Genomic DNA, 54,446 nt, shown 5'->3' on the forward strand with positions numbered 1-54,446 from the left:
TTCATGCCGTCTTCGAGGGTGAGGGCGTCGTAGCCGAGATCGACGAGGGTGCCAGCGACGAACTCGCTGGAGCCGCCTTTGGCACAGAGGACGACGAGTTCCTCGTCGTCGGGGATTTGATCGAGAACGTCGTCGTCGATGTCGTCGTCGAGGAACTGGAAGTAGGGGAGGTTGATGGAGGTGACGTTGTCGTCGTCGATGTGCCATTCGTCGTAGTCGGACTGCATGCGGACGTCGAGGATGGTGACGTCGTCGCCGGCGTCGATCTGTGCTTTCAGGTCGGTCGGCGAGACGGCGTCAGCCTCTGCGTCGGGGGTGGGAAGGTCGTCGGCGTTCATATCGTACAGTCGCTCTTACTGGGTGGCGACACAAAAATATTTGCATAGTAGTTCAACTGATGCACAATACACGTTCCGAGAAGACGTGTCGAGGCCGGGGTATTACCGGGGAAATCCGCTGTGTAAAGTGCTCGAATAGCTCAATAGCGATATCGTGAACGTCCGCTCGAACGCGCTTATCTGAGCTTCATACACTTAGTTGTTCCTGATGTTTGCAAGAATCGGTAATCTTTTAATCACCGGACCGATATTGTGCGGTAGCTCCAATACGAATCACGGAGCGGATACCCAATGAGTGTTGAATTCGATATCGCGGAGACGCTGGACGTGAAAGGTGCATCGTGCCCAATGCCTGTTGTGCAGACGAAGTCTGCCATCGACGACCTCGCGGAGGGTGAGGTTCTCGAAGTACTCGCGACCGACCCCGGCAGTATGAGCGACCTCGACGGCTGGGCGGACGGAACCGACGGCGTCGAGATGCTCGAGCAGGTCGAGGGCGACGACGTCTACAAACACTACGTCCGCAAGACGGAGTAAGCACGATGGACAAGATCGGAATCATCGTCGACAGCGACAGTCCGAAGAGCCTCGCGATGGCGATGAACCTCGGACACACGGCCCTCGCGTCCGGTATGGAGGTTCTCGTCTACTTCACCTTCGACGGCCTGACACACCTTCTCGAGGGCGAGAAGGACGTCTCGGAGATCGAGCCCCTCCTCGATGAGGGGATGCCGAACCCCTACGACCTCCTCGACGCCTTCGTCGCCGACGGCGGCGAGCAGGTCACGACGGTCGCCTGTACGTCGACACTCGATATGCTCGCGTGGGACCAAGAGAACATCGACGACTCTGTCACCACCAAGTTCGCGGGCGCGGCGACCTTCCTCGAAGCGGTCGACGACGCAGACCAGGTGTTTACCTTCTAATTATGAGCACGGATACATCAGACACCACGACTGAAGACGGACCGAACGGCGACGCAGCTGAAGAAATCCCCTCGCGCGCCGAACTCGCAGCGCGCGTCGAAGAGCTCGAAGAAGAGCTCTCCGACGTCGCAGCCGGCCAGAACAGCAAGAAGATGTCCATCGTCGCGACGAAGGGCACGCTCGATATGGCGTATCCGCCGCTCATCCTCGCCAGCACGGCGGCGGCCTTCGGCTACGACGTGACCGTCTTCCACACGTTCTGGGGACTCGACATCCTCCACAAGGAGCGCTCGAAGAACCTCAAGCTCAGCTCTGTCGGCAACCCCAATATGCCGGTCCCGAATATGGTCGGCGCGCTCCCCGGGATGGACCGCGTGACCACCTCGATGATGGAAAAGCGGATCAACGACAACGACACCGCGACCATCGAGGAACTCATCGAGACGTCGCTGGATATGGGCGTGGAGTTCCAGGCCTGCCAGATGACGATCGAACTGATGGACTACGACGAGGACAACTTCTACGACGGCGTCACGACCGGCGTCGGCGCGGCGACGGCCATTCAGGATATGGCCGACGCCGACATCCAGCTACTCGTCTAACCCGGGACTGATTTTTCCGGCCTTACGAGCCGCCACTCGATCCACTGAACCGGCAGACTTCTTGTTCGCGACGGCACACGCGTAGGTATGCAGCCGTGGAGCGCGCTCTTCGAGCGAGCGGCGAGATACGACGTCGACGAGGACGACATCCGAGAGACGCTCGCGGGACTCCGCGAGACTGGTTCGGACGACGAGACCGGCGGAACGGCGGGAGATTCGTCGACTAGCGAGGAGACCGATGCGACGGCAAACAGCGGCGAGAACGAGCTCACCCCACCAGACGAGTCGAGTCCCGCTCGCGTCGTCGCCGACGCCGACGTCCTCGCGGCGGACCTCCTCGTCGGCGGTGACGCCCGCCGCGCGCTGGACCCGCTCCGCGAACATACCTGGATCACACTCCTCGCGAGCGAGCCGCTCTTGGACGACGCCGAGGCCGTCGTCGCCGATCTCGCCGAGGCCGATCTCGCAGCCGACTGGCGCGAGCGCGTCACCGAGTGGTGCGAACTCGTCGGCCAGCCCGCCGGCGATCATCCGGCGCTCGCGACGGCCTACCGCGGCGGGGCGATGCACCTGCTCTCCTACGACGACCGCCTGCTCTCGGCGCAGGCGGGCGCGACACTTGGAAGCCGGATATCGGTGAGCGCTCGCCACCCGCGGGCGTTCGCGACGCTGTTCGACGCCGAAAGCCTGTATCAGGAGGTCGTCGGGGGCGAGTACCCGGGGCCCGATCGCGACCCGCGGTCCTGATACTGTCGGACAGCAGTTCGTGAATGATGTCGGCACCCACGGGGTACCGCTAATTTTCACATCGTTCTGTTCGACAGTATGAACCGCCACGCCTCGTCGGTTCGGACCGAAGCGCGTTTCCACGACGCGGCCGAGGGGAAAGTATGGTCGCCACGACGACGCCTACGGAACTGCAAGAACGGCTCGACGAGGCAGACGACGACGCCCTCTCGATCGTCGACATCAGAGATCCGTCGTCGTACGCCGCCGGCCACATCGAGGGCGCAGTGAACGTCCAGCCCCACCAGCTCTCGACGGCGACGCTCGACGCCGAGTGGGCACAGGCCGATGAGGTCGTCGTCTCCTGTTACCACGGCAAGAGCTCTCAACGGGTGGCGATGCTCCTCGATCAACACCTCGACGCCGACGTCGCCAGTCTCAACGGTGGCTTCGAGGGCTGGGATGGACCCATCGCCGACGGCCGCAGTGATTCCGAAGGCAGCGCAGTGTCGCCTACCCGGACCGAAGAAGGACCGGGGCCGTCTGACGCGCCGTTCTGAGTTCGGCCGTCGTTCTCGATCGACCGTCGCCGTCGCTTCTCAACCGGACGAAGTGGAGAGGCGCCGCTGTTTGTCGTGTCGGCTGCGAGAAAGTACGTTTAGTGCAGCGTTAGCTGGCTTCCGAGGCCTGCCAGCGGAGTCCGCAGTTCTGACACACGTTCAGACCGCCCTCTTCTGATTCGATGTCGGTGGATCGGCACTTCGGGCATTCAGCGTCCATACTCTCGTGGACGCGAATGGGGAGTAAAAAATGTGTGGGTGGTTCTCATTGGCGTGCAGCGAGCTAAAGAGCGATACTACCCGTTTGACAACTGCCGTAGTTGGACGGTTAGAACGCGGTGCTCGGCGGGTGGTCCGGCGTAAAAATTCGGGATTGTGCGTGTCGCGTCGGCGCGTCCGCGGAGCCGACGAGTACCGCAGCGTCGGACCGCGCGGTTACTTGCCGCGGCGTCGGTCCGAGGAGATGCTCGGGCGCGTGTGTTCGGTGCCCTTGCCACGGTTCTGGAGACCGCGGTTGTCGCGTCCGGCGTTCGTCAGACCGCGGAAGGCGCGGCCCTTGTGGTCGTCGCTGCAGATCCAGTTGAGGTCGTCGTCGTTCTCGATCGCGGGGTGCTCGGGATCGACGAGGATCACTTCGTGCCACTTCTGGGAGCCGTCTTCGCCGACCCAGTAGGAAGCGAGCGTGCGGAGGTTCGGGTACTTCCGCGCGGCGCGCTCTTCGGCGATACGCTGGATGCTCTTGCGGCGACCGATCCGGTTGACGCCCTGGCGCTTACTGCGGCGGCCGGCCGTGAAGCGCTGCTTGCGAGCGCCGCCCTTGCGGACGGAGACGCGGGCGACGACGATGCCCTGCTTGGCCTTGTAGCCGAGTTCGCGGGCCTTGTCGAGGCGCGTCGGTCGGTCGACGCGGACGATGGCGCCCTGGTCGCGCCACTCCTGCTTTCGCTGCCACTGCAGCTCGGCGAGCTTGCCGTCGCCGGGCTGTTTCCACGCTTCCTTGATGTGAGAGTAGAAGCTTCGTGCCATTGGTTTCACCACGGGCGCTTTCGATTCGGGCGGCGTTCGACGCCGACCCACATTTCGTCCCGATCTCTCGGGTGCCCGCTGGCGTCCCGTTCGGCCAGCGAGTTGTCGAGCCTACCGTCGTGGCGCTCTTAACCACTTCGAATCGGTCACACTCGGACGGCGCTCGGGAGTGCACCCGTCGACAGCGACTTCGCGGCGCCGGGAGGACAGACGCCTGCGCGTTACGGGAACGAACGGCTTTTGATGCCGGGTGTCGGAGGCGTAGGTATGGCTACGGAAACGCAGAGCGGACTTTCCGATCACCTTCGGGGAGTCACGGTCACCACGCTCGCCTGCATCGCCGGCGTCGCCGCCGCGCTGGCGTCCGCCAGGTTCGTCGGGACCGACGTCGCCGCCGCGGCGAGCCAGCAGTCGCTCCTCATCGTCGGAGCGCTCGTCCTCGCGCAGTTTCCGATCCTGCGCGTCGTCGGCGTCGACATCTCCGAGTTCGGCGTCAAAGACTACCTCTACGTGGCGTTTATGACGTTCACGCTGTGGTTCATCACGTTCGGCGTGCTACTGACAGAGAGCGTCGCACTGTAAACTATGGCGGACGACAGTATCGCGGTCGTCGACCTCGATCGGTGCCAACCCGACCGCTGCAGTTACGAGTGTGCGAACTACTGCCCACCGAACCGCACCGGCAAGGAGTGCATCGTCACGCGCGGAGAGTACTACGAGGAAGACGAGCCGTTCGACGGCGACCCCGACCAGATCCGGATCTCCGAGGAGGTCTGTCTCGGTGAGACCTGCGGCATCTGCGTCGAGAAGTGTCCCTTCGACGCCATCGAGATCATCAACCTCCCGACCGAACTCGAACAGGATCCCGTCCACCGCTACGGCGAGAACGCCTTCGCGCTCTACGGGCTCCCAGTGCCCGAACCGGGGACCGTAACGGGCATCCTCGGTCCCAACGGGATCGGGAAGACGACCGCCGTCCGCGCGCTCGCCGGCGAGATGGTCCCCAATCTGGGCACCTACGACGAGGAGCCGAGTTGGGAGACCGTCCTCGACCGCTTCCGCGGCACCGAACTGCAGACCTACATCGAGCGCGTGCAGGACGGCGACGTCACCATCGCGCGCAAGCCGCAGTACGTCGATCAACTCCCGAAGCAGTTCGACGGCACGACGATCGAACTGCTCGAATCGACCGACGAGCGCGGCGCCCTCGACGACTACATCGATCGGCTGGGCATCCGCCCGGTCGTCGACCAGCCGCTCGACACCCTCTCGGGTGGGGAACTCCAGCGGGTCGCACTCGCGGCGACGCTCGCTCGCGACCGCGACTTCTACTTCCTCGACGAGGTCTCTCCGTATCTGGACATCGGCCAGCGCGTCACCGCGGCGCGCCTCATTCGCGAACTCGCAGACGAGGAGGACCGCGCGGTACTCGTGGTCGAACACGACCTCGCGATCTTGGACCTGCTCGCGGACTCGCTGCACGTCGCCTACGGTGAACCCGGGGCCTTCGGTGTCATTACGGATCCGAAATCGGTCCGCAACGGCATCAACGAGTACCTCACGGGGTATCTCTCCAACGAGAATATGCGGATCCGACCCGGCGAGATCGAGTTCCACGAACACGCCCCGCGGCAGACCTCGAAGTCGACGCCGCTGGTCGAGTACCCGGCGCTCTCGAAGTCCTACGGCGAGGGCGAGTTCTCCCTGGAAGTCGACTCCGGAACGATCTACGAGTCCGAGGTGCTGGGCGTCGTCGGTCCCAACGGGATCGGGAAGTCCACGCTCGCGAAACTGTTCACGGGCGCGCTCGAACCCGACGAGGGCGACCTCGACTTCCGGCTCGACATCTCCTATAAGCCGCAGTACATCGAGATCGACCAGCCGATGCGCGTCGACGCGTTCCTCTCGTCGATCACCGACGACTTCGGGACCTCCTATTGGAACACGGAGGTCGCGAACCCGCTCCAACTGAACCGGATTATGGAGCGCAACCTCGACGACCTCTCGGGCGGGGAGCGCCAGCGCGTCGCCATCGCGGCGTGTCTCTCCGAGGACGCCGACCTGTACGTGATGGACGAGCCGTCCGCCCACCTAGACGTCGAACAGCGCGTGCAGGCGACGACCGCCATCCGTCGCTACGCCGAGAACCACGACGAGACGGTGCTCGTCATCGACCACGACATCTATATGATCGACCTGCTGGCGGACCGCCTGATGGTCTTCGACGGCGAGCCCTCCGAGTACGGCCACGCCGCCACGCCCCAGGAAATGCGCGACGGAATGAACGACTTCCTCTCGGATCTCGACATCACGTTCCGCCGCGACGAGCGGACCCAGCGCCCCCGCATCAACAAGCCGGGGTCCCAGCTCGACAGCAAGCAGAAGAAGCAGGGCGAGTACTACTACGCGCCCTGAGCCGACCGCGAAGCGTTCGAGTTCACCGCGACGCCGACACCGTCGCTTCCGAGCCGCCCGACGCCTCCCGAATCGACACGTCGTAGCCGAAGGCTTCGACGAGGGCGACGTTCGTCTCGACGTGATCGGTGACGCGCGGGATCCGCACACTCCCGCCAGCGAGCGCGAGCCACACCACGAGCTGGTCGCCGAGGTGCGGGTCGACTGGCGCGTCGGTCTCTCGCCACGCCGCGACCTGCTCGACGGCCGCCTGTGCGACTTCCTCGGAGGGGACGCCGCGCTCGCCGTACGCGCCGAACCCTGCCCGCGGACGGAGCGGTGTCGGGTCCTCCGACGGCGCCTCGCTCCCGCTGCCCGTCTCTGCGCCGAACTCGGCGGCGATGGTGGTCACGGCCCCCGGCGAGTCCGACTCGACGTACGTCACGTTCGCGCTCACAGTGCTTCCCGAGGCCGCGTCACCGCCGATTCCCGACGTATCCAGTTCCGAAACGGCAGTTTCGGCCATCCGGCCTGCGACCTCCGCGTCTTCGAGGGCCTCGGATGCGACCGCACGAACCGAGTAGCGGTCGGGCGTCGGATCCAGCGCAGTACGAGTCGAGTCCGATATATCGCCAGACGGTTCCGGCGCGTCGGCCCCACTGCGCCGCGCTGGAAGCACAATTTCGGACAGCGTAGACGGGCGGATATCGACGACGAGTTCCCCGCCGCCGGCGGGATAGAAGCCGCGTCGGTTCACCGTCACACTGGCGTCGAGGCCGCACTCGCGGAGGAGCGGGAGTTTGACGTGTCTGAGGTAGTCCGCCGGCGGCGACCACTTGACGTCGGTGCCGCCGACGAGCGTGGCCTGGATCGGGTGATCGAGGGAGGCCGCGAGCGGGAGGAGCGTGTCGGCGACGAGCGTGACGCTGCCGGCGGTGCCGACGTCGACGGCGAACTCGCGTGGCTCGGCGGCCCCCTCGGCTCCGGGATCCGCGAGCGGGCCGTCGCTGTCACCGTTGCCGGGCTCGAACGTCAGCGTCTCCGAGCCGACTTCCGCGCCCGACACGTCGGCGTCGGCGACGGCCGCGAGCAGGTCCACGCAGGCGAGGTGCTGCCGTTTCAGTCCGGGGTTCGGTCGGTTGCCACGGACGTCCGTCATCCGAAACGGGCGCCCGTCGAGGACCGAAAGCGTCAGCGCCGTGCGGACGAGTTGGCCGCCGCCCTCCGTGCCCTCTAGTTCGAGCATCGACGATCCCGCCGGGCGTTACGCCTCGTAACCCTTCACGACCGTCACTGGGACGGTCGCGTGTTCGACGAGCCCTTTCGCGACGCTTCCGACCATCCCCTCGACGCGGTCGGAGAGGCCGCGGTGGCCGACGACGATCCCGTCAACGGCCACCTCGATGGCGTACTCGTCGACGGTATCGACGGGATCGCCGTAGAGAAGCGTCGTCTCGACGGGTACGCCGGCCCGCTCGGCACGTTCACGGGCGTCGTCGAGGGCCTCTTCGCCGCGCTCCTCGGCGACTTCCAGGTCTTCGGTGTAGATTCGTTGGCCGACCTCGGCGTTCGTCGGCGCTTCTTCGTCGTTTTCTTCGACGAGGACGCGCGGTTCGACGGCGTACGCGACGAGCAACGACGCGTCCGCGCGCGTCGCGAGATCGATCGCGTATTCGAGCGCTTCGGTACTCGACTCGGAGCCATCGACGGCGACAAGGTACTGCATCGTCGCTAACAGTACGTTCGGAGCCCGTTTAGTAGTTTGCAGTACTGCAGCGGTCGGACAGTCACGGCACGGACGACGAAGAGAAAGCGGTGGCGAAACGAGGAGGTGTCGGCGACTCAGTACAGCAGTTGACTGCAGGTGCCACAGAGGTTCTCCTCTTTGACGTCGACCTCGCGAACGGTGGGCGAAAACGACATCACGCACTTGCTGTTGTCGCAGTGTTCGAGACCGAGCGTGTGCCCGATCTCGTGGACGACTTCCTTGCGGACGCGGTCGGCGAAGACCTCTGATTGGGGTTTAGAGGTGATGCCGCCGTCAGAGGAAGTCTGAAGCCGGTGTGTCGAAATCACCGAGCCGTTGCCGTTCAGGTACGCGAGTCCGAAGACGTAGTTCCGCCGCCGGTAGTAGAGGTCCTGTGAGGTGATCCCGATGTTCTTCTCGCCCGTCCCGACCCGACTCGCCAGTTCGATGAACTGCTCGGCCCGGTACTGATTCCGGCTGCGGTCGAACGCGCCGTCGGGAATCGACTGTTCCTCCTGAACCGTGACGTCGCAGTCGTAGACCCCTCGGAGCGCCGCCGACGCCTCACGCTTGACTTGCGCGGAGAGGTCCCCGATCGGCACGATGTCGACGAGCATAGAAGGGCTTAAGCGGGGTGGATTGATAAATATCCCGCCGTGGAAACGCCCCGTAACGCCGCTCTCGTCGCCCGGTTTTCGCCGTACGGGTCGGCGACCGAAATCGGAGTTGGCCGCCGTCCGGAGGTCGCCGCCGCGCTGGCGGACGCCGGGGTGTCGGTGACTGCCACAGACATCACCGACGTCGACGTTCCGGCGTCTGTCGAGTTCGTCCGTGACGACGTCGTCGACGCCAGCGATCGCGACGAGCACGGCGAGCACTACCAGGTCGACCTCCTCTACGGGCTGAACCTCCCGCCGGAACTCCACCGTCCGACCTGGGACGTCGCCCGAGCCGTCGGCGCCGACTTTCTCTTTACGACCCTCGGGTTCGACGAACCGACGGTTCCGTGCGACACCGAGTCGCTGGCCGGCGGCGAGACGCTGTACGTCCCACGTGGACGAATTTGAAGCGCTGTACGCGAGGAATTGCTGTAAGCGGGACTCTGTAATCGGGGTAGAAGCGCTGTAGGCAAAGAATAGGCGCCCTATAGGGCAGACAGACCCTGGAGAGCGTGCGGGAGAAACGGAGAGAGCAATCGATGCGGCGCCGCACTCACTCCACGTCGATGTGGTGGGCGTCTTCGTCCTCGATGTTCCGCTTGGGGAGCGTCACGGTGAGGACGCCGTTGTTGTACGTCGCCGACGCGTCTTCGGCGCGGACGGCCGCGGGCAGGCGGATCGAGCGCTGCACCGAGTCAGACCGCCGTTCGCGCTGGACGTAGTGCTCGTCGTCCGTCGCGGTCGATTCTTCGCGAGTGGCTTCGATTGTCAACAGCTCGTCGGTCACCGAGAGGTCGAGGTGCTCCCTCTCGAACCCTGGAAGGTCGATGATGGCGACGAACGACTCCGACTCCTCGCGGAGATCAGCGGCCATCTCACGCCCGAATCGTCGGGTCTCGTCGAACTGGCGGCTCATCTCTTCGAGCTGTCGGGACATTCGGGCGAAGACGTCGTCGAACTCGAAGTCGTCGAAATTGGGGGAACGCTTCATCATTGTGTATTCACCATCCTACAGATGAACGGGAGAGGTAATAAATGAGACAGGACGCGTGAGCGCAGATCGCACGCGAGGGGGGGCCTGTAAGTAAGAAAAAGAGCGCTTAGTACAGAACGTGTCGCTTGTCGTACGATCCGAGCCGCTTGACCCAGCCGTTTTCGGCGATCGCCTCGACGTCTTCGAGCGCGGCCTGTGCGCGGTCCTCGTAGAGGCCAGCCTCGAAGTCGATGTGGAAGAGGTAATCGCCGAGTCGGTTGCCGCTCGGGCGGGACTCGATCCGCGAGAGGTTGATGTCGCGGTCGGCGAAGGCTTCGAGGAGTTCGAGGAGCAGTCCGGGGTAGTTCGCGTTGGGGTAGACGACGATCGTGGACTTGCCACCGCCGTCGGCACGCTCGGAGGCGGGGGAGATCACGAAAAAGCGGGTCGCATTCGAGGAGCGGTCCTGGATGTCCTCGGCGATGACGGAGAGGTCGTCACCGGCGTTGTCGGGGTGGCCGATGCCGGCGACGGCGGGGTCTTCGCGGGCGTACTCGACGCCCCGAGCAGTGCTCGTGACGGGCTCCAGATCGACGTCGGGGTACTCGCGTTCGAGGAAGGAGCGGCACTGCGCGAGCGCCTGCGAGTGGGAAGCAACGGTGTCGAAGTTCGGCGACTGCGCGAGGAGCGCGTGACGGATCGGCGTGACGATCTCCTGGGTAACGGCGATGTCGGCGTCGGCGATAGCGTCGAGCGTCTCGGTGACGCTCCCCTCGATGCTGTTTTCGATGGGGACGACGCCGCGCTCGTACTCGCCAGCGTCGACTGCGGCCACGATGGCCGAGACCGACTCGCGGAACACGACGTCGTCGTCGACGGCGCGAGCGGCGCGGTGCGAGTACGTTCCTTCGGGACCCAGCGTGACTACCTGCATAGCGCCGTCTACTGCGGGGGGTCCTAAAAGCCCGTCGGGGATCTGTGAGGTGACAGTGGCGAGGACGATGTCGACGGCGTACGGTGGTCGTTAGGATGGGGCAGTGGCAGTTACTGCTCGGCGCAGTACTCGACGAAGTTCCGGAGGATCTGCAGGCCGGTCTCGCCGGACTTCTCGGGGTGGAACTGCGTGCCGAAGACGTTGCCCGCCTCGTTCGCGATCACGGCGGGGAACGTCACGCCGTAGTCGGTGGTCGCGACGACGGCGTCGGGGTCGTCCGGTTCGGCGTAATAGGAGTGTACGAAATACGCGTACTCCCCGTCGACGCCCTCGACGAGTGGGTGATCGCGCTCTACGTGCAGTTCGTTCCAGCCCATGTGGGGCACCTTCTGGTCCTGTTCGAACCGGACGTTCGTCCCGGGGACGAAATCGAGTCCCTCGACCTGGCCCTGACCGGCGTGGTCGGCCTCCTCGCTGGTCGTGAGGAGCATCTGCATCCCGAGACAGATGCCGAAGATCGGCTGGCCGCGCTCGGCGGCCGCGGCGAGTGGCTCGCGGAACGGGCCGGCGTTCTCCATCCCCTCGCTGAACGCGCCGACGCCCGGGAGGACGATGCCGTCGGCCGCCTCGAAGTCGGCCGGGTCGTCGGTGATCGACACCGACGCGCCGGCGCGTTCGAGCCCCCGCTGTGCACTCCGAAGGTTGCCGAGTCCGTAATCGACGAGGACGACTTCCGCTACCGTCTGAGCGCTCATACGCTCGCTTCGCGGGGCCGGGTCAAATCGTTTCCGACACTGCCGAATGGAGCCACAGTTCCGGGCACCGGGCACACCACCGGTCAGAAGTCGCCGAGACTCGACTGGCCGCTGCCGTCGGTCGCGACGCCCGCGAGGTCGGCGGCGTGCGCGATGGTCTCGAAGAACCGCTCGCGCTGACTCCCGTCGTAGAGCGTCGCCGCCGGATGGACCGAGACGACCGCGCGATACGACCGCTCGCCGAGTCTGACGTCGACGACGTCGCCGGCCTCCTTCGTCACCGCGACCGAGCGGTCCAGCAGGTGCTCGGAGGGCACTTTGCCGAGCGTCACGACGAGTTCGGGGTCGATGAGCGCGAGTTCGCGCTGGAGATAGCCCCGGCAGTTCGCGAGTTCGGCACTCGTCGGATTCCGGTTCTCCGGCGGGCGACAGCGAACGCAGTTCGTGATTCGGACGTCCGCACGGGCGAGTCCGGCATCGCGGAGCGCCTCGTCGAGCACGCTGCCCGAGCGCCCGACGAACGGTTCGCCCTGGTCGTCCTCGTTCGCACCCGGTGCCTCGCCGAGAAACACCAGATCGGCGTCCTCCGGACCGGTTCCGTTGACGATCTGGGACCGCGACTCGACGAGTTCGGGACAGCGTTCACAGGAGGTGACGGCGAGTCCCTCCATCGTTCCGTCGTCCGCGCTGGTCATACCGGAGAGGCGTGCGGGCGTGACTTACTCGTGACGGTCCGGGTCGTCTGGTGACCGGCGCAGACGCCCCGAAGTGCGGCAGGGTCAGCGGTCTGCGTCGTCGCGCCAGGCCCGCGCGCCGCGCGCCGCGAGGCGGGCGACTCGGACCGGTTCGGGCCGGCCACCGGCCGGCGTATACGCGCGAACGACGCGAGCGGCCTCGTCGTCGTCGACGCCGACGCCCCGCGCGAAAACCGTCTCGTCGTTCACGCGCAGGCGACGCCGGGCCGGCAATCGGTCGTAGATCGCCAGCCGCGAATCGAGCGCGTCGCCGTCGAACTGTTCTCTGAGTGCCGGTTCGAGCCCAGGACTATCCTCGTAGGAGACCGACAGCACCGGCCGGTCGGCGGCTGTGGCGATCCGATCGAGGTCGAGGAGGTTGAACCACGCGGGCGCGACGCCCGACACCAGCAGGTACTGCACGTCCGGCCGGTCCAGTCGGTCGAGAAGCGTACAGACGGCGTCGGTGGCGTCGAGGCCGCCGACAGTGGCCGTCGCGAACGCGAAGCCGTCGACAGCGCGGTCAGCGCGCACGACTGCGCCGCAAAACGTACAGCGGCCGCTAGTCTCGTCGGTCGACTCCGCGATGCCGAGTGCGCGCGTGCCGGGTTTCACCACCCACGCAACACCACCGCGGCGGTTTCGTACTCGGCGGGCCTCCGATCGAAGTCCCGCACGGCGGTCGGTTGCAGAGCGATGCGTCCGTCAGAACAGCAGTTCGGTGTCGCGTCGAGAGATCGATGCGTGTCCGGATCACCCCCCATCGTCGCACCGGTGTTCGGTCGTCGCCCCCGCGGCCGGTACGCGGGAATCACCGTGGCCCTACTCCTCTTTGATGTCTTTGAGTCGGTCCAGGAGTTCGTCGTTCGACGCCCCAATCTCGAACTCGACGTCGCCCCCGTGGTCGGCCTGGGAGGTCGCGACCCCGTCGTCGTCGAGATCGGTGTCGAAGTCCTGATTTTCCTGTTCGGACTCGTCGTAGCTCCCAAATCCCATACACGAAGATGTACGAAACAGAACGACAAAAAACACACGCAGGTTTCGGGTCGCCGTTTTCGTCGAGTAGTGGGCTCGAAGGCGACGAGCACGAGTCCCGAGACGGCGACGTAGCAGGGAGCGGCCCGGAGGTTTTTCGTCGCCGCCGCAGAACTCTCGCGTATGGAGATTCACACGGTCACCGAGAACGCGACGGAGTTCACGTGTAACGCCTATCTGCTGGACTGCGAGCGTCCCGTGCTCGTCGACGCCGGGACGATGCCGGGCGTCGAAGACGTCATCGCGGAGTACGTCGACGACCTCGACGCGGTCTATCTCACCCACCAGCACGGCGATCACGTCGCCGAACTCGACGCGGTGCTCGACCGCTTCGACGCCGACCTGTACGCCTACGGCGACCACCCGCGACGGACGGGTGGGCTAACCGATGGCGAGGTACGAGAACTCTGTGGGGAGTCCTACGAGGTCGTCTACACGCCCGGCCACGCCGACGACCACGTCTCGCTCGTCGGGGAGACGCGCATCTTCAGCGGCGACGTCGTCGTCTACAACGACGGCGCGTTCGACGACGGGAGTTTCGGCCGGACGGATATGCGAGGGCAGTCGCGCGAGCGCCTCATCGAGAGCCTCGAAACGCTGCTCGATCGGATGCCGGAAACGGTCGAGGAACTGTACGCCGGCCACGGCGACGTGTACCGCGCCGATCCGGACGGCGAGGACGCTGTACGCGACGTGATAGCGCGGGCGCTCGAACGAGCGGAGCGCCGAGAACCGAAGTATCCCGAAGAGTAACTACGCGGCGCGGCGTTCCTTCGACTTGGGTCGAAGGTTCTTGTAGCCGCACTTGCGGCACTGCTCGGCTCGCTTCGGGTTGCGTGCGTTACAGCGCATACAGATCTGCTTTTCCAGTTCTCGTTTCACTGCGGCCTCGTTCTTTGGCATAAGGCAGGCTACCAGGCGGGGAAGTATAATGCTTGCGAGACACGCGACGAGAGCCTCGGGCTACCGCGGTGAAAAACTGGAGCGAGAAGCGCGGATCAGCGACAGCAGGCCGATTAGCCCGGCGGTTGGAACTGATAGGGGTTATCGTAAGTCTCCATAGATGTCTCGCCGGACGGGACGGCGAGAATCTCCGAACAGTGACGATAATCCCTGTGAGACTGCGTTACGCGCCGGCGGGCCGGGCGGCCTGCTGCAGCGCGGCCTCGATGTCTTCGCGCTGTGTGAAGCCGACGAACCGGTCGACGATGTCGCCGTCCTGCTCGACGACGACCGTCGGCAGCGAACGGACCTGGTACTGATTAGCGAGGTCCTGCTCCTCGTCGACGTCGATCTTCTGGAAGTCGACGTCACCGTATTCGGCTTCGAGGTCCTCTAAGATGGGATCCTGCTTCTTGCACGGGCCGCACCAATCGGCGTAAAAATCGAGTACTCGGACGGTCATCGTGTGCGTAGCGAAGTTGCGCGGGGCCTCGCATAAGCGTTTCCACCGCCCCGTCGTCACCATCATATGCGACCGCCAGTGGCGGTCTCGATACGGCCACGACTCCGTCGGGACCGCTCGCGGATCCGAAACGTTTAGGCGAGGGACCGCCGACCTACAGGTATGAGCAGCGGCCAGAACAGCGGCGGCCTGATGTCGAGTGCGGGGCTCGTTCGATACTTCGACGCCGAGGACCGCAACGCCATCCGCATCGATCCGAAGACCGTCTTCGCGTTTGGACTCCTCTTCGGCGTCGGCGTCCTCGTACTGAACGCCGTCGCGATCTAACTCCCGGCGCGACGCACGGCGACGCACGACCGGCGGGCGACCCGGGGCGGCGCCGTACAGCGACTCCACGCACCGACCCGAGACGACGACGAACAACGGACGCTTTTTGTCGATTCGACTCCGACGCACAGCTATGTTACGAGCGGGTGTCGTCGCCGTCCAGGGCGACGTCTCTGAACACGCGGCGGCTATCCGGCGCGCCGGCGCGGCCCACGACGAGGAAGTCGACGTGATCGAGATCAGGCAGTCCGGTCACGTGGCCGACTGCGATGTCTTACTGCTGCCCGGCGGGGAGTCGACGGCCATCTCACGACTGCTCGCGAGCGAGGGCATCGACGAGGAGATCCGCGAGCACGTCGCGGCCGGCAAGCCCGTCCTAGCGACGTGTGCGGGCCTCATCGTCGCCTCCAGCGACGCCAACGACGAGCGCGTCGACACGCTCGACCTGCTCGACGTGACCGTCGACCGCAACGCGTTCGGTCGGCAGGTCGACAGTTTCGAGGCTCCGCTCGATGTCGCCGGGTTCGACGAGCCGTTCCCCGCCGTGTTCATCCGCGCGCCCGCCATCGACGAGGTCGGCGAGGGCGTCGAGGTGCTCGCCGAGTGGGAGGGCCGCCCGGTCGCCGTCCGCGACGGCCCGGTCGTCGGCACCGCGTTCCACCCCGAACTGACCAACGACAGCCGGATCCACGACCTCGCGTTCTTCGAGGAACTCGCCGTCGAGGCGTGAGGCCACGGGGAGAAGCCGCGGCCGAACGTGGCGGGGACGCCGCCGACGTGCTCCCGAGACTTTTCTACGATGGGGCGGAACCTCCGCGTGTGAGCGAGAATCGGACGGACGTGGTGGCGCTGACGCGACGGCTCGTTTCCATCCCGAGCTACGAGGACGAGACCGCCGCAGGCGACGCCATCGAGAAGTGGCTGCGGACCGAGACCGACGCGGACGTGACGCGAGATCGGCACGGCAACGTCGTCGCCCGGCGGGGAACGGGCGCCACGTCGCTGGCGCTGGTCGGCCACCACGACGTCGTCGAACCCGACGCGTCGCAGGTCGCGAGCAGCGGGACCACCGAGAAAGGCGACACGAAGTACGCCGTCGACGAGCGAGATGGAAGGCTCTACGGCCGCGGCACGGCCGATATGAAAGGGTCGCTGGCGGCCGCGATGCTCGCGTTCCGCGACGCCGACCCCGCTGGTGAACTCGTCTTCGCCTCGTTCGTCGGGGAGGAACAGGGCGGCGTGGGCGCGCGCGCCGCCATCGAGGACGGCTTCGCGCCCGACTACGCCGTGGTCGGTGAGGGATCGACGAACTACGCGGGTGAGAACCAGACGGACGTCGTCGTCGCTCATCGCGGCCGGCGCGGATCGACGATCACCGCACGCGGGGCCGCCGCACACGCGAGTGAACCTGAGACTGGTGAGAACGCGGTCTACCTCGCCTGCGACGCCGTCAGGACGATCCGCGATCTCGACGCGCCCGACGCGACGGTCCTCGGCCGAACGCTCACGGGAAGCGTCGTCGTCACCGAGATCGACGGCGGGTCGGCGTGGAACGTCGTCCCCGAGATCTGTACGGTGACGGTCGACGAGCGCACCGTCCCGAGCGAGCGAGCGCACCTGGAGCGAGTCGAGGAGATCGACGGCGTCGAGTGGGCTATCGATCAGGACCTCCCGCCGATGGCGTGCGACGAGGCCGCGTTCGCCGACGCCGCGCTCGCCGCGGCCGACGCGGCGCAGACAGCGACGCCCGAGCGCGTGACCAAGCCACACGCGACCGACGCGGGGTGGCTCGCGGCCGCGGGAGCGACCTGTGTCGTCGCCGGCGCGTCAGAGCCCGGTGAAGCGCACACGGCGAACGAGAGTGTCTCGATCGAGGCGCTGGCGCGGTGTCGGCGGCTGTATCAGAACCTCGCCGAGCGGTGGCCGAGCAGGTGACATAAAAGAGAGGCGTCGGCTTGATACGCACTCGCGTCCACAGTCACGACGATGGCGACAGACGCACCCGAGGCGGCTTCGGAGTCGGAGCGAGACGACGAGAGCGCACCGGACGCCTACGAGACGCTGCTCGAAGAGTACCGACGCGTGGCGAACGTCCGCAACGCGAGCGGCATCCTCTCGTGGGACCAGCAGGTGATGATGCCCGACGCGGGGACGCCGGCGCGGTCACAGCAACTCTCGACGCTGTCGTCGCTGTCGCACGACCTCCTCACAGACGACGCCGTCGGCGACGCGCTCGACGAACTCGAAGCGACGGAACTGAGGGACGAACAGGCGGCCGTCGTCCGCGAGATCCGTCGCGAGTACGACCGCGCAGTCGCCGTGCCGTCCGAACTGGTCGAGGAAATTTCGACGACTGCGTCGGAGGCGCTGCCAGCGTGGAAGAAAGCGAAAGCCGAAGACGACTTCGAGGCGTTCGCGCCGTACCTGCAGAAGCACGTCGAACTCAAACGCGAGTACGCAGAGCACATCGATCCGGACCGCGACGCCTACGAGGTGCTCTTCGAGGACTTCGAGCCGTGTCTCTCCTTAGAGCGCGCGGAGTCGATCCTCGAAACGCTCCGGGAGACGCTCGTGCCGATGATCGAGGAGATCAGAGAGTCCGAGGCCGAACTGGCGACGGACGCGTTCACCTCGCTCGGAGAGTATCCCGCCGGCGAGCAGGAGGACCTCTGTCGAGACGTGCTCTCGACGCTCGGCTATCCCTGGGATCGGGGCCGCCTCGACACCGCGCCGCACCCGTTCTCCTCGGGTACGACGTTCGACGCGCGGGTGACCACCCGCTTCGACGAGACCGATCCGCTCGGATCGCTCACGTCGACGATCCACGAGTTCGGGCACGCGACCTACACGCTCGGCCTGCCAGACGAGCACTACGCGAGTCCGCTCGGCGAGGATCGGGACCTCTCGGTCCACGAGTCCCAGTCGCGCCTCTGGGAGAACCACGTCGGGCGCTCGCAGGCGTTCTGGGAGGGCTTCTTGCCCACGTTCGCCGAGCACTTCCCGAAGGCTTCCGAAGTGACGCCCCGAGAGGCCTACGAGGCCGCAAACCAGGTCTACGAGGACAACCTCATCCGCGTCGAGGCGGACGAACTCACCTACCATCTGCACATCATCATCCGCTTCGAGATCGAGCGCGCGCTGATCGCCGGCGACATCGACGTCGACGAGGTGCCGGAAGTCTGGAACGACAAGTACGAGGAGTACCTCGGCGTCCGCCCCGACACCGACAGTGAGGGCTGTCTCCAGGACATCCACTGGAGCCACGGCAACTTCGGGTACTTCCCGACGTACTCGCTGGGGTCGGCGATGGCCGCCCAGTTGTACGCGGCCGCCGAGGACGACATCGACGATCTGGAGGCGGAGATCACCGCTCGCGACTTCGACGCGCTGCACGAGTGGCTGACCGAGAACGTCCACCGCCACGGCGCGCGCTACGAGACGAACGAACTCGTCGAGCGGGCGACCGGATCGGCGTTCACCGCGGAGGCGTTCGTCGACTACGTCACCGAGAAGTACGGCGCGCTCTACGACCTCGATTCCGTCTGAGGGGCGGGCCGGCGGTCGATCGCACCCGCCACCCGCCGGACGCTGTTCTCGACGCGTGAGCGGAGGCTCGCGACCGATCCTCACGACTCTGTACTCGGCAGTAGGACTAAGTATTGGTACGACATACCATATCGTGTATGGCCTCAGCACCGACTTCCGACGACGCTCTGTTCGACCAGTTCCTCGACGACCGCGGTCACGATACCGAGACAGTAGACTGGGAGACGTCGTATAACAAGAAGCAGTGTCCGGAGTGTGGTGCACTTCACGACGCCAGCGCGACCGACTGCGCCGTCTGCGGGTGGGATCCGCGCACGTAGGACGGCCCGCACGAAGGCTCGAATCGGCGTCTCGAACTTCATTCTCGAAACAGGTACTTTATCACGCGCAAGCGCGTGAACGCCTTCAATGAGCGACTCCGACGCGACGGTCACCCGATTGTTCGGTGGCCCCGGAAGCGGGAAGACGACGGCCCTGCTCGATCGGGTCGACGAGCTACTGGATCAAGACGACGTCACGATCCGGGACATCCTCGTCGTCTCCTACACGCGGGCGGCCGCCGCAGAGGTTCGCGAGCGGCTCGCAGAGCGGCTCGACATCTCCCCGCGGGCCCTGAAGGGCAACGTCGCGACGATGCACGCGAAAGCGTACGAACTGCTGGATCTCTCCCGGAACGACGTCGTCGGCGAGAGCGACAAAAAGGAGTTCTGTGAGGAGTACGGCGTCGAATTCGAAGACGAGTACGGCGGCGCCGGCCGACGGACCGCCCGCTCGACCACGATCGGCAACAAGATCATCGCGACGAGCCAGTGGCTCCAGCGCACCCGCCGAGACGTCTCGGACTGGTACGACGTCCCCTTCCAGTGGAACGTCGAGGAAGTCCGGCTGCCGCCCGAGGTCGACCCGAACGCCCAGGAGGGCAACAAGTACACCCCGACGTGGCCCTCCGACGACGACCGGATCGACGTCCCCGAGGTGATCCGCGCGTGGCGGAGCTACAAGGGTGAACACGGCCTCGTCGGCTTCGCGGATATGCTCGAACGCGTGAAGCAGCGCTCGCTCGTGCCCCACGTCGACTACCTCGTCATCGACGAGTTCCAGGACATCACGACGCTGCAGTACGACGTCTATCAGGAGTGGAAGCCCCATATGGAGCGCGTCCTCATCGCCGGCGACGACGACCAGGTCGTCTACGCCTGGCAGGGCGCGGACCCGAACCTGCTGCTCGACGCCGAACGCGACGAGGACGAGGTCCTGCCGAACTCCTATCGGCTTCCCTCGCAGGTCCTCAACGTCGTCAATCAGGAGATCCGCCACATCGACAAACGCCAGGAGAAGGACCTCCGGCCGCGCAAGGAGGGCGGCGTCGTCGAGGGGATCGAATCCCCGTCGATGCTTGATCTCGCGCGGAACGTCCGCTACACGATCGAGCAGGGCGACGACGACGAGACGGTGATGGTGCTGTTCCGCGCCCGTTATCAGCTGTTCCAGTTCATCGACGAGTTCCTGCCGCTCGGGATGCCCTTCTCGGCGCTCACCGACCAGCGGATGTGGACCGATCGCCTGACGCAGTACGTGCGCGGGATCGAACGCCTCGAACGCGAAGAGGCGCTCGACGGACTGCAGGCGCGGCGACTCGCGGATATGCTGCAGGACTCGGCGTTCGGCAGCAACGATCGCGACGACCTCTTCGACCGCATCGACGAGCTACAGGAGGACGCCGGCGTCGACGACCTCACCGACCTCTCGGTCGATCCCGACGTGATCACCGAGTTCGCGCCGTTCGCCCCCGACGGGGCCTCCGCCGGCGATATGCTCCGGAAGGTCACCTCCTTCCAGCGCAACTCCGTCGAGGCGTACTTCGCGGGCGAGTACCGCGGGATGGACCCCGACCGCGTCCGCATCGGCACGATCCACTCCGCGAAGGGTCGCGAGGCCGACCACGTCTTCGTCGCGACCGACCTCACCGAGAAGGTCGTCGAACAGATGGCCGCCTCGGTCGAGGACGACGAAGTCGACGCCGTCGAGGAGTTCACCGCCAGCACCGACCCCGTTCCGATTCTCACCGACAACGAGCGCCGGGTGTTCTACGTCGGGATGTCCCGTGCGCGCGAGCGTCTCATCATCCTCGAAAACCTCGTCAGCGGCGCGCCGACGCTTCCGGTGAGCGTGCTGCTGCACAACGAGATCCGCGAGGAGTCGGTCGAGGAACTGCTGGCCGACGCCCAGGAAGGCGAAGTTCCGGCACCCGAGCCGGACGCCTGACCGAGCGTGTCCCGCGAGGGCTCCGAGTCGGGGTCGATCCGGACCGACTGGTCGTTCCTCGACGACGCGCTCGAAGCGGCCGACGCGGTCGGCTTCGTCGCCGTCGGCGGCCGGCGTGACGACGATCTCCGATATCTGACGCGCTTCGACGGGCCGGAGCGCGAGTACGCGTTCGTCCGAACGGCAGGAACAACGCGCGAAAGCGTGCTCTGTGCACCCGCCGGATTCGAGACGAAAGCGACCCGGCAGTTCGACGGCCGCGTCGCGACCGAGCGCGCCGGCGACCCCGCAGGCGAGCGAGCCGCCGCGATACTCGACCACTCGGAAGCAGGAGCCGCGAGCGACGGCGAACCGCCGCTCGTTCTCGTCCCACCGACGATCCCGCACGATGCCGCCGTCTATCTGGAGCGCGCGGGCTACGAGTTGCAGTCGACGACGGCGGTCGCGGACGCCCGACGGATCAAGACCGACAGCGAAGTCGACGCGATCCGGGGCGTCCAGGCGGCGGCAGCCGCAGCCACCCGCCGCGCCGAGGCGGTTCTCGCCGCGGCGGACGCGGCAGCAGACGCGGGCGACGACGGCGGGTCCGAACTCCGCTGGCAAGACGCACCGCTCACGCCCGATCGGCTGACGCGAGAGGTAAACGCCGAACTGGCTCGGCACGGTGTCAGCGACGTCGGAAACACCGTCGTCAGCGTCGGGGCACATCGCCCGGCCGGCGATGGAGGGACCTGCGAAGCCGTCTCGATCCGAACGAACGAGCCGATCCGTATCGAGGTCACGCCGCGCGGACCCCACGGCTATCACGGCGCGCTCACGCGGACGGTCGTCGTCGACAGCGACGGCGGCTGGGATCGCCGCGCGTACGTGGCCGTCGAGTCGGCACTCGACGCCGGACTGTCCGAAATCGAGGCCGGTGCCGACGCCGGGGACGTCGCCCGCGAAGCCGACGCGGAGCTGGCTGCGTTCGGCTTCGATCCGACGACCGGGATCGAACTCCCAGACGGGCCGCTCGGCGTCGGATACGGCGTCGGACTCTCGCGGCGCGAGTCGCCGCCCCTCCGCGGTGGCACAGCACTCGAAGCGGGGATGGTAATTGCTGTTGCGCCCGGGGTGGCCGATCCCGAGCAGGGCTGCGTTCGGCTGAGCGCGCTGATCGTCGTGACCGAATCTGGGTACGAACGCCTCGGCGACGACTCGCACTCGTTTTCGCCGCGGGCGTAATCGGCTCAGAAGTCAGGGTGTGTCCTCGTCGTCCGGGGTCTTCACGACCGCGCCGAGGACGCGTTCGCCGATTTTCATCGGGACATCTCCGGGTGTCGTAAGGTACTGCGGGAGAACGACCATCGCGACAGCGATGGCTACCGCGCCGGCGCCGAGGGCGATGTCGCCCTCCGTCAGTCGAGTGAGCCCGAAGATCCCGACCGGTGCGGCGAAGATCATCGTCGCCGCCAGTTGCAGCGTCCCGAGGATACCGAGTCGCATCGTGCGACAGATCGACCGCGTTCGGGTAAAAGGCTCGCGTTCGGGTAAAAGGCTCGCGGTCAGAAGAAAGACTGCGGGACCAACGCGGGCGAACGGCTGCTCAGCGGTGCAGCGGCTCGGGAGCCGGCGGCATCGAGCGCTTGTGGGCGCTGCCCTCGTAGAGGTCGACGACCCGCTCGATCTGCGCTTCGGTGACGTCCAGTTCGCGGACGGTCGCCGCCACCGAGAGCGGGCCGTCGACGTGGAGCGCGAGGATCGCATCGAGCGTGTCGTAGTTCAGTCCCATCTCTTCCTCGTCGGTCTGGCCGGACCACATCCCGGCGGAGGGCGTCTTCATCACCAGTTCCTCCGGCGCGCCCAGGAAGTCCGCGAGCTGGCGCACCTGCTGTTTGTAGAGGTTGCCGATCGGGTTGCAGTCGACCGCCTGATCGCCGTACTTGGTGAAGTAGCCCGTCAGCGCCTCCGAGCGGTTGCCGGTCCCGAGGACGACCTTGCTCTCGTGGTTGGCGACGAAGTAGTTCAACACGCCGCGAACGCGGACGTAGACGTTGCCGGCGGCCATCCGATCGTCGGCGGCCTCGGGAAATGTATCGAAGACCGTCTCCGCGATCGGCTGGATCTCGACGACGTCGTAGGGGATTTCGAGTTCCTGTGCGAGCCACTCGGCGTCGCTCATATTGTCTTCGGTGTTCACCACGCTCGGCATCACGAGGCCGTGAACGTTCTCGGCGCCCAGCGCTTCGACCGCCAGATACGCCACGGTCGTGCTGTCGATGCCGCCCGAGAGACCGAGGACCGCGCCCTCGGCACCGGCCCCGTCGACGACGTCGCGGATGAACGACTGGAGGTGGTCGGCCGTCCGTTCCAGTTCGGGTTCCGAGAGCCGAAGATCGAGCGGTGCGTCCTCTGTGAGGACCGAATCGTCCGTAGTCATCAGAGGAAGATACCGACTGAGGACACTAATACTCACCCGTCGTGGGAGATAAGTGGCCGTCCGTTCAGTTCCCTGGGGGTTTTCGCGGAGAATAGTCGTCGGTCTCAGCCCGAGAGTCATAGGGATTATCGTACGTTCTCATAGATGTCTCGCCGGACGGGACGGCGAGAATCTCCGAACAGTGACGATAATCCCTATCAGATGTCGCGACCGCCGTCGACTTCCAGCGCCGTGCCGGTGATCATCTGGGCGTTCTCGCTTGCGAGGAAGACCGCGGCGTCGGCGACGTCGTCCGGTTCGGCGAGGCGGCCCAGCGGGATCGTCTCGGCCATTCCCTCGACAGAGAGGTCGTCGCCGGCGAACTGCGGCAGCATCCCGGTGTCGGTGGCGACCGGGCAGATAGCGTTTACCCGGATGTCGTCGTCCGCCAGTTCGAAGGCGAGTTGTTTCGTGAGCGTGATCATCCCGCCCTTCGAGGCCGCGTACGCCGAGAGGCCCGTCCGCGGGCGGATGCCGGCCGTCGACGCGGTGTTGAGAATGACGCCGCCGCCCTGCTCGCGCATCCGCGGAACGGCGTATTTCGCGCCGAGGAACGCGCTCTTGAGGTTCACGTCCTGAATCCGGTCCCAGGTGGCTTCCGTCACCTCCTCGACGGGCGTCGCCTCCTGTGGGATGCCCGCGTTGTTGTGGAGCACGTCTATCGACCCGAACTCCTCGACCGTCCGCGCGATGAATCCCGCGACGTCGTCGGCGTCGGAGACGTCCGCGCTGATCGCGACGGCCTCGGCGGGTGTTTCGGCTTCGATCGTTTCAGCCGTCGCTGCGGCCGCGTCGGCGTCGATATCGACGACGGCAACGGCCGCGCCGTGTTCAGCGAATCGGTGCGCGATTCGTTCGCCCATCCCCGAGCCGGCGCCAGTGACGGCGACCGCTCGACCCTGAAAGTCCATAGTTGCTGGCGAAGCCGTCGGAGTATGAACGTTTCCCTGTGTTCGATTCATACTGGCGGACAGAACGATGTGAAAATTATTGGTACCCCGTGGCTACCAATATGATTCACGAACTGCTGTCCGACAGTATCAGTCATCGGTGTATGTCCGTCTCGATCCAAACATTGACACGGGCCATCGACGACCAGGAGGTATGCGAGAGCCAGACGTTCGAGAGCGGTACCCGCACCTCGTCGGCGGGGAGTGGACCGAGCCCGCGGCGGGCGAGTACGTCGAGACCACCGATCCAGCGACGAACGAGCCGATCACGACGGTCGCCGCGGGGACGGCGGCCGACGTCGACGCCGCGGTGGCAGCCGCCCGGGAGGCGTTTCCCGAGTGGCGCGACACCGACCCCGTGACGCGCGGACAGCGCGTCCACCGGGTCGCGGAGTTGATCCGAGAGCACAAAGACGAACTCGCGGCGATCGAATCGCTCGATCAGGGGAAGCCGCTCTCGCAGGCGAAATCCGACTTCGAGGGCGCGGCGCGGTACTTCGAGTACTACGCCGGCGCGGCCGACAAACTGGAGGGCGAGTCGATTCCGGTCGGCACCGGGCAGGTCGACTACACCGTCAGAGAGCCATACGGCGTCTCCGCGCAGATCGTGCCCTGGAACTTCCCGGGGAATCTGTTCGCTCGGGGCGTCGCGCCCGCACTCGTCGCCGGCAACGCGACCGTCGTCAAGCCGGCTCCGACGACGCCGCTGTCGGCGTTCCACCTCGCAGAGCTCTGCTATGAGGCCGGAATCCCCGAGGGCGCGGTGAACGTCGTCGCCGGTGGCGGCGAACCGGGCGAAGCGCTCACCGCCCACGAGGGCGTCGACACGATCACCTTCACCGGCAGTGTCCCTACTGGGCAAGCGGTGATGCGCTCGGCGGCCGAGAACGTCACGCCCGTCACGCTCGAACTCGGCGGGAAGAATCCCGCGATCGTCTACCCCGACGCCGACGTCGAGGAGGCGGTCGGCTGGATCGCGACGGCGATCTTCACGAACGCGGGGCAGGTCTGTTCGGCCGCCGACCGGGCGCTCGTCCACGAGGACGTGTACGAGGAGTTCGTCCAGCAGATCACCGATATCGCGGACGCCTACGAACTCGGTCCCGGACGGGACGATCCCGATATGGGGCCGCTCAACAGCGCGGCGCACCGGGATCGGGTGTGTGAGTACATCGAACAGGGCCGCGAGGAGGGTGCGGCCGTCGCGGCTGGCGGCGGCGTGCCCGACCGCGAGGGCAACTTCGTCGAGCCGACGGTGTTCGTCGACGTCGACAACGAGATGGTTGTCGCCCAAGAGGAGATCTTCGGTCCGGTGTTGGTCGTCGTACCGTTTGGCGACGGCGACGAACCGGTGGAGATCGCCAACGACGTCGAGTACGGACTCACGGCGGGGATATTCACGAACGACGTCCGCCGCGCTCACCGCGACGCCCAGCGACTCCAGGCCGGTAACGTCTACGTCAACAAGTGGTTCGGCGACACGAATCAGACGCCCTTCGGCGGGTACAAGAAGTCGGGCATCGGCCGCGAGAAGGGGTTCGAAGCGCTCGACTCGTACCTCCAGACGAAGAACGTCGCCGTCAACCTCGAACGGGGGCTCGGCGACGACCTACCCGGGGCCTGATAATGATTACTCTCGTCTCTTACCGCCGACCAACACCACCGGGAGTGGCGCTCGCCGGTAAACAGTGAGAGTAATCACTATGAGATCGGGGCGCGGATAGTTGTGCGTACGTATGTCACTCTAGCAGCGGGGTGAAAACCGATACATCCCATATACATTTATTACAAATACTCGTCGAGTGTGTCGCGTGAAGCAGAGACGCGAATTCTTAGTTGGGGCAGGGACAGCAGCGGTTGCCGGTCTTGCGGGCTGTTCTGGTGGCTCGGGATCGGGAAGTACCACTGAATCCGGTGAGGGGACCACCGCCACGGGTGGAGACGAGACGACGACCAGCGGTGGCGACGGCGGAAGCGGCGGCGACGCGATCCCGATCGGCGTGCTGCTGCCGTTCTCCGGCGAGTACGCGTGGGTCGGCGAGAACGTGCTGCCGGTGACGCGGATGATCGCCCAGGAGATCAACGAGCAGGGCGGCATCGGCGGTCGCGACGTGACGCTCGTGCAGGCCGACACCGAGGGGTCGCCGTCGGCGTCGCTCTCGGCGGCGAAGAAGCTGATCAACGTCGAGAACGTGGCCGGCATCATCGGTCCGACGTCGATCACGATGTCCGCCGTGTTCGACCTGTTCCAGGAGAATCAGGTGCCGATCGTGACGCCGACGGCGGGGACGACGTCGCTCGACGACCGCGGCGGCGAGTACGTCTTCCGGACGGTGCCATCGGACGCGCTCGGCGGGCGAGCGATCGCGAAAGCGCTCCGGAACCAGCAGTACAACACCGTCACCGACTACTCGAATATGGCGCTGATGGTCGGGAACAAGGAGGTCTTCCAGTCCTTCAAGAGCCCGATCCGAGAGTCCTTCGAGGAGTTCGGCGGAACGGTCACCGAAGCCGTCGACTTCAAGACCGGCAAGGCGTCTTACGAGAGCGAAGTGCAGACGGTGATGAACTCCGATCCGGAAGTCACCGTCCTCGTCGGGTCGAAAGACGACAGTATCAAAATTATGCGGGCCGCCTATCAGGCGGGCTACGAGGGCAACTGGTACGTCACGCAGGACCAGACGACAGACGTCTTCCTCGAGGAAGCCCCCGAGCAGGTCACCGGCGGGATTCTCGGACTGCAGTCTGCGACCTATCAGGCCGCCGAGGAGGAGGGCCGGATCGAAGCCTTCCAGCAGCGCGTCACCGACTTCAGCGGCTCGAAGCCGAAACTGTTCGCCCGGAACGCCTACGACGCGATGAACACGCTCGGCCTCGCGATGAAGACCACCGCGACGGCCGGCGACGAGATCACGCCCCCGAACGTCGCGGGGAACGTTCGGACAGTCGCGAACCCGCCGGAGACCGTCGTCACGAACTACACCGACGGCGCGTCGGCGATCGAGGAGGGGTCGGACCTCGATTACCGCGGCCTCGTCGGTCCGATCGACTTCGACGAGGACGGCGACGTCGGGTCGCCGTTCGCGATTATGCGAGTCGAAGAGGGTAGCTGGACGCAAGCGGCGACGATTCCGCCGAGCGAACTGTAGCGTTCGTTCCACGCTATGGTCGCCTTCGTTACGCAGTTCGTTCAGACGCTTATCTACGGCCTGATCGAGGGCAGTGTCATCTCCGTCGGCGCTGTCGGACTGACGCTCTCGTACGGCGTGACCCGCTTCATCAACTTCGCGTACGGCGAGTTCCTCACCTACGGGGCGTATCTCGCGTTGTTCCTGTCGGGAGCCGGACTCGGCCTCTCGCTTCCGCTCCCCGTCGCGACGATCGTCGCGGTCCTCGTCGTCGGCGCGTTCGGCGTCGGCGTCTCCCGGGTCTTCTTCGAGCCGTTGTCCGATCGGGGGCCGCTGCCGCTGCTCATCACTTCGATCGGCGTCGCGTTCATCCTTCGGTACGCGCTGACGGCCGCCGTCGGCGTCTCCGCGAAACAACTTCCAGTGCCGCTGATGCGGCCCGTCGAGGTCTTCGGCGTCGGGACGACCCCGCTCCGTGCGGCGGTCTTCCTCGTCGCGATCGCGACGATGCTCCTCATCCACGTGCTCTTGACGTACACGATGCTCGGGAAGACGATGCGGGCGACGAGCGGGAACCGCAACCTCGCCGAGATCGCCGGTATCGACACCGACGGCGTGGTCCGGCGGACGTGGTTCATCTCCGCTGGCGCGGGCGCGCTGGCCGGCGTCCTCTATGCGGTCCTGTTCGCACCGTTCCGCCCGACGGTCGGCTTCGAGTACCTCATCGTCATCTTCGCCGCGACGCTTTTGGGCGGCATCGGTCGGCCGTACGGCGCGATGATCGGCGCGATCATCGTCGGCGTCGCGATGAACCTCGGGACGACGTACCTCTCTGCGGAGTACACGATGGCGTACGCGTTCGCCATCCTCGTCGGCGTGCTACTGTTCAAGCCCGACGGCATCGCCGGAGGTGAGATCTGATGGGCGTGTTCACGCCGACGGCGCTCCTTTCGCTGCCCGGTTGGGGATCGTTCCTCCTCACGGTGCTCACCATCGCGGGCATCTACTCGCTTCTGACGCTCGGGCTCAACATCCACTACGGCTACACCGGCCTGATCAACTTCGGCCACGTCGCGTTCTTCGCGGCGGGCGCGTACACGGCTGCCTTGCTGACGGTGCCCCCGCCGGCGCAGGTCTCCGGCGCGGAGTACGTCTTCGGGCTGAACCTCCCGATGCCGCTCGGCCTGCCGATCAGTCTGGTCGCCGCCGCCGTCGTCGGTGGCTTGCTGGCGACGCTCATCGGCGCGACGAGCGTCCGCCTCGGCAGCCATTACCTCGCAGTCGCGACGTTCGCGCTCGCGGGTATCTTCGGCAGCGTCCTCGAAAACGAGGCGTGGCTGACCAACGGCTCGTTCGGCCTCAACAGCGTTCCGAAACCCGGGCGCGCCGCGATGAGTGCCGACACGTGGGCGGTGGCGTACTTCGTCTTCGTCGTCGTCGTGCTCGTCGTCGTCGCGTTCGTCCTCTCCCGGCTGACGGGGTCACCCTTCGGTCGCCTGCTCAAAGGCGTCCGCGAGAGCGAAGACGCCGCACAGATGCTCGGCAAGAACACCATCCGCGTGAAGCTCACGTCGTTCGCGATCGGCGGGGCGGTCGCCGGACTCGCCGGCGGCCTCTACGCGCACTACGTCGGCAGCGTCGTCGTCCAGCAGTTCGTCCCCGCAGTGACGTTCACCGTCTGGGCGGCGCTGCTGCTCGGCGGCGTCGCCTCGAACACCGGCGCGGTGTTCGGCGCGTTCCTGCTCGTCGGCTTCCGCGAATCGACGCGGTTTCTCACCAACATCTACGACAGCCTGCTCGCGTCGCTGCCGACGGTCGCCGCCGACGCGCTCCGTCTCGCAGTCGAACCGCTTCCGGATCACGCCTCGTTCGTCCCCAGCCTCCGATTCGTCGTCATCGGGCTGTTGATCGTGCTCGTGATCCGCTATCGGCCGGAAGGCGTCTTCGGTGATCCGAACGAGATCGACGCCATCGGGGAGGAAGACTGATGAGCAGAGACAGCAGCGAATCGGACGCCGCCGCAGGCGTGACCCGGTCGGACTCCGACGCGCCGCTCCTCGAAGTCGACGACGTCGTGAAGCGCTTCGGTGGCCTGACCGCTATCGACCACGCCTCCTTCGGCGTCGAAGCGGAGTCGATCACCGGCCTCATCGGGCCCAACGGAGCCGGGAAGTCGACGCTTTTCAACTGCGTCACGGGGATGCTGACGCCCGATTCGGGGGCCGTCCGCCTCGCCGGCGAGGACGTTCAGGACCTCCCCCCGAATCGGATCGCCCAACGCGGCCTGGGGCGGACGTTCCAGACGCCGAAGATCTTCCGCGGGATGAGCGTGCGCGAGAACCTCGCGTTCGCGGCGCGCGGACAGACTGGCGAACGGCCGATTTCGGCGCTCGTCCGGCCCGGTACCGTCGGCTCCGAGGAAGCAGACATTCGAGAGCGCGTCGACGACACGCTCGCGTTCCTCTCGCTCGATCACCTCGCCGAGGAGTACGCCAGCGGGCTCTCGGGTGGGCAGCGGAAACTGCTCGAACTGGGACGCGTGCTGATGTTAGATCCCGAGATCATCCTCCTCGACGAACCGATGGCCGGCGTCAATCCGTCACTCGCCGACGACCTCCTCGATCGGCTCCACGAACTCAACGACCGCGGGCGGACGATTCTCCTCATCGAACACGATATGGACCTCGTTATGAACCACTGCGACCGTGTCGTCGTCCTGCACAACGGCCAGACACTCGCGAGCGGCCCGCCGTCGATCGTACAGGAAGACGAACGGGTCGTCGAAGCGTACCTGGGAGGCTTCGAGAATGCATAATGCAGACCTCGAAACAGTCCCGGAGATCGACGACGCGCTCTTCTCGGCGCGTGGCATCGAGACGGGCTACGGCGAACTGCAGGTGCTCTACGGCGTCGACGTCGACGTCCGCGACGACGAGATCGTCCTCGTCTTCGGGCCGAACGGGGCCGGCAAGTCGACGCTGATGAAGGCGCTCTACGGTCGCCTGCCGCTGTGGGAAGGGACGACCGAGATCGGCGGCACCGACCTTTCAGAAGTCCGTTCGAACCGGATGATCGAACACGGCGTCGGGTTCGTCCCGCAGACAGATAACGTCTTCCCGAATCTCACCGTCTCCGAAAACCTCGATATCGGCGCGATCCACACCGAGGATCCGGCGTCGCGGCGAGCGGAGCTCTTCGAGCTGTTCCCGCGACTGGAGGAACGACTCGAACAGACGGCCGAGACGCTCTCGGGTGGCGAGCGGCAGATGCTGGCGATGGCGCGCGCGCTGATGCCGGACCCGGATCTGCTGTTCATCGACGAGCCGTCGGCCGGGTTGGCCCCACAGCTCATCGAACGGACGTTCGAGCACATCGCGCGAATTCGTGACGACGGGACGGCCGTGCTGATGATCGAACAGAACGTCAACGCCGCGCTGTCGGTCGCCGATCGGGGCTACGTCCTCGATATGGGCGAGAACCGCTTCGAGGCCGACGCCGAGACGATCCGGGAATCCGAGCGCATCCGGGATCTGTACCTCGGGAAGTAGGCCGCTCGCCCGTCGGCTGGGAAGAACGCTGCGCGGCTTTCTGCCGGGGGTGAAACCGTTCTCGCCCCCCGTTCCGTCATCCTTAAGTCGAGCCTGTGGCTCTGTTTCGAGTGGAGGCCGGCGTGATTGCCGCCAGTGCGCGCCAGTGGTCCAGTGGTAGGACAGTGGCTTCCCAAGCCACTAGCCCGGGTTCAATTCCCGGCTGGCGCATTTTCGTCCTCGTTTCGTTCGATAGCTGCTGTACTAGCCGCTCTCTCGCTCGCTATCGTCCGTGAAAATATTCGTACCCTGAGCCGCGCGGCGAACAGGTGACGGCAGGGTCCTCGCAGACGGGTTACTTCGGCGCGTCCGGCGGCGTCAACTCCCGCTGGAACTCGTCGAACGTTTCGACCTCCTCGGGCAGGTCGTACTCGATCCGGCGCTCGGCCTGTCGGTTCCGGAGTGTGTCCTCGACGGGGTCGGCGACGGACTCCCAGCCGGGTTTGACCTTCAGGCTCTTGGCGGGGATGCCGGCCGCGACGTGGTGGTCCGGGACGTCACCCTGAACCACGGAACGCGCGCCGACGACGGCGTTCTCGCCGACGCGGCAGCCGGCGCGGACCATCGCGTCGTAGGTGACGCGGGCGTCGTCGCCGACGATCGTGTGGTAGTTCTCGACGTCGGTCTGGTCGACGACGTCGTGGTCGTGGCTGTAGAGGTGGACGTTGTCCGAGATCGACGCGCGGTCGCCGATCGTGAGTTTGCCGCGGTCGTCGAGGTGGACGTCGTCGTGGATGACGACGTTGTCGCCGACAGTGATGTTGTGCCCGTAGGTGAACGTGATCCCCTTGAAGAACCGGCAGTCGTCGCCGCACTCCTCGAAGAGGTGGTCGGCGAGCATCTGCCGGAACCGGAGCGCGAAGTCGACGTTGTCGGCCATCGGCGTCGCGTCGAACTGCCGCCAGAGCCACTGGAGGTACTTCGAGCGCTGGAATCGGTCCTCGTCTTTCTCGGCGTAGTACTCCGATTCGAGCGTCGCGTTGCAGGGGTCGTATCCCTGGAGTCGGACGCGCTCGGCCGCCGAAATGTCTTCGCCAGCCTGCCAGCGGTCGTACGCCTCGCGGTCCCCGTGGAGATCGACGAGCGTCTCGGTGACGACGCGGCAGATCTCCTCCTCGGAGGAGAGCCGCTCGTCTACCTCGTCGATGAACGCCGCGACGTTCGCTTCCGCCTCCGCGGGAAGGGAGACGTTGACTTTTGTCATCGGCGCCGGGTTCGGACTCCGGCGTCAAATCCGTTCGGTTGTGCGAAGCTCTCGACCGACCGCTGTGAATCGATGGCACGGTGCTAGAGAGCGGCCCCACAACGAGAAGCGGACCGTAGAAAGCTAACGGGCGATGCTTAGTTCCGTCCGCGCAGGAATCCGAGCACTCTGTAGTCGTGGTCGGGGGTGTACCGACGGAACAGCAGGCTGTTCGTCAGCACCGACACCGACGACAGCGCCATCGCGCCCGCCGCCAGGATCGGTTGTAAGAGTCCCAGCGAGGCGAGCGGGATCATCGCGGTGTTGTACCCGAGCGCCCAGAAGAGGTTCTGCTTGATCTTCGCGAGCGTCCCCTCCGAGACCCGGATCGCTTTCACCACGTCGGTCGGGTCGTCACGCATCAGCGTCACGTCGGCCGCCTCGATGGCGACGTCCGTGCCCGAGCCGATGGCCGTGCCGACGAAGGCGGCCGCGAGCGCCGGCGCGTCGTTGACGCCGTCGCCGACCATCATCGCCTTCCGGCCCTCCGCCTGAATCGCGTCGACGGCGTCGGCCTTCCCGTCGGGGAGTACCTCCGCGCGGACGTTCTCGGGGTCGATGCCGACCTGCTCGGCGACCGCGCGGGCCGTCCGCTCGTTGTCGCCGGTGATCATCTGTACGTCGACGCCACGCTCTCGAAGCGCGCTGACGGCGGCGGCGGCGGTCTCTTTCACCGTGTCGGCGTCGGCGACGACGCCGAGGACCTCGCCGGTGACGTCGGCAGCTTCCGCGTCGGCGGGCACGCGCCCGACGAGCATCGCGGTCTTGCCCTCACTCTCCAGGCGGCGCATCGCGTCCTCGGCGAGCGCGGGGTCGATCCCGGCGTCTTCGAGGAGGCGGCGGTTGCCGACCAGGACAGTCTGTCCGTCGACGGTCGCACGGACGCCGTGACCGGGGACGTTCTCGAAGTCGTCGCTGTCGGGGACGTCGATACCGCGCTCTCGCGCGCCGTCGACGATCGCCTGCGCGAGCGGGTGCTCGCTGTGCTGTTCGGCGGCGGCCGCCAGCCGAAGCACCTCGGTTTCGGGGGCGACGCGCTCGTCAGATTCCGCTGGATCGCCCGCAGCACCCTCGTCGCGGTCGACCTCACGGAGTTGACCGCCGTCCGGCGTGGGTTCGAGCGCGACGACGTCGGTCAGCGACATCTCGCCTTTCGTCAGCGTGCCGGTCTTGTCGAAGACGACAGTGTCGACGTCGCGGACGCGTTCGAGTATGTCGCCGCCTTTGAACAGCACCCCGTTCTGGGCGCCGATCGAAGTTCCGACCATCGTCGCCGCGGGCGTCGCTAAGCCGAGCGCACAGGGACACGCGATCAGGACGGCGGACGCGAACACGAGGACCGCGAACTCGAGCGTCGAGACGGTGCCGCCGGCCGCGGCCGGGCCGCCGACCACGACGCCCCACAGCGGGAGCGCCTCGACGAAGCCGGCCAACTGCGCCGGGAACAGCATCCAGACCGTCGCCCAGAACAGGGCGTTGACGATGACGGCGGGGACGAAGTACGCCGAGATCCGGTCGGCGAGGTTCTGGATCTCCGGCTGCCGCGACTGCGCTTCTTTGACCGTCTGGACGATCTGCTGGATCGCCGTGTCGGAGCCGACTTTCGTCGCCTCGACGACGAGCACGCCGTTCTGGTTCACGGTCGAACCGACGACCTCGTCACCGTCCGCTTTCGAGACGGGGACAGACTCGCCGGTGACCATCGACTCGTCGACCGCGGACTCGCCGTCGACGACGACGCCGTCGGTCGGGATCTTCTCGCCGGGACGGACCTTCATCCGGTCGCCGACTGCGACGTCTTCGAGCGGGACCTCGCGCTCGGTGCCGTCGTCGTCGACGAGCGTGGCCGTGTCGGCCTCCATTTCGAGCAGCGACCGGAGCGCCTCGGATGCCTGGCCCTTCGAGCGCGCCTCGAGGTAGTTACCGAGCGTGATGAACACCAGGATGAGCGCGGCGGTGTCGAAGTACAGCCCCGCGTCCGGCAGGATGCCGAGCAGCGCGACGACGGAGTACAGATACGCCGTCGTGGAGCCGAGCGCGATGAGCACGTCCATATTTGCCGTGCCGTTCTTCACGATCGCCGTGTAGCTGTTCTCGTAGAACTCGCGGCCGAGAATGACCTGTACGGGCGTCGCGAGCGCGAACGCGACCCAGCCGAAGGGGAGGCTCGTTCCGGGAATCGCCTCCGGCACGGTGCCGGGTGCGAACAGGTGCAGCGCCAGCATCGCCAGAAGCGGCGTCGAGAGCGCGGCCCCGAAGAGCGTGAGTCGCTTCTGGCGACGGATCTCGGCTTTCCGAGCCACGTCGCGGGCGTCCTCACGGCTGCCCGCGTCGCCGTCGCCGCCGTCGTCGCCCTCGCGGACCGGCGCGTAGCCGGCGGCCGCGATGGCGTCGTAGAGGTCCTCCATCGTGACCTCGCCTGGATTGAACTCCACCTGCGCCTCGTCGGTCGCGAAGTTCACGTCCGCGCTGACGACGCCGGGCGTCGACTCCAGCGCCGTCCGGTTCGCCTCCGCGCAGTTGGCGCAGGACATATCCGTGATTGCGATCGAAACCGTCTCCGAGACCGGATCGTAGCCGGACTCGACGATGGCGTCGTATATCTCACCGAGCGACGTCCGCTCGGGGTCGTACGTCACCGTCGCCTCGTCGGTGGCGAAGTTGACCGTCGCGTCCTCGACGCCGTCGAGTGCGTCCAGCGCTCCCTGTACCGACTGCGAACAGTTGGCACAGGACATTCCTCGGACGTCGAGGTGAGTTGTCCGTGTACTCATCTTAGGTAGTACTAGGGGACCCTCTCTTACCTCGTTTGTCCCTTTCAGACCCGCGATATCCAAGCACCGAAACCTTCGAATCCAAAGTCAGATCGGTCAGCGATCAGCAACCAACGGTCAGCAGTCAGCGGTCGCCAGTCAGCGATCGGTGGTCAGCGGTCGGCAGTCGGCTGTCAGCGGACGGTTACGCCGCGTCGGCCTCGAACTGCTCGTAGCGCTCGCGGAACTGCGCCAGACAGGAGGGGCAACAGAAGTGGTAGCGCTCGCCGTCGAAGCGCTCGCTACGGCCCTCGCTCGTGACGGTGTTCCCGCACTCCGCACACGACAACGCGAACTCGGCGCCGCCGAGCGCCGGACTCCACTCGACGTCGCCGACGACGGTCACCTCGTAGTCGTCGACGCGAGAGAGGTCGACGAGGCGGTCGAGTTGCTCGCGCACGGCATCGGCGCGCAGGCGTGCGTGAAACACCACGTCGCCCTCGGCAGTGACGAAGACGTGTTCGACTGGCTCCGCACCGACGACGTCGTCGCGGACGGCCTCGACCACGTCGGAGGGGAGTTCCAGCGTCACGAGGACGGGCACCCCCGCGCGGAGTTGCGAGCGGTCGACGTCGACGGTGAAGCGCCGGATGACGCCCGATTCGCGCAGTCGTTCCACCCGATCCGAAACGGCCGGTGGGGAGAGGTCGACCGACTCGGCGATGTCGCTGTAGGGGCGACGAGCGTCCTCTACGAGCAGTTCCAGGATACGAACGTCGGTCTCGTCGAGCGCGGACATACATACTGTTCGTGTCGACGGCTAAAGTACGTTTGCCGGAACGCTTTCGTTTCGAAAGTCGCGGCGGGATCTGGTCGAAGAAGAAAAACCGAGAGACACATATCACACTAGGAGCAACGACGCGAGTGATGAGCCAGACGCAGACGCTCACCGTCGACGGAATGAGTTGTGGCCACTGCGAACAGACGGTCGAAGACGCACTCCAGTCGGTTTCGGGCGTCGAATCGGTCGAGGCCGATCGCGAATCGGACGCCGTGACGGTCGAGGGCGACGCCGCCGTCGCGGATCTCGTCGACGCCGTGAACGACGCCGGCTACGACGCTTCGGCCTGAGTCGGGACGAGCGCCCGGGTCGCCGACTACTGCTCCTGTTCGAGCCGATCCCGCCGGCGCTCGAACTCCTCCTCGGAGAGGTCGCCGCGAGCGTACGCCTGCCGCAGTTCTCGAATCGCCGGATCAGGGCGGTCCGCGGCGACCGCGCGGTAGAGGAGGTATCCGCCGCCGATCAGCGCGACGAGGAGGAGGAGTCGCCACACCACCGCGACGAGGAGCCACCAGCCGGATGTCGACCCCATCATTCCGCTTCCCGTCCAGGTGTCGTGCATCGGCCCCCACATCCCGCCGGTCATCCCGCTCCCCCATCCCATCGTGCTACCGCCCACTCCGAGCAGGAGTGGCCCGACGAGGAGGAGCGCACCGACGGCGACCGCCCAACCGAAGAGTACCGCCGGCTCCGAGACGATCGGAACGAGTGCTTCCCGGGCCGGGTCGACCGCGTGCGTCAGTCGGCCGATGAACGTCCCGAGCATCCGTTTTTATGACGGCACACAGACACAAGGGCGTGGCGGTCAGACGCGCGATGGACGACGAGCGAATGAGTAACCTCGAAACGTATATCAACGCTCCGGGAGACTCCGAGGCAGATGTCGCCTTTCGGGGTGCCCGGCGTGGCCGTCGTGTTCGCGCTGGTCGTCCTCGCCCTCGTCGCGTTCGTGACGGAGGTCGTCCCCAACGACGTCACAGCGATCGGAATCGTCGCCGCGCTGGTCGTCCTCGAACCGTGGACCGGAGTGGACGCGAGGACCGCCATCTCCGGATTCGCCAATCCGGCGACTGTCACGATCATCGCGATGTATATGCTGAGTGCGGGGATCCAGGAGACGGGACTGATCAAGCTGCTCGGCGTCGTCCTCGCGGATCTGACCGAGGGCAGTGAGTTCCGCGCGCTCGTTGCGACGGTCTGTACGACCGGGCCGATCGCCGGCTTCGTCAACAACACGCCCGTCGTCGCCGTCTTCATCCCGATGATCACTGACCTGGCCAGGCGGACGAACACCAGTCCCTCGAAGCTCCTCTTGCCGCTGTCGTATGCGGCGATCCTCGGCGGAACGCTCACGCTCGTCGGGACGGCGACGAACATCCTCGCGAGCGACTTCGCCCGCGTGCTCATCGACGGACGTGACGGGATCGGAGTCTTCGAGTTCACCGGCCTCGGCGCGGTGCTGCTGGTCGTCGGGAGCGCCTACCTCCTGACGGTCGGACGACGACTCACGCCCGCGCGGATTCCGGCCGACGCCGACCGCGTCTCGGAGTTCGACCTCTCGGACTACCTCGCGTTTATGCGGGTACGCGAGGGGTCGGTCGCCGTCGGGGCTGCGTTCGACGCCTTCGACGCGGAGCATCCGGACGTTCGGCTCCTGCAGTTGCGACGCGGCGGGACGGGCATCGCCGGTCCGCACAGCGATATGCCGATCGAAGCGGGCGACGTCCTCGTCGTCCACGGGTCCGTCCAGGCCGTCAATCGGTTCCGCGAGGAGGCGGACGTGAGCCACCTGCTTCGGGAGTCGGTCACGCAGGACACCTTCGAGACGTCGGCCACCGACAGCACGCTGGCCCGCGCGCTGGTGTCCGAAGGCTCGCGGCACGTGGGCGAGACGGTCGCCGAGACGGGGTTCGGCGAGTACCACCAGACGACGGTGTTGGCGATCCGCCGCGAGGGCGACCTGATCCGTACCGAGATCAGCGAGGCGACGCTGCAGGCCGGCGATCTGCTCTTGTTGCGGACGACGCCGGCGTCGCTGCGCTACTTCAGCGACACCGGCGAACTGCTCGTGATCGACGAGCGCGGCCTCGAAGAGCAACTCGGTGACGAGGGCGACGCGCTTCCGCCGGTGTCGTCGACCGCGCCAGTCGCGGTCGGAATCCTGCTCGGCGTCGTCGCGATCGCCGCGCTCGATCTGTTGCCGATCGTGATCGCCGCGCTCGCCGGCGTCGTCGCGATGGTCGTGACGGGGTGTCTCTCCACGTCGGACGCCTACGATGCCGTCTCCTGGAACGTGATCTTCTTGCTGGCAGGCGTCATTCCACTCGGGGTCGCACTCACGGAGACCGGCGGGGCGGCCCTGCTGGCAGAACTCCTCGTCGCTATCGGCGGCCTGCTCCCGCATACGGCGGTGCTGTTCGTGCTCTACGTGGCTGTGGGGTTGCTGGCGAGCGTCATCACGCCCGTCGCGACCGCGGTGCTCGCGATTCCGGTCGCCGTCGACGCGGCCGCACGCCTCGGCGCGAACGAGTTCGCGTTCCTGCTGGGGGCGATGTTTGCGTCCGCGACATCGTTCGTGACGCCGGTCGGTTATCAGACGAACCTGATGGTCTACGGTCCCGGCGGCTACGAGTTCACCGACTTCGTACGCGTCGGCGGGCCGCTCCAGTTGCTCTTGGCGGTCGTGGGGACGGCCGGAATCGCGGTTCTCTGGGGCGTGTAGTGGCAGGAAAAAGAAAGAGAGATCAGCGATCAGTCGCGCCGTCGACGTCGTCGGCGTACGAGTACAGCGCGTCCGCGAGCGTCCGTGCTTCCGTCGCAGAGAGCGTGACCTCGTCGGCGTGCGCCGGGAGCGAGTCGAGTTGGGCGTTGTCGAGTTCGAGTTGGAGCGTCACGTGATCGGGGTCCTCTCGCGGCGCGGTGACGTTCAGGACGGCGAGCGCCTCGTTCTCGAAGTCGTGACCGCGTGCAGTGGCGTCGACGAGGTCGAGCGTCGTGTAGGCGTTCACCTTGAGGAGGCGGTCCGGCATCGTCGGCTCAGTCGTCCGCCGGCGTGGGCGGGGCCGCGTCCATCCCGTCCTCCCCGGCGTAGGGGTACCACGTCATCTTCGTGTTGTGCAGCATCGGGTCCTCGTAGTCCGTCTCCTCGGGTTCGACGAAGGCGTCGAGTTCCGCGTCCTCGTGGCGGTCGACGAACGCGCGGAAGGATTCCCCATCGTCGCGCTCGGCGGCGAAGCTGTCGATCAGGTTCGCGATCGCACCGGGGACCTCGTCGGCCGGGACGCGCTGGGTGACCCAGCGGGCGAACTGCGGTTCCTCGCCGAGGCCGCCGCCGAGACCGACGTCGAGCGCCTCGACCGCCTCGCCGTTCTTGCGGGTCTTCATCCCGCGGAGGCTCACGTCGGCGATCTGCGGCTGCGCGCAGGAGGCCGTACATCCCGAGAGGTGGATGTGGAACTCCTCGACGTCGTCGGGCAGGTCGACGTTCTCCTTCAGCCAGCGCGCGAAGCGGACCTGGCGATTCTTCGTCTCGACGATCGAGAGCGAACAGAACTCGGTGCCCGTACAGGCGACCGAGCCGCGCATGAACGGCGAGGGCTCGGGCGAGTAGCGTTCGAAGAGCGGCTCGGCGAGGAAGTCATCGAGGTCGGCCTCGGGGACGTCGGTCACGATGACGTTCTGCCGCTGGGAGAGCCGAACTTCGCCGGAACCGTACTCGTCGGCGAGGTCGGCGAGGTCGAGGACGTCGGCGGCACCCATCCGGCCGACGAGGACGTTGAGCCCGACGAAGTACTTCCCATCTCGCTGCTCGTGGACCCCGACGAGGTCGTTGCGCTCGCCCTCGCCGGTGTTGTAGGTGTACTCCTCGCGGACGTCGCGGCCGGCGGTGTGCAGCTCGAAGTCGACGTACTCCTCCTGGAGCGTCTCGCGGACTTGCTCGGCTCCCCACTCGTCGACGAGGAACTTGATCCGGGCGTTGTAACGGTCCTCGCGGTCACCGTTGTCACGGAAGAGCGCCGAGAGGCCGCCAGCGACGGCCGGGACGTTCTCGGGGCGCACCCACACGTCGATGTCGCGGGCGAACCGCGGCTCGTTGCGAGCGAGGCCGCCGCCGACGCGGACGTTGAAGCCGACGACGTCCTCGCCGTCGATCTCCTTGTACGCCGGCTCGAACGCGAGGTCGTTGATGTCGCCCTGCCCAGAACCGTCGGCGGAGCCGGTGACTGAGACCTTCCACTTCCGCGGGAGGTTCGAGTGGTCGTCGTCGCCTTTGAACGTCTCGTTGAGTTCGCGGATGACGGACCAGGCGTCGACGACTTCCTGGCCGTCCTTGCCGGCGACGGGGTTCCCGACGATGTTCCGCCAGGAGTCGCCACACGCCTGCTGGGTGGAGAGCCCGTTCGCCTCCAGTTTCTCGAAGATCGCCGGCACGTCCGAGAGTTCGATCCAGTGCAGTTGGATCGACTGCCGGGTGGTGAAGTCGGCGTAGGCGTCGCCGAAGATCGGGTTCGTGCCCGGTCCGGTCGCGTACTCGTTCGCGATCTCGCCGACGACGCGCAGTTGTCCCGGTTCGAGCACGCCGTTCGGCGTCCCGATCCGCATCATAAAGTAACCCTCCTGGCCGTTCCGCTGGTGGTACAGTCCCCACCACTTGAAGCGCTCGAACCACGCGTCGCGCTCGTCGTCGGGGATGGCATCGTAGCCCTCCTCGGCGAACCTGAACAGGTGTTCGCGTATCTCGTTCCCGTAGACCTCTGATTTCCAGTTCTCGACGTCCGTTGGCATCTTATCGGACCCAGGAGACCGATACTCAAAGGCGAACGCGTGCCGTCAACCCTGCCCGGTGCTCCCGCTATCCGGAGAATGTTGCCCACTCTTTGGGGATCGGGGTCGGAGAACGCTCTCGCGGTCGATATCTTCGAATGCACCGTCGACGACCCGGCCGACGGGCACCCAGCCGGTCGTCGCTTTCGTCCCGCAGGCGATGCACTGACCGTAGACGCGGACTTCGACCGTTCGGCCGTCGATACCGACCTCCAGGAAGTTCTCGACGACCAGATCCGAGAGGTCACACCCGCAGAATCCCGGGGCGTCGAGCCGCCAGAGTTCGCTCACGCTCACCTGCCGCGTGTCGTCGACAGAGAGCCACGCACCGTCGTCGAGGATACGAAGTCGAGTCGTCACACGACTGGCTACGCGCTCGGGAGCCCCGTCTCTGACGGCGGTCACAAAGGGCGACGCTGTCGGTGACGCCGTCTCGCACACAATACCCGCGCTGTCGGTCGGTTTTGGCCTATAGGAGTCGTCGTAGAAGCCGGAACGGAGTTCCGGTATCCGGGAGTAGTGGTCCGATTTACTCCGGAAGCGACCCTTATGCGGAGCGGGGGCATACGCGGATTCGATGACCGACCTGGTCCCGACAGACGACTGCGCTTCGATCGAGAGCCCCCTCGGGGGGCAGCGACAGCACGCCCCCGCCGACGTCGCCCCCGAGCTGTACGGCCGACGAGAGGAACCGGCGAGCGACCACGCGACACCGACCCAATGAGCCAGACGAAAGACTCCGACGACGACGCGACGGACCGAATCGGCGACCGCGACACCGCCGAGTACGACCACCTCGACGACCTCTCCGACGGGGCGGGCTGCACCGAAGTCTGGGAGCACCTCTCGGACAGCCGCGAGGAACCCGCCGCGAGCGACTGATAATGATTACTCTCACTGTGTACCGCCGAGCGCCACTCCCGGTGGCGATGGTCGGCGGCAAGAGACGAGAGTGATCATTATGAGGCCGAGGCCGTGCCCAGTGACCCATCCGCGAAGCCGAGTTGGTGTCGAACGCGAGCGCGCTACCCGAGGCGACCGATTGGGTTCCAGCGCCGCTCAGAGCCGACTCCGACGGTTCTCGCCCGCGGCGCACGCCGGGGAGAGGCTTTTAATCGCTGGCTCGCTACGTTGATCCGAAGATGACCGACGACGCCGACGCCCACAGGCGACTTCCAGCCGACCGCGAGGAACCGGTCGGCGAGCCCGTCGTCCGCGCCGATCCCGCCGTCACCGGCGAGCGCGCCAAGGAGGCCGTCGGATTCGATCCCGACGACCCCGAGAGCGTCGCCGAGGCCGCTGAGACGGTGCTGGCGTTCTCGCAGAACACCGTGGGGGCGGCGGACAACGTCTATATGCTCCGCGGGGCGGCCGCCTGTGCCGCGCTCGTCAGGGGCGTCGGTTCGTACAAAGCGGCGATCGACCGCGCCGGCGGCGACGTCTCGGTCTCGTTCGTCCGGAAGTGGGCCCGCGTCCACGACCTCCCGCAGGCGATCCGCCGGCACGTCGCCCGCGGTGACATCGCGCCGACCGCCGCGAAACACATCGCTCGCGTCTCCGGCGTCGACCGCTTCGATCTGGCGTGGGCCGTCGTCGACGCCGATCTGACGGTCCGGCAGGTGCGCCGCATCGCCAGCGAGGTCGACGGCGACACGAGCGCGGCGGACGCACTCGCCGCGCGCGGGGTCGAACTGGGACGGCTCGAACTGGACCTCCCGCTCGAAACGTACCGCGAACTCCGCCGGCGCGCGTCGATCGAAAACCGCGACCCCGGCGAACTAGCCGCAGAAGCGCTTGACGCGTACTTCGACGAACGAGCAGTCAGTCCCGACTAACCGTCCCGTCCCACGGCCCCGAGAAGCTACGTTGCGTCCGGCGGCGACACTTCTTACGTTGCGTCCGGCGGCGACACTTCTGCGTCTGACGACCGAGACGACGCCGCAGCATCGCGAGCGGATTCGGGCGTCGGCAACTGAAGCGCGACGACTGCTCCGGCCGCCTCTCGTTCCGTCGTTCTCTCGTCCCCGGAGCCGTCGGCCTCCGCTGACTCGAACCGGAGCGACCCCCCAGAGCGCTTCGCGACGTGGTAGACGAACTGCAGGCCGAGACCCGACCCGTGGAACAGCGGTGTGATGTCCGGCGTCCCCTGCGCCGCTTGCTGTTCCATCTCGGGGATCCCCGGTCCCGTGTCGGTGACGGTGACGACGACCTGCTCGCCGTCACGCCTGACGGTCACCGAGACGTCGGGATCCTCGCCGCCGTGGACGATCGCGTTCGTGAGGAGTTCGGCGATCGCGTCACTGAGCTCCGGAATCGCATAGACGTCGTACGCCTCCGGACAGTCGACCGAAATCGAATGATCCGGGTGCTCCTCGCGGAGCTCGGAGACGACCTCCTCGAGAATCGGACGAACGCCGAGGCGACGCGGCACGGAGTCGTCGGTGAGGAGATCGACGATCCGTCGTTCTTTGTCGGCGAGGTCGACCAGTTCGTTGCCCGTATTCTGGATCGTCTGCACCGAACGCTTCTCCTGGCCGGTCGTTCGGTCCTCGAGCAGTTCCGCGTGCCCGAGGATCAGATTCATCTTGTTGTAGAGGTTGTGTCGCAGGATCCGATCGAGAACGCGGAGTTGGTGCTCGCGTTCGGCCTGGTCGGTGACGTCCCGACAGATCGCGACCGTGCCGTCGACCTCCCCGTCTTCGTTGTAGTGGGGGTATCGCGTCGTGACGAACGAGCGCTGCCCTTTCGTCGGGAACGTCGGACTGAGTTCGTAGGTGACCGCCTGCTCCTCTTCGATGACGCGGGCTTTCTTCTGTTGGATCGTCTGCGCCGTCGGTTCGTCCATAAAGTCGAACTCGTCGGAACCGACGAGCTCCGATTTCGGGATCCCGGCGTACTCGGCGACGGCGTCGTTGACGACCTCGAACGTGCCGTCGGTCTGTTGGAGCATAATCGGATCGTCGAGTCGGAGGACGATCTCCTCGAACGTCTCCAGCCGTTCTTTGGTGTGAATCAGTTCGGTGATGTCGGTCTGGATCGCGACGAATCCCTCGACACCGTCGTCGCCCATAATCGGCGCAATCGTCTCGGATGCGTGGTAGTGCTCGCCCGATTTGCGCTCGTTGACGATCGGTTCGGACCACACCTCCCCCGAGAGAACGGTGCTCCAGAGGGTTCGGTAGTACTCCTTGTTCATCTCGCCGGACTTGAGTATCGAGGGCGTCTCGCCGATCACCTCTCGAGGAGCGTAGCCCGTGACGTCCTCGAACGCGGGGTTGACGTACGTGATCGTCCCGTCTCTCTCGGTGATGAAGATGGCGTGTCCCGCCGCCTCGATCGCGCGTTTGAACCGCCGAATCACGTCTTCGCGGCCCTTCTGTTGAGACACGTCCTGGAACGCGCCGCGGACGCCGACGATCGTCCCGTCCTCGTGGATCGGCTCACCGCGGGAGCGTACCCAGCGGACCTCGCCGTCGGCCCTGAAGAGTCGGTAGGTGGAATCGAACGGGTCCCCGGACAGTGCCGCCTCCACGTCGGCGCGGACGGCGTCGCGGTCGTCGGGATGGTAGAACTCGATGGCGTTCTCGAGCGTCGGATCGAAGCTCTCTGAGACGCCGTGGAGACGGTACGTCTGTTCGGTCCACGTGAGTGCCTCCCGCTCGGCGTCGAGTTCCCAACCGCCGACGTCGGCGAGTTCGGACGTCTGTTCGAGGAGTTCGCGCTCCTCTGCGTGTCGTTTCTCGCGGGCGCGCCGCGCGACGAAGTCGTCGATGGCGTCGACGAGGAGGTGGTGCTCGTCGGTGTCGATCGACTCTGGGAGGTATCGGGTCGCTGTGCGCTCGGTCGACACGCGCGCCAGTTCCGGATCCTCGGCCGACGGATAGACGATCACGGGGACGGTCACGGTACCGTCGCGACGGTTCGTGGCGCCGTGCGGAGCGTCGGGCGTGATAGCGGCGGACGCGTCCGCGTCCGGCATCGAGCGGCGGACGATGCAGTCGATCGGCTGTTCGCGTCGCGGGCGGTCGCAGTCTGCTGTCGAGGTTACCGAGGCGATCCGGAGCGGACGCGATCGGCCCTCGACCGCCGCACGGAGCGACGACGCGAGCGTCTCGTCGCCACAGACGAGAACAGTTCTGGTGCGTGACCCGGGGATCATAGGTCACCGGCTCGACAGGAGCGGCGCGCTGGTCGCCAACTGCGAGCCACACGGTCGTCGATTAGCCCCTGAATCACACGTCTCACGCCGAGTAGTATCGGGGCCAGGATATATCTTCTTCTGATTATCAGTTGTGCCGCTGTCAAAACGACTCCCGAGACTAAACGCTTATCACGACCCGTCAGTTACCCCTGGGTGCGGGCCGGTAGCTCAGTTCGGCAGAGCGTCTGGCTTTTAACCAGACGGTCGGGGGTTCAAGTCCCTCCCGGCCCGCTTGCTGTCACTAAACGATATGCCGAGCGACAGCTCGCTGTCTTCTCTGCGAGCTCGTCTGTTCAAGGCAGCGACCCGTTCAGCACCTTCGCAGCGACGAGGACGGGGTCCCAGACGGGGCTGAACGGCGGCGCGTAGCCCAGATCCTGCCGTTCGAGTTCGCCGACGGTCATCTCCGCGCCGAGCGCCGTCGCGACCGTGTCGATGCGGATCGCCGCGCGGTCGGTGCCGACGACGCTCCCGCCGAGGAGCCGGCCCGTCTCACGGTCCGCAGTGAGCGTGACGGTCGTCTCCGCCGCGCCGGGGTAGTAGCCCGACCGCGACCCGGCGGTGATGGTCTTCGAGACCGGGTCGAAGCCGGCATCTCGGGCGCGCACCTCGTCGATGAGCCCGGCCCGCCCCGCTTCGAGGTCGAACGCTTTCACCATCGCCGTGCCCGCGACGCCGCCGACGGGCGAGGGATCGCCACCGACCGTCGCCCCGATCGCGCGGCCGGCGCGGTTGGCCGGGAGGCCGAGCGGGTCCCACGTCGGATCGCCCGTGACCATATGTGGCATCTCCGCGACGTCGCCGGCGGCGTAGACGCGCTCGACGGACGTCTGCCCGTAGGCGTCGGTCGCGATCGCCCCCGACGCGCCGAGTTCGACCGGCGTGTTCGCGAGGAGTTCCGTATTCGGCTCGATGCCGATTCCGACGAGCGCGGCGTCGACGTCGAGTTCCGAGCCGCTCTCGCAGACCACTTCCGAGACGTGCCCGTTCTCGCCGCGGAGTTCGACGACTTCCTCGTCGAGATGGAGCGTGACGCCGGTGTCACGGAGGTGCTCGGCGACGGCCTCGCCGACCGCCTCGCCGAAGCCCGGGACTGGATAGCCCGTGCGCTGGAACAGGTGTACGTCGAGATCCCAGGCCTCGAAGGCTTCCGCCATCTCGACGCCGACGTAGCCCGCGCCGACGACGGCGACGGTCTCGGGCGGCGTCATCGCGCCGTACCGCTCGACGACAGCCTCCGGGAGCGCGTCGCCCCCGCCGAGGTCCGCGGGATCGAACTCTCCGGGCGGGGTCAGATACGAGCGGATCGCGGCCGCGTGGTCGAGGCCGTGGAGCGTGAAGACGCTGTCGAGCGATGCGCCCTCGATCGGGTCCGAAATCGCCCGGGCGCCCGTCGCGACAAGGAGGTCGCCGTAGGGCTGTTCGAAGGTCGCACCCGCGCTCTCGACGGTAACGGTCTGTTCGTCGGTGTCGACCGCGACGACCTCGTGCCCGCGTCGGAGGTCGATGCCGCGCTCTCCGGCGTCTTCCGGAGAGAGCGAGAGCAGATCGTCGAGGCGTTCGACCTCGCCCTTCACAAAGTATGGCGTCCCACAATGTGCATAGGAGATCCACTGGCCCTTCTCGAAGACGACGACATCGCGGTCGGGGTCGGTCCGGCGACACTTGCTCGCAGCCGAGAGACCGGCGGCGTCACCGCCGACCACGACAAACGGATCAGACATACCGCCACCTGCGACCGCCGGTGATAGATAGCTTTCGCCGGACGACGTCGCTCGCGCACGGCCGCCGGGACGACAGCGGCATCAGCGGCGTCCGCTCGAACGCCGGGTTTTAGCATCCCACGGCTCACAGATCGACCGACTATCCGGCGACCTCGTCGTGAACGATACGACGCAGGCAGTGTCACGACCGACCACGCATCTCACAGGGCCACGCAACTCACAGGACCACGCAACTCACAGATATGCACGAACGCACCTACGTCGGCGCGATCGATCAGGGAACGACCGGCACGCGGTTCATCGTGTTCGACCACGGCGGCCAACCCGTGGCGAACGCCTACGAGACGCACGAACAGATCTATCCCGAACCCGGCTGGGTCGAACACGACCCCGAAGAGATCTGGGAGAACACGACGGCCGTCATCGAGCGCGCGCTCGACGACGCCGGCATCGACGCCGCACAACTGGCGGCGATCGGGATCACGAACCAGCGCGAGACGACGCTCGTCTGGGACCGCGAGTCGGGCCAACCCGTCTACAACGCCATCGTCTGGCAGGACCGACGAACGACCGACCGGATCGAAGGGCTCGAACGGGACGGCAAAGACGACTGGATCCGCGAGACGACGGGGCTCGAACCCGACGCGTACTTCTCGGCGACCAAAGTCGAGTGGCTCCTCGACAACGCCGATCCGATCAAACTCAGGCGGATGCGGCCCGAAGACGTCCGCGACCGTGCCGAGGCGGGCGAACTCTGCTTTGGGACCATCGACTCGTGGCTGATCTACAAGCTCACCGGCGAGCACGTCACCGACGTGACGAACGCCTCGCGGACGATGCTGTTCGACATCCACGAGATGACGTGGGACGACGACCTCCTCGCAGAGTTCGGCGTGCCGGAGGCCGTGCTCCCGGAGGTGCGTCCCTCCTCGGACGACGACTACTACGGCACGACCGACGCGGAGGGGTTCCTCGGCGCGTCCGTCCCGGTCGCAGGCGCCCTGGGCGACCAGCAGGCCGCGCTGTTCGGCCAGACGTGTTTCGACGCCGGCGACGCGAAGAACACCTACGGCACCGGATCGTTTATGCTGATGAACACCGGCGAGGAGGCCGTCAGTTCGGAGCACGGCCTGCTCACGACCGTTGGCTTCCAGCGGTCGGGCGAGCCGGTGCAGTACGCGCTCGAAGGCTCGATCTTCATCACCGGCGCGGCGATCGAATGGCTCGAAGACCTGACGCTCATCGACGATCCCGCCGAGAGCGAGGCGCTCGCACGCTCTGTCGACTCGACGGACGGCGTCTACGTCGTACCCGCGTTCACTGGACTGGGTGCGCCCCATTGGGATCAACGGGCCCGCGGAACGATCGTCGGGATGACCCGTGGAACCCGGCGTGAACACATCGTTCGGGCGACGCTGGAGTCGATCGCGTTCCAGACGCGCGACGTCGCCGAGGCGATGCTCGAAGACAGTGGAATCGAGCTGTCGGCACTGCGCGTCGACGGCGGCGCCGTGAAGAACAACTTCCTCTGTCAGTTGCAGGCGGACGTCGTCGGAACCGAGATCGTCCGGCCCGAGGTCGACGAGACGACCGCGCTCGGCGCAGCCTACGCCGCCGGCCTCGCGGTCGACTACTGGGAGTCGCTGGAGGCGCTCCGTGAGAACTGGCAGATCGACCGCGAGTTCGAGCCAGCGAGCGACGCCGACGTCGACGAGCGCTACGGCCGCTGGCAGGAGGCCGTCGAGCGCTCGCTCGATTGGGCCAGGGACGACGAACGATGAACGTCGCGGCCGTCCAACTCCCGGCGGAGAACGCCCCCGAAGAAAATCGCGACCGGGCTGTCGAGCGCGTTCGCGACGCCGCAGAGCGCGGGGCCGATCTCGTCGTCCTGCCCGAGATGTGGCCGGTAGGCTACTTCGCGTTCGACGCCTACGACGACGCCGGCGAACCGGTCCCGGGACCCACGACGGATCGGCTCGCCGCGCTCGCGGACACGCTGTCGATCCACCTCCACGGCGGGAGCCTCGTCGAGCGCGACGGCGATGACCTGTTCAACACCTCGGTCCTGTTCGGCCCGGACGGCGAACTGCTCGGGACGTATCGGAAGGTCCACCTCTTCGGGTACGACTCCGAGGAAGCGACGCGCCTGACGCCGGGAGACGAAATCTGCGCCGTCGAGACCGACCTCGGGACGCTCGGACTGACGACCTGCTACGACCTCCGGTTCCCGACCCTGTACCGCGACCTCGTCGACGCCGGCGTCGAAATACTGCTCGTCACGTCGGCGTGGCCGCGCGAACGCCTCGACCACTGGCACCTGTTCACCCGGACTCGGGCCGTCGAGAATCAGTCGCTCCTCGTCGCCGCGAACCTCACCGGATCGATCGGCGGCGTCGACCTCGGCGGCGAGAGCGTCGTCGTCGATCCCTGGGGCGTCGCGCGCGCCAACGCCGGAACCGACGCCCGAACGGTGCTGGCCGAGGTCGCCCTCGACGAAGTTCGCGAGACGCGCGAGTCGTTCCCGGCGCTAGCGGATCGACAACTGTAATCGAAACGACGCGCGGCGGCCGAACGTTTATATCGGATTGCGGGGCCAGCGTCTCCGTGAGCTAACGCAGGTCCCGCGTCGGGACGCGGTTGCCCGGCACGTCGACGCGGGAGCGGTCGTGCCGGCTGTTCATTCCTATCCTCACTTCCGGACGTTCACACCGGCCTGCGCGCCGACGATCTCCGCGCCGTCGTAGACGACGTCGCCGCGGACTAGCGTCAGGTCCGGGAAGACGCCGGTCATCCCCTCGAACGGCGTCCACCCGCACTTCGAGTGGAGTTCCGACCCGCGGATCTCGGTCGCGTTCTCGGGATCGACGAGCACGAGGTCCGCGTCGTAGCCCTCGGCGATGCGGCCCTTCTGCGGGAGGTCGAAGATCTCGGCCGCGTTCGTCGCCGTGACGTCGCGGACGCGCTCGTAGGAGATCTCGCCCTGCCGCGCGCGTTCGAGGAGCAACGGCAGCATCGTCTCGACGCCGGGCACGCCGCTCGGGGCGTTCCAGAGGTCCGCCTCCTTCTCGTCGACGGTGTGCGGCGCGTGGTCGGTCGCGACGATGTCGACATCGCCGTCGACAAGCCGCTGCCAGAGCCCCGCGCGTCGCTCCTCGCTTCTGAGCGGCGGGTTCATCCGGCCGAAGGTGCCCAGTTCGGTCGCGTCCTCGCGGGAGAGAAAGAGGTGATGCGGCGTCGCTTCGCAGGTCGCCCCGCCGGCGACAGCGGCATCGACGCCCTCGGGCGTGCTCGTGTGCGCGATGTGTATCGGCGCACCCGTGTCGGCGCCGACCTCGACCGCGCGTTCGACTGCCGCTTCCTCGGCCGCCGCGCGTCGGTACTGGCTCCAGACGTCGGCGTCGGCGTCGCGTCCGACGCCGCCGGCGTCGCGCTCGCGCGCCGTCTCGTCGAATAGATCCGCGTCCTCGGCGTGGACGGTGACGACGACGCCTGCGTCGGCAGCGCGCTCGACAGCGTCCGCGAAGAGATCCGCGTCGATACCCATATCGCCCGTCGAGTCCGCGAGGAAGACCTCACCGAGTGCAAACAGCGGCCGCTCGAACAGCGAGTCGGGCTCCCAGTCGGGTGTGACGCCGCCGTTGATGCCGTAGTCGACGTACGATTCGGCGGCCAGCGACGCCTTCTCGTCGAACGCGTCGCCGGTGGTCGTCGGGGGAGTCGTGTTCGGCTGATCGACGACAGTGGTCACGCCACCCGCCGCCGCACTCCGTGAGCCGGTCGTCCAAGTCTCCTTCTGTGAGTGGCCCGGCTCGCGGAAGTGGACGTGCGCGTCGATCGCTCCCGGCAGGAGGAGTCGCTCGGCGGCGTCGACGACGCGGTCGACTGCGTCGGCGTCGGCCGAATCGGCGACTTCGACGATCGTCCCCGAGTCCGTGCGGACGTCGCGAACGCGTCCGTCGGCGAGTCGCGCGTCACGAAAGAGTGTCGACATACTCGGGCATCACCCGCAGGCGACCTAAGCCCGACGGTTCGGGTCGAGAATCAGATTCGACAACGGCTACACGTCGGAATCGAGAAGCGACGCGGCGTCGACCGACGCCCTGCGAACCTCGCCACAGAACGAATCGTAGAGCGCGTCGACGACGCGGTCGGGGGAAGTAGGCGCGCCGGCACGCGCTACGCTGCCGACCGACGTCGGATCGAACGGCACGTCGAGCGCTCCGTACACGGCGTCGAGAACGGCGGCAAGTTCCTCGTGGGCGTCGACAACGACGATTCCCGAGACGACCGCAGCGTCTCGACGGACGCGCTGGGCGATGCCGGAGATCTTCCCGTGCGCCTGGACGGAGTGCGCGCCCGGACAGAACGACGCGTCGGGCTCGCCGCGGCGCGCGGGAACGCCGAGCGACCGGAGCGCGCCGACGACACCGGTGGTGGCCGCCTCGTATCGCGCGTCGAGTCCCTGACGGGGGTCGGCCTCGGTCGTCGGAATCACAGCCGCGAACGCCACCGTCGACCCCGTGTACGCGACCGCACGGCCGCCGACGCTTCGTTCGATCGGCGGGTAGCCGCGGGCTTCGGCCCGCTGACAGGCCAGTTCGTAGTCGTCCGCACGCGTGTCACGGCGGCCGAACGCCACCTGTCGGTGCGGCGTCCACGCGCGAACCGCCGGGACGCCCGTTGCCGCCACCCAGTCAGTGACGGCATCGAGGACGGCGCGGTCGTCGTCGAGGGACGACGGACGGCCGCGGACGACGCGAACGCGTGCCGCGTCGGGGACGAGACGGTCGATCACGTGGGAACCCTGTGCGCCGACGCACCTAAGCGCTCTCGGTCCACCGATGGCGTATGGCCGGTGAGTCGGCGTGACGCCGGGGAACGAGTCCAGTACGCACAGCGGGGCAGCGGCGACGAGGCCCACGAGCGCCGAGCGAGTACAGATCCCGGAGTCGACGCTCCGCGAGTACCGCCGTTTTTCGCTCTACAACTCGCCGTACCCCGCGCACGATTCGGGCTGTGCCATCGACCTCTATCCCGCGACGAACGAGGCAGTCTCGCCCGTCGCCGGCGAGGTGCGGGAGACGCGGGCCGTGCGCGCGCCGCCGAAGTCGTACGCGGCGGACGCCGAGTACCTCATCCTCGTCGACGTCGACGCAGCGCGGAGCGGAATCGAGACGAGCGGGCGTGAGTCTGTGGACCTCGTCGCGCGCATCCTGCACGTCCGACCCGACGTGGAAGCGGGCGACGTCATCGCCGTCGGCGACTCGCTCGGGGAGATGGTTCGATCGGGCTTTTTCGCACCCTGGGTCGCGAACCACGTGCACGTCGGCTTTCGCCACGCGGGCCAGGATCTCCACCGCGCGGGCGGATCACTCCCGCTCGACGTGGCCGTCGACGTCGTTTCGATTCCGTGGGATGGAACGGGCGAGGTCGTCGAGACCGGCGAGACGTACGCACTCTTGGACGCGCCCGAACACCCCGCTGCGGAGGAGCAGTTCGCCGGCATCGCGGGCGTCGTCGACGACAGCGACCGCGACAGGGGAGAACCAACCGAGTCCGTCGTCCTCGACGGAGGACTGACGCATTACGCGGGCGGCGGGGCGCTGGGACGGAGTTACGAAGCCGCCAGCACGGTCTCCTTTCTGGGCCACCCCGTCGGCGACGTCGTCAGTCGAGACGTGACGTGGCGCGACGTCGACGTCCTCGCCAACGGCGAGCGGATCACGGGAATCTCGCTTTTCACCGGCGTCGACCCGAAATTCGGTCCAAAGCTCGTCTGTCCGGACCGGGCGTTCACTGTGGGCGAGACAGTCCGTGTAACGGTCCGCGACAGCGACGACCCGATTCGGTTGGGCTGATCTCGCACGGGAAAGCGTACCGACCACTAGCTACATACCGCTCCCCCGCGCGCTTCCGGTATGGCCGACGACCAGACTCGGTCGACGCTCCCGGACGACGCCGCCGCGTTCGTACAGGAGTACATCGAGCAGGAGCACGGCTACCTCTCGTGGCTCGACACGCGCGTCGACGCGCTCGAAGTGGGACGCGTAGTGATGACCGTCCCCTACGACGAAAAACTCACCAACACCACCAGCCCGCCGACAGTACACGGCGGCATCGCGGCGACGCTCATCGACACCGCCGGGGGAATCGCCCAGCGGACGATGCTCGACGATCCGATCGCCGGCGGCGTCGCGACCGTGAATCTCAACGTCAACTACCTCCGGCGCGCCTCGGGCGATCTGACCGCGACCGCCGAGGTCGTCCGCGCGGGCGGAACGATCGGCGTGAGCACGATCACAGTCATCAGCAGTATCCCCGACGACGTGAAGGGGAACGACGAGGCGTCCCGGCGCTGGGAAGGGACGCAAGAGGAGGAGGCCGTCGCGACGGGACAGGCGTCCTATCGGCTGTTCCGGGAGTGAGTGCAGTGAGCGTCGATTACGCGAACGTCACATCCTCGCGCGCGACGACGTCGCCGAACAGCCAGTCGGCGTGATCGAGCGCGTACGCCTTGTGCTCGTCTTCGATCGCACCGATCGCGTCCTCGACGAGGACTGTCCGATAGTCGCGTAAGCCGGCGCTGCCGGCGGTGTGGAGGACGCAGACGTTCGCGAGCGTGCCGCAGAAGACGAGATCGTCGATGCCGTGGGCCGTCAGCCAGCCGTCGAGTTCGGTCTCGTAGAAGGCGTCGTAGGTGTGCTTCACGACGACGTGGTCGTCCGCGCGGACGTCGAGTTCCTCGATCACCTCTGTCTCCCAGGTGCCTTCGACGACGTGTTCGCCCCAGCGCTCGAACTCGTCGTAGTAGTGGGCGTCCTCGAACTGTTCTGGCGGGTGGACGTCCCGCGTGTAGACGGCTTCTGCACCCGCGTCCCGAGCGTCCGAGACGAGCGCGGCGACGTCGTCGACGACCGCTTCGCTCCCGGGAGCATAGAGGCTCCCGTCGGGGTGGCAGAAGCCGTTCTGCATATCGACGACCACGACGGCGGTGCGTTCTGGATCGAACGTGTCGACAGACATATCAGATAGTCGTCGGCACAGCGGCAAAGACGTTCGGCCGGGCAGGTCAGGTCGGGCGCGGCACCGACCGCGTCCGCGGGGAGGTAGAGTCCGCGGCGAGGCGGAAAGGTACTTCCGCGCGTAGACCATCTGCTCGCACAATGAAGCGGAGACGCGGCCTCGCGGTCTCGGCGGTCGCCCTGTTGCTCGTTCTCGCCGGCTGTAGTGCACCAGTGATGGAGTCCCGGCCCGCACCAGGAGTGAGCGGCGGACCGGACGTCGCCGTGCCGAACGCCGACTTCGACGATCCTGACAGCGACGTCCTCGGCTGGGAAGGCGGCTACTGGTACAACGAGTCGGTCGACGTCGACCAATCGGACGGACTCACCGACGCCGAGATGCGGGCGTACGTGGCCCGAGCGATGGCGCGCGTCGAGTACATCCGCGGCGAGGAGTTCCAAAAGCGCGTGCCGGTCTCGGTCATCTCCCGCGAGGAGTACCGTAACCGCTCGTCCGGTGGGTCCGCTGGCGAGCCGACCGAATACGACCAGTGGAACGATCAGGTGTGGGAAGCGCTGTTCGTCACCGGCGAGTCCCAGAGCAGCGGCTCGGCGATCAGCGGCACCCGGAGCGCCGCCGTCGCCGGCTTCTACTCGCCGACCGACGACGAGATAAAGGTGATCACGGGTACGCCCGAGTCGCCGACGATCAACAACGCGACGCTCGTACACGAACTCGTCCACGCGCTTCAGGACCAACGCTACGACCTCACGAAGGCGAAGT

The 54,446-nt window shown here is 66.6% G+C and carries 60 protein-coding genes and 2 tRNA genes (1 of these 62 running past the window's edge); 34 read left to right on the top strand and 28 right to left on the bottom strand.

Features of this window, described 5'->3' with window-relative positions:
• A partial coding sequence (locus tag NO347_RS13630; RefSeq protein ID WP_256290170.1) for a rhodanese-like domain-containing protein occupies nt 1-338 on the bottom strand: 338 nt, incomplete at its 3' end.
• 291 nt (nt 339-629) lie between these two features.
• On the opposite strand from NO347_RS13630, the gene NO347_RS13635 reads away from it, so the two are divergent.
• The 5 genes from NO347_RS13635 to NO347_RS13655 all read left to right on the top strand — a co-directional run bounded on the left by NO347_RS13635 (nt 630) and on the right by NO347_RS13655 (nt 3,152).
• Entirely contained in the window at nt 630-875 is a 246-nt protein-coding gene (locus NO347_RS13635) for a sulfurtransferase TusA family protein (RefSeq protein ID WP_256290172.1), read from the top strand.
• Nucleotides 876-880: 5 nt separating this feature from the next.
• On the top strand, nt 881-1,264 hold the full coding sequence (locus NO347_RS13640; RefSeq protein WP_256290173.1) for a DsrE family protein: 384 nt from the start codon (nt 881-883) through the stop codon (nt 1,262-1,264).
• A 2-nt stretch (nt 1,265-1,266) separates the two neighbouring features.
• Complete coding sequence (locus NO347_RS13645) at nt 1,267-1,866, top strand: DsrE/DsrF/DrsH-like family protein (protein WP_121569050.1); 600 nt, start codon at nt 1,267-1,269, stop codon at nt 1,864-1,866.
• A gap of 87 nt (nt 1,867-1,953) precedes the next feature.
• On the top strand, nt 1,954-2,613 hold the full coding sequence (locus NO347_RS13650) for a PIN domain-containing protein (RefSeq protein WP_256290176.1): 660 nt from the start codon (nt 1,954-1,956) through the stop codon (nt 2,611-2,613).
• 143 nt (nt 2,614-2,756) lie between these two features.
• A complete protein-coding gene (locus tag NO347_RS13655) occupies nt 2,757-3,152 on the top strand; it encodes a rhodanese-like domain-containing protein (RefSeq protein ID WP_256290178.1) in 396 nt (131 codons plus the stop codon).
• Between the two features lie 435 nt (nt 3,153-3,587).
• Here the strand turns inward: NO347_RS13655 and NO347_RS13660 are convergent, their stop codons facing one another.
• Nucleotides 3,588-4,178, bottom strand: coding sequence for a 50S ribosomal protein L15e (locus NO347_RS13660; protein WP_121569053.1), 591 nt, complete (start codon nt 4,176-4,178; stop codon nt 3,588-3,590).
• 267 nt (nt 4,179-4,445) lie between these two features.
• Here NO347_RS13660 and NO347_RS13665 point away from each other — a divergent pair, with 267 nt between their 5' ends.
• Nucleotides 4,446-4,760, top strand: a complete 315-nt coding sequence (locus tag NO347_RS13665) for an EMC6-like membrane protein (protein ID WP_121569054.1) — start codon at nt 4,446-4,448, stop codon at nt 4,758-4,760.
• Nucleotides 4,761-4,763: 3 nt separating this feature from the next.
• Entirely contained in the window at nt 4,764-6,593 is a 1,830-nt protein-coding gene (locus tag NO347_RS13670) for a ribosome biogenesis/translation initiation ATPase RLI (protein ID WP_256290179.1), read from the top strand.
• A gap of 22 nt (nt 6,594-6,615) precedes the next feature.
• On the opposite strand, the gene NO347_RS13675 is transcribed toward NO347_RS13670, so the two are convergent.
• The 3 genes from NO347_RS13675 to NO347_RS13685 all read right to left on the bottom strand — a co-directional run bounded on the left by NO347_RS13675 (nt 6,616) and on the right by NO347_RS13685 (nt 8,936).
• A complete protein-coding gene (locus tag NO347_RS13675) occupies nt 6,616-7,818 on the bottom strand; it encodes an RNA 3'-terminal phosphate cyclase (protein ID WP_256290180.1) in 1,203 nt (400 codons plus the stop codon).
• 18 nt (nt 7,819-7,836) lie between these two features.
• Nucleotides 7,837-8,298, bottom strand: a complete 462-nt coding sequence (locus NO347_RS13680) for a universal stress protein (protein WP_256290181.1) — start codon at nt 8,296-8,298, stop codon at nt 7,837-7,839.
• Between the two features lie 116 nt (nt 8,299-8,414).
• Nucleotides 8,415-8,936: an archaemetzincin family Zn-dependent metalloprotease gene (locus NO347_RS13685; protein ID WP_121569058.1), complete on the bottom strand. Its 522-nt coding sequence runs from the start codon at nt 8,934-8,936 to the stop codon at nt 8,415-8,417.
• A gap of 39 nt (nt 8,937-8,975) precedes the next feature.
• Here NO347_RS13685 and NO347_RS13690 point away from each other — a divergent pair, with 39 nt between their 5' ends.
• The gene (locus NO347_RS13690) at nt 8,976-9,386 is read left to right on the top strand and encodes a UPF0146 family protein (protein WP_256290182.1); all 411 of its coding nucleotides are present in this window, start codon (nt 8,976-8,978) and stop codon (nt 9,384-9,386) included.
• 145 nt (nt 9,387-9,531) lie between these two features.
• On the opposite strand, the gene NO347_RS13695 is transcribed toward NO347_RS13690, so the two are convergent.
• The 6 genes from NO347_RS13695 to NO347_RS13720 form a co-directional block, all read right to left on the bottom strand.
• The gene (locus NO347_RS13695) at nt 9,532-9,969 is read right to left on the bottom strand and encodes an Hsp20/alpha crystallin family protein (RefSeq protein ID WP_256290183.1); all 438 of its coding nucleotides are present in this window, start codon (nt 9,967-9,969) and stop codon (nt 9,532-9,534) included.
• Nucleotides 9,970-10,078: 109 nt separating this feature from the next.
• Nucleotides 10,079-10,885, bottom strand: coding sequence for a prephenate dehydratase (gene pheA, locus NO347_RS13700; RefSeq protein ID WP_256290185.1), 807 nt, complete (start codon nt 10,883-10,885; stop codon nt 10,079-10,081).
• Between the two features lie 110 nt (nt 10,886-10,995).
• Nucleotides 10,996-11,640: an imidazole glycerol phosphate synthase subunit HisH gene (gene hisH, locus NO347_RS13705; protein WP_121569063.1), complete on the bottom strand. Its 645-nt coding sequence runs from the start codon at nt 11,638-11,640 to the stop codon at nt 10,996-10,998.
• A gap of 83 nt (nt 11,641-11,723) precedes the next feature.
• A complete protein-coding gene (locus NO347_RS13710; RefSeq protein WP_256290187.1) occupies nt 11,724-12,335 on the bottom strand; it encodes a uracil-DNA glycosylase in 612 nt (203 codons plus the stop codon).
• A gap of 84 nt (nt 12,336-12,419) precedes the next feature.
• Entirely contained in the window at nt 12,420-12,989 is a 570-nt protein-coding gene (locus NO347_RS13715; protein ID WP_343217982.1) for an endonuclease dU, read from the bottom strand.
• A 207-nt stretch (nt 12,990-13,196) separates the two neighbouring features.
• Nucleotides 13,197-13,370 (bottom strand): DUF5786 family protein, encoded by a 174-nt coding sequence (locus NO347_RS13720; protein WP_256290188.1) that lies wholly within the window; start codon nt 13,368-13,370, stop codon nt 13,197-13,199.
• Between the two features lie 162 nt (nt 13,371-13,532).
• On the opposite strand from NO347_RS13720, the gene NO347_RS13725 reads away from it, so the two are divergent.
• Nucleotides 13,533-14,162: an MBL fold metallo-hydrolase gene (locus tag NO347_RS13725; RefSeq protein ID WP_256290189.1), complete on the top strand. Its 630-nt coding sequence runs from the start codon at nt 13,533-13,535 to the stop codon at nt 14,160-14,162.
• Here the strand turns inward: NO347_RS13725 and NO347_RS13730 are convergent, their stop codons facing one another.
• Complete coding sequence (locus tag NO347_RS13730) at nt 14,163-14,312, bottom strand: 50S ribosomal protein L40e (RefSeq protein ID WP_121569069.1); 150 nt, start codon at nt 14,310-14,312, stop codon at nt 14,163-14,165. It lies immediately after the preceding gene.
• A 223-nt stretch (nt 14,313-14,535) separates the two neighbouring features.
• The gene (gene trxA, locus NO347_RS13735) at nt 14,536-14,814 is read right to left on the bottom strand and encodes a thioredoxin (protein ID WP_121569070.1); all 279 of its coding nucleotides are present in this window, start codon (nt 14,812-14,814) and stop codon (nt 14,536-14,538) included.
• A 162-nt stretch (nt 14,815-14,976) separates the two neighbouring features.
• On the opposite strand from trxA, the gene NO347_RS13740 reads away from it, so the two are divergent.
• The 7 genes from NO347_RS13740 (at nt 14,977) to NO347_RS13770 (ending at nt 22,176) form a co-directional block, all read left to right on the top strand.
• The gene (locus tag NO347_RS13740; RefSeq protein WP_049985347.1) at nt 14,977-15,141 is read left to right on the top strand and encodes a preprotein translocase subunit Sec61beta; all 165 of its coding nucleotides are present in this window, start codon (nt 14,977-14,979) and stop codon (nt 15,139-15,141) included.
• Nucleotides 15,142-15,274: 133 nt separating this feature from the next.
• Entirely contained in the window at nt 15,275-15,871 is a 597-nt protein-coding gene (pdxT, locus tag NO347_RS13745) for a pyridoxal 5'-phosphate synthase glutaminase subunit PdxT (protein WP_256290190.1), read from the top strand.
• A gap of 89 nt (nt 15,872-15,960) precedes the next feature.
• Nucleotides 15,961-17,076: a M20 family metallopeptidase gene (locus tag NO347_RS13750; protein ID WP_256290191.1), complete on the top strand. Its 1,116-nt coding sequence runs from the start codon at nt 15,961-15,963 to the stop codon at nt 17,074-17,076.
• Between the two features lie 51 nt (nt 17,077-17,127).
• Nucleotides 17,128-18,687: a carboxypeptidase M32 gene (locus NO347_RS13755; protein ID WP_256290192.1), complete on the top strand. Its 1,560-nt coding sequence runs from the start codon at nt 17,128-17,130 to the stop codon at nt 18,685-18,687.
• A gap of 137 nt (nt 18,688-18,824) precedes the next feature.
• Complete coding sequence (locus tag NO347_RS13760; protein WP_256290193.1) at nt 18,825-19,007, top strand: HVO_0416 family zinc finger protein; 183 nt, start codon at nt 18,825-18,827, stop codon at nt 19,005-19,007.
• A gap of 88 nt (nt 19,008-19,095) precedes the next feature.
• Nucleotides 19,096-20,952, top strand: coding sequence for a UvrD-helicase domain-containing protein (locus NO347_RS13765; RefSeq protein ID WP_256290194.1), 1,857 nt, complete (start codon nt 19,096-19,098; stop codon nt 20,950-20,952).
• Between the two features lie 6 nt (nt 20,953-20,958).
• Nucleotides 20,959-22,176, top strand: a complete 1,218-nt coding sequence (locus NO347_RS13770; protein WP_256290195.1) for a M24 family metallopeptidase — start codon at nt 20,959-20,961, stop codon at nt 22,174-22,176.
• A gap of 12 nt (nt 22,177-22,188) precedes the next feature.
• On the opposite strand, the gene NO347_RS13775 is transcribed toward NO347_RS13770, so the two are convergent.
• The 3 genes from NO347_RS13775 to NO347_RS13785 all read right to left on the bottom strand — a co-directional run bounded on the left by NO347_RS13775 (nt 22,189) and on the right by NO347_RS13785 (nt 24,321).
• A complete protein-coding gene (locus NO347_RS13775; RefSeq protein ID WP_256290196.1) occupies nt 22,189-22,437 on the bottom strand; it encodes a DUF7533 family protein in 249 nt (82 codons plus the stop codon).
• Between the two features lie 100 nt (nt 22,438-22,537).
• Nucleotides 22,538-23,371, bottom strand: coding sequence for an NAD+ synthase (locus NO347_RS13780; protein WP_256290197.1), 834 nt, complete (start codon nt 23,369-23,371; stop codon nt 22,538-22,540).
• A gap of 197 nt (nt 23,372-23,568) precedes the next feature.
• Nucleotides 23,569-24,321, bottom strand: coding sequence for an SDR family oxidoreductase (locus tag NO347_RS13785; protein ID WP_256290198.1), 753 nt, complete (start codon nt 24,319-24,321; stop codon nt 23,569-23,571).
• Nucleotides 24,322-24,514: 193 nt separating this feature from the next.
• On the opposite strand from NO347_RS13785, the gene NO347_RS13790 reads away from it, so the two are divergent.
• The 7 genes from NO347_RS13790 (at nt 24,515) to NO347_RS13820 (ending at nt 31,246) form a co-directional block, all read left to right on the top strand.
• A complete protein-coding gene (locus tag NO347_RS13790; protein WP_256290199.1) occupies nt 24,515-25,984 on the top strand; it encodes an aldehyde dehydrogenase family protein in 1,470 nt (489 codons plus the stop codon).
• A gap of 187 nt (nt 25,985-26,171) precedes the next feature.
• Nucleotides 26,172-27,509, top strand: a complete 1,338-nt coding sequence (locus NO347_RS13795; RefSeq protein ID WP_256290200.1) for an ABC transporter substrate-binding protein — start codon at nt 26,172-26,174, stop codon at nt 27,507-27,509.
• A gap of 15 nt (nt 27,510-27,524) precedes the next feature.
• A complete protein-coding gene (locus tag NO347_RS13800; protein WP_256290202.1) occupies nt 27,525-28,409 on the top strand; it encodes a branched-chain amino acid ABC transporter permease in 885 nt (294 codons plus the stop codon).
• Entirely contained in the window at nt 28,409-29,476 is a 1,068-nt protein-coding gene (locus tag NO347_RS13805; RefSeq protein ID WP_256290203.1) for a branched-chain amino acid ABC transporter permease, read from the top strand. Before NO347_RS13800 ends, NO347_RS13805 begins: the two co-directional genes overlap by 1 nt.
• Complete coding sequence (locus tag NO347_RS13810; protein WP_256290205.1) at nt 29,476-30,303, top strand: ABC transporter ATP-binding protein; 828 nt, start codon at nt 29,476-29,478, stop codon at nt 30,301-30,303. The genes NO347_RS13805 and NO347_RS13810 overlap by 1 nt, the downstream gene beginning before the upstream one ends.
• A complete protein-coding gene (locus tag NO347_RS13815) occupies nt 30,296-31,036 on the top strand; it encodes an ABC transporter ATP-binding protein (RefSeq protein WP_256290207.1) in 741 nt (246 codons plus the stop codon). Before NO347_RS13810 ends, NO347_RS13815 begins: the two co-directional genes overlap by 8 nt.
• 139 nt (nt 31,037-31,175) lie before the next feature.
• Nucleotides 31,176-31,246 (top strand) — tRNA-Gly (locus tag NO347_RS13820).
• Nucleotides 31,247-31,370: 124 nt separating this feature from the next.
• On the opposite strand, the gene NO347_RS13825 is transcribed toward NO347_RS13820, so the two are convergent.
• The 3 genes from NO347_RS13825 to NO347_RS13835 form a co-directional block, all read right to left on the bottom strand.
• Nucleotides 31,371-32,279: an acyltransferase gene (locus NO347_RS13825; RefSeq protein WP_256290208.1), complete on the bottom strand. Its 909-nt coding sequence runs from the start codon at nt 32,277-32,279 to the stop codon at nt 31,371-31,373.
• A 137-nt stretch (nt 32,280-32,416) separates the two neighbouring features.
• Nucleotides 32,417-35,092, bottom strand: a complete 2,676-nt coding sequence (locus NO347_RS13830) for a heavy metal translocating P-type ATPase (protein WP_256290210.1) — start codon at nt 35,090-35,092, stop codon at nt 32,417-32,419.
• A gap of 184 nt (nt 35,093-35,276) precedes the next feature.
• Entirely contained in the window at nt 35,277-35,870 is a 594-nt protein-coding gene (locus NO347_RS13835) for an AsnC family transcriptional regulator (protein ID WP_256290212.1), read from the bottom strand.
• Nucleotides 35,871-35,998: 128 nt separating this feature from the next.
• Here NO347_RS13835 and NO347_RS13840 point away from each other — a divergent pair, with 128 nt between their 5' ends.
• Nucleotides 35,999-36,202 (top strand): heavy-metal-associated domain-containing protein, encoded by a 204-nt coding sequence (locus NO347_RS13840; RefSeq protein ID WP_256290214.1) that lies wholly within the window; start codon nt 35,999-36,001, stop codon nt 36,200-36,202.
• 26 nt (nt 36,203-36,228) lie between these two features.
• Here NO347_RS13840 and NO347_RS13845 read toward each other — a convergent pair whose 3' ends face one another.
• Complete coding sequence (locus NO347_RS13845; protein WP_256290215.1) at nt 36,229-36,678, bottom strand: SHOCT domain-containing protein; 450 nt, start codon at nt 36,676-36,678, stop codon at nt 36,229-36,231.
• A gap of 114 nt (nt 36,679-36,792) precedes the next feature.
• Between NO347_RS13845 and NO347_RS13850 the strand changes: the two genes are divergently transcribed.
• Nucleotides 36,793-38,634, top strand: coding sequence for an SLC13 family permease (locus NO347_RS13850; protein WP_256290216.1), 1,842 nt, complete (start codon nt 36,793-36,795; stop codon nt 38,632-38,634).
• A gap of 22 nt (nt 38,635-38,656) precedes the next feature.
• On the opposite strand, the gene NO347_RS13855 is transcribed toward NO347_RS13850, so the two are convergent.
• From NO347_RS13855 to NO347_RS13865, 3 genes are read right to left on the bottom strand one after another with little or no spacing between them, the layout of a single operon-like run.
• Nucleotides 38,657-38,941 (bottom strand): DUF6360 family protein, encoded by a 285-nt coding sequence (locus NO347_RS13855; protein WP_256290217.1) that lies wholly within the window; start codon nt 38,939-38,941, stop codon nt 38,657-38,659.
• Between the two features lie 7 nt (nt 38,942-38,948).
• Nucleotides 38,949-40,697, bottom strand: a complete 1,749-nt coding sequence (locus NO347_RS13860; protein ID WP_256290219.1) for a nitrite/sulfite reductase — start codon at nt 40,695-40,697, stop codon at nt 38,949-38,951.
• A gap of 45 nt (nt 40,698-40,742) precedes the next feature.
• On the bottom strand, nt 40,743-41,096 hold the full coding sequence (locus NO347_RS13865) for a DUF8134 family protein (RefSeq protein WP_256290221.1): 354 nt from the start codon (nt 41,094-41,096) through the stop codon (nt 40,743-40,745).
• Nucleotides 41,097-41,313: 217 nt separating this feature from the next.
• On the opposite strand from NO347_RS13865, the gene NO347_RS13870 reads away from it, so the two are divergent.
• The 3 genes from NO347_RS13870 to NO347_RS13880 all read left to right on the top strand — a co-directional run bounded on the left by NO347_RS13870 (nt 41,314) and on the right by NO347_RS13880 (nt 42,571).
• The gene (locus tag NO347_RS13870; RefSeq protein WP_256290223.1) at nt 41,314-41,460 is read left to right on the top strand and encodes a hypothetical protein; all 147 of its coding nucleotides are present in this window, start codon (nt 41,314-41,316) and stop codon (nt 41,458-41,460) included.
• Nucleotides 41,457-41,618: a hypothetical protein gene (locus tag NO347_RS13875; RefSeq protein WP_256290224.1), complete on the top strand. Its 162-nt coding sequence runs from the start codon at nt 41,457-41,459 to the stop codon at nt 41,616-41,618. Before NO347_RS13870 ends, NO347_RS13875 begins: the two co-directional genes overlap by 4 nt.
• Nucleotides 41,619-41,878: 260 nt before the next feature.
• Entirely contained in the window at nt 41,879-42,571 is a 693-nt protein-coding gene (locus NO347_RS13880; RefSeq protein ID WP_256290226.1) for a DUF7119 family protein, read from the top strand.
• Between the two features lie 53 nt (nt 42,572-42,624).
• Here the strand turns inward: NO347_RS13880 and NO347_RS13885 are convergent, their stop codons facing one another.
• Nucleotides 42,625-44,895, bottom strand: a complete 2,271-nt coding sequence (locus tag NO347_RS13885) for a sensor histidine kinase (protein ID WP_256290228.1) — start codon at nt 44,893-44,895, stop codon at nt 42,625-42,627.
• A gap of 199 nt (nt 44,896-45,094) precedes the next feature.
• Between NO347_RS13885 and NO347_RS13890 the strand changes: the two genes are divergently transcribed.
• Nucleotides 45,095-45,168: transfer RNA gene (locus tag NO347_RS13890), tRNA-Lys, on the top strand.
• Between the two features lie 62 nt (nt 45,169-45,230).
• On the opposite strand, the gene NO347_RS13895 is transcribed toward NO347_RS13890, so the two are convergent.
• Nucleotides 45,231-46,661: an FAD-dependent oxidoreductase gene (locus NO347_RS13895; RefSeq protein ID WP_256290230.1), complete on the bottom strand. Its 1,431-nt coding sequence runs from the start codon at nt 46,659-46,661 to the stop codon at nt 45,231-45,233.
• 242 nt (nt 46,662-46,903) lie between these two features.
• Here NO347_RS13895 and glpK point away from each other — a divergent pair, with 242 nt between their 5' ends.
• Both glpK and NO347_RS13905 read left to right on the top strand, forming a co-directional pair.
• Nucleotides 46,904-48,442, top strand: a complete 1,539-nt coding sequence (glpK, locus tag NO347_RS13900) for a glycerol kinase GlpK (RefSeq protein WP_256290233.1) — start codon at nt 46,904-46,906, stop codon at nt 48,440-48,442.
• A complete protein-coding gene (locus NO347_RS13905; RefSeq protein ID WP_256290234.1) occupies nt 48,439-49,209 on the top strand; it encodes a carbon-nitrogen family hydrolase in 771 nt (256 codons plus the stop codon). Before glpK ends, NO347_RS13905 begins: the two co-directional genes overlap by 4 nt.
• A gap of 141 nt (nt 49,210-49,350) precedes the next feature.
• Here the strand turns inward: NO347_RS13905 and NO347_RS13910 are convergent, their stop codons facing one another.
• Complete coding sequence (locus NO347_RS13910; protein ID WP_256290235.1) at nt 49,351-50,652, bottom strand: dihydroorotase; 1,302 nt, start codon at nt 50,650-50,652, stop codon at nt 49,351-49,353.
• 66 nt (nt 50,653-50,718) lie between these two features.
• Entirely contained in the window at nt 50,719-51,456 is a 738-nt protein-coding gene (locus NO347_RS13915; protein WP_256290236.1) for a lipoate--protein ligase family protein, read from the bottom strand.
• Nucleotides 51,457-51,601: 145 nt separating this feature from the next.
• Here NO347_RS13915 and NO347_RS13920 point away from each other — a divergent pair, with 145 nt between their 5' ends.
• Nucleotides 51,602-52,519 carry a DUF8155 domain-containing protein gene (locus NO347_RS13920; protein ID WP_256290321.1) on the top strand — a complete coding sequence of 306 codons (918 nt, stop codon included), beginning with the start codon at nt 51,602-51,604 and terminating at the stop codon, nt 52,517-52,519.
• A gap of 60 nt (nt 52,520-52,579) precedes the next feature.
• Nucleotides 52,580-53,086, top strand: a complete 507-nt coding sequence (locus NO347_RS13925) for a PaaI family thioesterase (protein ID WP_256290237.1) — start codon at nt 52,580-52,582, stop codon at nt 53,084-53,086.
• A gap of 16 nt (nt 53,087-53,102) precedes the next feature.
• Here NO347_RS13925 and NO347_RS13930 read toward each other — a convergent pair whose 3' ends face one another.
• Nucleotides 53,103-53,684 (bottom strand): cysteine hydrolase family protein, encoded by a 582-nt coding sequence (locus NO347_RS13930; RefSeq protein WP_256290238.1) that lies wholly within the window; start codon nt 53,682-53,684, stop codon nt 53,103-53,105.
• Nucleotides 53,685-53,824: 140 nt separating this feature from the next.
• Here NO347_RS13930 and NO347_RS13935 point away from each other — a divergent pair, with 140 nt between their 5' ends.
• Nucleotides 53,825-54,446: the 5' end (the start) of an Hvo_1808 family surface protein gene (locus tag NO347_RS13935; RefSeq protein WP_256290239.1), read on the top strand. The gene runs 827 nt beyond the window's last position; 622 of the gene's 1,449 nt are visible here — the first part of the coding sequence; the start codon lies at nt 53,825-53,827; its stop codon lies beyond the right edge, outside the window.

It is taken from the genome of Halobellus inordinatus (assembly GCF_024464655.1).
Lineage (GTDB): Archaea > Halobacteriota > Halobacteria > Halobacteriales > Haloferacaceae > Haloquadratum > Haloquadratum inordinatus.

Excerpts from the sequence above, each read along its gene's own strand:
- NO347_RS13635 (WP_256290172.1), top strand. The coding sequence starts at position 630 with ATGAGTGTTGAATTCGATATCGCGGAGACGCTGGACGTGAAAGGTGCA.
- NO347_RS13640 (WP_256290173.1), top strand. The coding sequence starts at position 881 with ATGGACAAGATCGGAATCATCGTCGACAGCGACAGTCCGAAGAGCCTC.
- NO347_RS13645 (WP_121569050.1), top strand. The coding sequence starts at position 1,267 with ATGAGCACGGATACATCAGACACCACGACTGAAGACGGACCGAACGGC.
- NO347_RS13650 (WP_256290176.1), top strand. The coding sequence starts at position 1,954 with ATGCAGCCGTGGAGCGCGCTCTTCGAGCGAGCGGCGAGATACGACGTC.
- NO347_RS13655 (WP_256290178.1), top strand. The coding sequence starts at position 2,757 with ATGGTCGCCACGACGACGCCTACGGAACTGCAAGAACGGCTCGACGAG.
- NO347_RS13660 (WP_121569053.1), bottom strand. The coding sequence starts at position 4,178 with ATGGCACGAAGCTTCTACTCTCACATCAAGGAAGCGTGGAAACAGCCC.
- NO347_RS13665 (WP_121569054.1), top strand. The coding sequence starts at position 4,446 with ATGGCTACGGAAACGCAGAGCGGACTTTCCGATCACCTTCGGGGAGTC.
- NO347_RS13670 (WP_256290179.1), top strand. The coding sequence starts at position 4,764 with ATGGCGGACGACAGTATCGCGGTCGTCGACCTCGATCGGTGCCAACCC.
- NO347_RS13675 (WP_256290180.1), bottom strand. The coding sequence starts at position 7,818 with ATGCTCGAACTAGAGGGCACGGAGGGCGGCGGCCAACTCGTCCGCACG.
- NO347_RS13680 (WP_256290181.1), bottom strand. The coding sequence starts at position 8,298 with ATGCAGTACCTTGTCGCCGTCGATGGCTCCGAGTCGAGTACCGAAGCG.
- NO347_RS13685 (WP_121569058.1), bottom strand. The coding sequence starts at position 8,936 with ATGCTCGTCGACATCGTGCCGATCGGGGACCTCTCCGCGCAAGTCAAG.
- NO347_RS13695 (WP_256290183.1), bottom strand. The coding sequence starts at position 9,969 with ATGAAGCGTTCCCCCAATTTCGACGACTTCGAGTTCGACGACGTCTTC.
- pheA (WP_256290185.1), bottom strand. The coding sequence starts at position 10,885 with ATGCAGGTAGTCACGCTGGGTCCCGAAGGAACGTACTCGCACCGCGCC.
- hisH (WP_121569063.1), bottom strand. The coding sequence starts at position 11,640 with ATGAGCGCTCAGACGGTAGCGGAAGTCGTCCTCGTCGATTACGGACTC.
- NO347_RS13710 (WP_256290187.1), bottom strand. The coding sequence starts at position 12,335 with ATGACCAGCGCGGACGACGGAACGATGGAGGGACTCGCCGTCACCTCC.
- NO347_RS13720 (WP_256290188.1), bottom strand. The coding sequence starts at position 13,370 with ATGGGATTTGGGAGCTACGACGAGTCCGAACAGGAAAATCAGGACTTC.
- NO347_RS13725 (WP_256290189.1), top strand. The coding sequence starts at position 13,533 with ATGGAGATTCACACGGTCACCGAGAACGCGACGGAGTTCACGTGTAAC.
- NO347_RS13730 (WP_121569069.1), bottom strand. The coding sequence starts at position 14,312 with ATGCCAAAGAACGAGGCCGCAGTGAAACGAGAACTGGAAAAGCAGATC.
- trxA (WP_121569070.1), bottom strand. The coding sequence starts at position 14,814 with ATGACCGTCCGAGTACTCGATTTTTACGCCGATTGGTGCGGCCCGTGC.
- NO347_RS13740 (WP_049985347.1), top strand. The coding sequence starts at position 14,977 with ATGAGCAGCGGCCAGAACAGCGGCGGCCTGATGTCGAGTGCGGGGCTC.
- pdxT (WP_256290190.1), top strand. The coding sequence starts at position 15,275 with ATGTTACGAGCGGGTGTCGTCGCCGTCCAGGGCGACGTCTCTGAACAC.
- NO347_RS13755 (WP_256290192.1), top strand. The coding sequence starts at position 17,128 with ATGGCGACAGACGCACCCGAGGCGGCTTCGGAGTCGGAGCGAGACGAC.
- NO347_RS13760 (WP_256290193.1), top strand. The coding sequence starts at position 18,825 with ATGGCCTCAGCACCGACTTCCGACGACGCTCTGTTCGACCAGTTCCTC.
- NO347_RS13765 (WP_256290194.1), top strand. The coding sequence starts at position 19,096 with ATGAGCGACTCCGACGCGACGGTCACCCGATTGTTCGGTGGCCCCGGA.
- NO347_RS13775 (WP_256290196.1), bottom strand. The coding sequence starts at position 22,437 with ATGCGACTCGGTATCCTCGGGACGCTGCAACTGGCGGCGACGATGATC.
- NO347_RS13780 (WP_256290197.1), bottom strand. The coding sequence starts at position 23,371 with ATGACTACGGACGATTCGGTCCTCACAGAGGACGCACCGCTCGATCTT.
- NO347_RS13785 (WP_256290198.1), bottom strand. The coding sequence starts at position 24,321 with ATGGACTTTCAGGGTCGAGCGGTCGCCGTCACTGGCGCCGGCTCGGGG.
- NO347_RS13790 (WP_256290199.1), top strand. The coding sequence starts at position 24,515 with ATGCGAGAGCCAGACGTTCGAGAGCGGTACCCGCACCTCGTCGGCGGG.
- NO347_RS13800 (WP_256290202.1), top strand. The coding sequence starts at position 27,525 with ATGGTCGCCTTCGTTACGCAGTTCGTTCAGACGCTTATCTACGGCCTG.
- NO347_RS13805 (WP_256290203.1), top strand. The coding sequence starts at position 28,409 with ATGGGCGTGTTCACGCCGACGGCGCTCCTTTCGCTGCCCGGTTGGGGA.
- NO347_RS13810 (WP_256290205.1), top strand. The coding sequence starts at position 29,476 with ATGAGCAGAGACAGCAGCGAATCGGACGCCGCCGCAGGCGTGACCCGG.
- NO347_RS13815 (WP_256290207.1), top strand. The coding sequence starts at position 30,296 with ATGCATAATGCAGACCTCGAAACAGTCCCGGAGATCGACGACGCGCTC.
- NO347_RS13825 (WP_256290208.1), bottom strand. The coding sequence starts at position 32,279 with ATGACAAAAGTCAACGTCTCCCTTCCCGCGGAGGCGGAAGCGAACGTC.
- NO347_RS13830 (WP_256290210.1), bottom strand. The coding sequence starts at position 35,092 with ATGAGTACACGGACAACTCACCTCGACGTCCGAGGAATGTCCTGTGCC.
- NO347_RS13835 (WP_256290212.1), bottom strand. The coding sequence starts at position 35,870 with ATGTCCGCGCTCGACGAGACCGACGTTCGTATCCTGGAACTGCTCGTA.
- NO347_RS13840 (WP_256290214.1), top strand. The coding sequence starts at position 35,999 with ATGAGCCAGACGCAGACGCTCACCGTCGACGGAATGAGTTGTGGCCAC.
- NO347_RS13845 (WP_256290215.1), bottom strand. The coding sequence starts at position 36,678 with ATGCTCGGGACGTTCATCGGCCGACTGACGCACGCGGTCGACCCGGCC.
- NO347_RS13850 (WP_256290216.1), top strand. The coding sequence starts at position 36,793 with ATGTCGCCTTTCGGGGTGCCCGGCGTGGCCGTCGTGTTCGCGCTGGTC.
- NO347_RS13855 (WP_256290217.1), bottom strand. The coding sequence starts at position 38,941 with ATGCCGGACCGCCTCCTCAAGGTGAACGCCTACACGACGCTCGACCTC.
- NO347_RS13860 (WP_256290219.1), bottom strand. The coding sequence starts at position 40,697 with ATGCCAACGGACGTCGAGAACTGGAAATCAGAGGTCTACGGGAACGAG.
- NO347_RS13870 (WP_256290223.1), top strand. The coding sequence starts at position 41,314 with ATGACCGACCTGGTCCCGACAGACGACTGCGCTTCGATCGAGAGCCCC.
- NO347_RS13875 (WP_256290224.1), top strand. The coding sequence starts at position 41,457 with ATGAGCCAGACGAAAGACTCCGACGACGACGCGACGGACCGAATCGGC.
- NO347_RS13880 (WP_256290226.1), top strand. The coding sequence starts at position 41,879 with ATGACCGACGACGCCGACGCCCACAGGCGACTTCCAGCCGACCGCGAG.
- NO347_RS13885 (WP_256290228.1), bottom strand. The coding sequence starts at position 44,895 with ATGATCCCCGGGTCACGCACCAGAACTGTTCTCGTCTGTGGCGACGAG.
- NO347_RS13895 (WP_256290230.1), bottom strand. The coding sequence starts at position 46,661 with ATGTCTGATCCGTTTGTCGTGGTCGGCGGTGACGCCGCCGGTCTCTCG.
- glpK (WP_256290233.1), top strand. The coding sequence starts at position 46,904 with ATGCACGAACGCACCTACGTCGGCGCGATCGATCAGGGAACGACCGGC.
- NO347_RS13905 (WP_256290234.1), top strand. The coding sequence starts at position 48,439 with ATGAACGTCGCGGCCGTCCAACTCCCGGCGGAGAACGCCCCCGAAGAA.
- NO347_RS13910 (WP_256290235.1), bottom strand. The coding sequence starts at position 50,652 with ATGTCGACACTCTTTCGTGACGCGCGACTCGCCGACGGACGCGTTCGC.
- NO347_RS13925 (WP_256290237.1), top strand. The coding sequence starts at position 52,580 with ATGGCCGACGACCAGACTCGGTCGACGCTCCCGGACGACGCCGCCGCG.
- NO347_RS13930 (WP_256290238.1), bottom strand. The coding sequence starts at position 53,684 with ATGTCTGTCGACACGTTCGATCCAGAACGCACCGCCGTCGTGGTCGTC.